The organism is Ensifer sp. (assembly GCF_031989085.1).
Taxonomy (GTDB): Bacteria; Pseudomonadota; Alphaproteobacteria; order Rhizobiales; family Rhizobiaceae; genus Ensifer.
In genome coordinates this window covers 224,946-281,056 of record NZ_DALZXU010000005.1, presented here as the reverse complement: position 1 = coordinate 281,056, position 56,111 = coordinate 224,946, and the positions used below count along the sequence as shown (strand labels likewise).

Here is a 56,111-nt window from a genome sequence, read left to right as displayed (position 1 = left end):
CGACGATATCGGCGCCCATCTGCTTCAACAGCTTGGTGGCGGCCTCAGCCGTGCCGCCGGTGGCAATCAGGTCGTCGACCAGGATGACCTTTTCGCCCGGCTTGATCGCGTCCTTGTGCATTTCCATTTCGTCGACACCGTATTCCAGGCTGTAGGCGATGCGCACCGTGTCGTGCGGCAGCTTGCCCTTCTTGCGGATCGGCACGAAACCGGAGGAAAGCTGATGCGCGATCGCGCCACCGAGGATGAAGCCGCGGGCCTCGATGCCGGCGATCTTGTCGATCTTGGTGCCGGCATAGGGATGCACCAGTTCGTCGATCGCCCGGCGAAACGCCCTGGGATTGCCGAGCAGCGTGGTGATGTCGCGGAACATGACACCCGGTTTCGGATAATCCGGAATGTTGCGGATCGCAGCGATCAGTTCCGATTGAACGGTAGTGGTCATGGGCAAGAAGGCCTTTTGTCTCTTGTTACCGCAAACCCATAACACCAACGAGCCGCATGTCGATAACGGTTTCTTGCCGCAGGCCGGCCTGGAACAATTTGGCCGCTTCCGGGGTTGATGCTACGCTGGGCCAGGCACGCGTGGAGGAGATGCGCGTGCCGCAGACCCCGCTCTGAGCTCACATCGCAAGGAGGAACATCATGCGCCTGTTTGAATGCGGTTCTCTTGTCCCAGGGTGCGACTGGCACACCCGCGCCGATAACGACGCCGAAATCGTCCGCCGCGTGGTGGACCACATGCGCCAGGATCATGGCGAAACGGCCATCCGTGAAAACATGGTCGACAACATCAAGGCTCGCATCGTCGAGGAGACGAAAGCCGCCTGACGAAAACACCGGTCGCCGGGCCCCGCGCGGGTGTGGTCGTGCCGAAGAACTAGCAAGCAGTTCAACGGTCGGATTGCGCGGTCACGAATATCGCTAATTCGACTGGCTTTTTTCCGGCCGATCGTCGTGGACCCTCACCTTCTGAACATAGAGATGATTGGGTCGCGGCGACGGCACGCGCTCGGCAAAATCCCGGCGAGCCGCCTTCATCGCGACTTGGTCGTATTCGCGGTTGTACGATGTCTGTTGAACAAACACATCCGTGACTTTTCCGGTCGGGCCGGTTTGAAGGCCGACGAGAACATCGTTCGCGCAACCGGAGGCGACGAGCAACAAGGCAATGAGTATGGATCTGGTTTTCATGGCGCCTCTCTGAAGAGATCCGCCAGTAGCCGAGTCGCAGGGGATCCGCCACCTATCGTTGTGGGCAGGCGCTCTGCGGATGTGCCAATCCGAACGTCAGGTAACGAGAAAGGTTCTCGGCGCATCTTGCGATAAGCCGGGCGTGAATTCAGGTCGCCGATACCCGACTTTTCCTCTCAAATACGGGCCACGATCGCCTCGAGCTTTGCAACCAGACTTGCCCGGTCGAGACTGAAATTGCGCTCGACCCAAAGCGTTTCCAGCTCGCCCAGGATTTCGCCGACACGTGGACCGGCAGCGATACCGGCCTTCAGCACGTCTGCCCCGGTCAGCGGGAAGGCAGGGCGTCCCCATGCCTCCGCGCGCTTCAACAGGCGCTGGAAGGAAGCGGTCTCGGCAAGCAGTGCCGGATCGTTTTCGGATTTGCGTCTGGCGGAAGCAAGCGCCAGCCGCAGACGGGCCGAAATACCCTCCGTTCCGTGGCGATAGAGCAGCCGGTCGAGCGCCGTATCGACGGTCTTGGCCGGCACTGCGGGCGCATCGGCGAAGCGCGAAAAATACGCGGCCTCGGCCTTCGACAGGCGAAGCCGTGTCGCCATGGCTTCCAGCCGTTCCGCGTCGGGCGGCACGATGGCGGCAAGGCGCAGCAGCGGATCCGGCGTCCATGAGAAAGCGCGCTCCGCAGCCACCAGTTCCGGGATGGCGTCGATGCCCCATTTCTCGGTTTCAGGCAGGATTTCAGTCAGTACGCCGGCCTGACGCATCCAGAGCAGCGCCCGGCCCGGATCCTCGGCTGAAAGCAGCTTCTTTGTCTCGGACCAAACCCGTTCTGCCGACAGCGTCGACAGCCTGGAGCGCGCCTGCGCGCAGGCACGCAAGCCATCGGCGTCGGGCCGGCCGTGGCCATAATGGGCGAAGAAGCGGAAGAAGCGCAGGACGCGCAGATAGTCTTCGGCCACCCGTTCCGCGGCGTTTCCGATGAAGCGCAGGGTGCGGCTCTCGATATCGGCAAGGCCACCGACATCGTCGATGACCTCACCCTTGTCGTTGGCGTAGAGCGCGTTGATGGTGAAGTCGCGCCGTTCGGCGTCCGCCTTCCAGTCGGTCCCGAAGGCGACTTCGGCGCGGCGTCCGTCGGTTTTGACGTCGCGGCGCAGCGTCGTCACCTCATAGGGCGTGCCGTCGATGACGAGCGTGACGGTGCCGTGGTCGATGCCAGTCGGTACCACCTTGATGCCGGCGCCCTTGGCGCGTTCCGAAACCTCGTCCGGTCGCCAGGTGGTGGCCATGTCGACATCGCCGGCCGGCACGCCCATCAGGCTGTTGCGCACGGCGCCGCCAACGACGCGCACCTCCCCGCCGTCGGCGTTCAGGACGTCGAAGACGCGGCGAAGGGATGGAGCCGAAAACCAGCTCTCACCGGCAACCGAGGTCATGCATAAAGCCTTTCATAGAGCATTCGGACGATGCCGGCGGTGATACCCCAGATATTCCTGTCGCCATAGGGCATGCGATAGAAATGCCGGTCCTCGCCCTGCCAGTGGCCGCTTCCGCGCCCATGGTTTCCGGGGTTCATCAGAAACGACAGCGGCACTTCGAAGACGCTTTCGACCTCGTCAGGGTTGGGAACCAGCTGGAAGCCGGGCTGCACCACCGCCAGAACCGGCGTGATCTTGAAGCCGGATAGCGCCATGTAATGCGGCAGCCGACCGATGGTTTCGACGAAGCGCGGATCGAGACCGATCTCCTCCTGCGCCTCGCGAAGGGCGGCAAGCTCGATCGACCGGTCTTCCGGATCGACGGCGCCGCCCGGAAACGCCACCTGGCCGGAGTGCTTGCGCAGGCTCGCGGTTCGCTGCGTGAAGATGACATGCGCATCCTCGCCGTCGTCGACCACAGGCACCAGGACCGCCGCGTCCTTCAACTGCAGGGTTTCCAGATGCGGCACGATGCCGGGGTTGAGCAGGAAATCGCCATGCTCCCGCCAGGAGCTTTCCACCGGCCCGCCCATCTGGGTCAGCGCCCGGCGGCGAAATTCGTCGGCCGAATAGGGATGCCCGATCATTGCGACAGCGCTTCCAGTTCGGCGGCCTTCATGATCGGGAAGACCGAGCCGCCCGAGCGGACGCAGAACATCTCGGCGCCATCGACCGTTACGACTTCGCCAAGCGCGACGAGATCATACATGACAGGCCGGGAAACCAGTGCTTCCAGTCGGCCGCGCACATGCAGGTAGGGCTTCAGCTCGCGGTTCTCGCCATGAATGACGAAACGAAGGGCATGTTCTGGCCCGGCCTCGACGACGTCGCCGACATTTGTGCGAAAGGTCAGCACCTGCACGCCATCCGTCTGCGTCACGCTCATTTCGACGGCAACGAACGGCGCGTCGACGATCCGGATCGCCACCTTTTCCACAGGTGTGACCAGATAGGTGACACCGTCTTCGTCTTTGCGCAAAACTGTGGAGAACAGCCTGACCAGCGGTTGCCGGCCGATCGGCGTGCCCAGGTAGAACCAGGTGCCGTCGGCGCGGATTTCCATGTCGATATCGCCGCAGAATGGCGGATTCCAGCGCTCGACCGGCGGCAGGCCGCGCTTGCCGTCGCCCGTCTGGCCGGCCGCGCGCGATATCAGTGCCGCCAATCCGGCCGCGTCCCCGGTTCGCTGAATTTCGGCTTCTGCCATCGTTCCGTCCCGATTGGCCCCGATTTTGCACCGGAGGCATGTATGCCATCGCCAGATGCGGCGTGTATGCTGTCACGAGATAGTGCGTCTGCGGCGACTTGTCAGCCGTCAGCCAGGGTCTAAATTGGAATAAGGCAACTGAAGTTCCCCGGCGGGGCGATTCGGTTCAACAACGGGCGACCGGGGAGTACGACCATGAGTGTGATGAAGGGCGCGACGGACGCGACCGACGAAAAGGCGATCGTAGCCGCGGCGGAAAACGCCCTCGCAGAGATCGCGCTCGTGCGCGCCGAAGTCGGCAAGGTCATCTTCGGCCAGGAGACCGTGGTCGAGCAGACCCTGCTGGCGGTTCTTTCTGGTGGCCACGCCTTGCTTGTCGGCGTGCCCGGCCTTGCCAAGACCAAGCTGGTGGCGACCCTCGGCACCGTGCTCGGCCTTGATTCCAGCCGCGTGCAGTTCACGCCCGACCTGATGCCGTCGGACATTCTCGGCTCCGAGGTCATGGACCAGGATGCCGCCGGTCACCGCTCCTTCCGCTTCATTCCCGGCCCGATCTTCACGCAGTTGCTGATGGCCGACGAGATCAACCGCGCCTCGCCGCGCACGCAATCGGCGCTGTTGCAGGCGATGCAGGAGTATCACATCACCGTTGCCGGCGCCCGCAAGGACCTGCCACAGCCGTTCCATGTGCTTGCCACCCAGAACCCCCTGGAGCAGGAAGGCACCTATCCGCTGCCCGAAGCCCAGCTCGACCGCTTCCTGATGCAGGTGGATGTCGGCTATCCCGAGCTTGCCGCCGAGCGGCAGATCCTGCTCGAGACCACGGGCACCGCCGAAGCGACCGCCCGTCCGGTGATCGACGCCGCCCGCCTGCAGCAGATCCAGAGCCTCATCCGCCAGATGCCGGTCGGCGAGAAGGTGGTCGATGCCATCCTCGATCTGGTGCGCTCGGCCCGGCCCGGCAACGGCAATGCCGCCACCGACAAGAACGTCGCCTGGGGCCCCGGCCCGCGCGCCGGCCAGGCGCTGATGCTGTGCGCCCGCGCCCGCGCGCTCTATGACGGTCGCCTGGCACCGTCGATCGATGATATCCTGGCGCTCGCCGAGCCCGTTCTCCAGCACCGCATGGCGCTGACCTTCGCCGCCCGTGCCGAAGGCATGACCGTGCGCGACGTGATCGCCGGGCTGGTGAAGCAAGCCAAGGGATAAAGAATGGCCTCCATCGGGCACATAGTTGCGCGTACCCCCGCTGGTGAGGTTCTTTCCCGTGCGCAGCAGCGCGCGATGCTGGTTCCTGACTGCCTCGTCGAGGCCCGCCGCATCGCCAACACGGTGATCTCCGGCTGGCACGGACGGCGCAAGCGCGGCATCGGCGAGAATTTCTGGCAGTTCCGGCCCTATAGCGACGGCGAAAGCCTGTCGCGCATCGACTGGCGCCGCTCTGCTCGCGACGACCATACCTATGTGCGCGACCGCGAATGGGAGGCGGCCCACACCATCTGGCTCTGGGCCGACCTATCGCCGTCGATGATGTACAAGTCGACGCTCGGATCGGTGTCGAAGGAAAGCCGGGCGCTGGTCCTGATGCTGGCCCTCGCAGAAATCCTCGCGCGCTCGGGCGAGCGCATCGGATGTCCCGGCGTGATGGAGCCGGTCTCGGCCCGCAACGCCGCCGAACGACTGGCAACCGCGATCATGCTGAGCCCGCTTGCCGAAGGATTGCCCGAGACAGGCATGATCCGCAACGCCAGCGACCTCGTGCTCATCGGCGATTTTCTCGATCCGGCCGACCGCATCATGGAACGACTTGGGCCGCTTGCCCGTCGCGGCCTGCGCGGCCATGTCGTCGAGGTTGCCGATCCGGCCGAAGAAGCCTTCCCCTATGCCGGCCGAACGGAATTCAGCGACCCGGAGACCGGCCAGAAGCTGACCGCAGGACGCGCCGAAATCCTGCGCGACGACTATCAGCGCGCCTATCTCGCCCGACGCGAAAGCCTCGGCGTGACGCTGCGCCATCTCGGCTGGACCTTTACGCCGCACCGGACCGACCGGCCCGCCTCCGAGGCACTGGTCGCCGTGCACATGTATCTCTCGGGCATGCCGGGTCGCGCCACCCATGGGGGCCAGCTATGACCGGCCTCCCCTTCCTGTTTGCCAATCCCGCCATGCTCGCCGCCCTCGTCGCCCTGCCGGTGATCTGGTGGCTGCTGCGCATGACGCCGCCGAAACCGGTCGCCGAAGTGTTTCCGCCGCTGCGCATTCTCGCCTCGGTCCTGAAGCGCGAGGAGACGCCGTCGAAAAGCCCGTGGTGGCTGACGCTGCTGCGCATGCTTCTGGTCGCCGCGGTCATTTTTGCGATCGCCGACCCCGTCGTCAATCCGCGGCAGAACACCCTTGCAACAGGCGGCCCGCTCGCGATTGTCGTCGACAACAGCTGGGCGACGGCAACCGACTGGGAACAGCGCGTCGAGGCGGTCAGCACGCTGATCGACGACGCGGAAGCGCGTGATCTCGCTGTCTCGATCGCCTTTACCGGCGACCGCCAGCACGATGCCACACCCGGTTCGGCAGCGACGGCGCGCACCAGGCTTGCCGCCGCAGCACCCATTCCGCTTTCCGTCGACCGCACCCAGGCGATCGCCGCGCTCAAGACCGCCTTCGAAGGCACAAAACCCGGCACGCTCGCCTTCGTCAGCGATGGCATCGAAACGCCCGATCAGAAGACGATGGCGGCACTGTCTGAGGTAGGAGCCGCCGAATTGCGGATCGTCGAGGCCGATGGCGGCCGTACCGTCGCCCTGACCGACAGCGTCAACGGCTCGACCGGCATGTCCGTTACCGCGACGCGGCTGCGCAAGGACGGTACACTCACCGTCCCGATCGTCGCCTATGACACGCGCGGCCGCGCGATCGCCGACGGGCAGATCGCCTTTGCCGCCGGCGAAGGCGTCGCCAAGGGCAGCATCGAGGCGCCCTTCGAACTGCGCAACGACTTTGCCCGCATCGGCATCGAGAATGCGGCAACCGCCGGCAGCGTGCATCTGCTCGATGACGGCTTCCGCCGTCGACGCGTGGCACTTCTGAGCGGCGAAGCCCGGGATCAGTCGCAACCGCTTCTGTCGCCGCTCTACTACATCAACCGCGCCCTCGCCCCCTACGCCGATCTGGTCGAACCGCACGAGACCGACCTTGCAGTCGCCATTCCGGAACTGCTGGAGCAGAAGCCGTCGGTGCTGATCATGGCCGATATCGGCCGGCTTCCCGAAGAGATCTATCCGAAGCTGACGAAATGGATCGACAATGGCGGCATGCTCATCCGTTTCGCCGGGCCGCGCCTCGCAGCCGCTCCCGCCGACGATCCGCTGGTGCCGGTAACACTGCGCCAGGGCGAGCGGGCGCTCGGCGGCGCGCTCTCCTGGTCCGAGCCGCAGCCGCTCGCCGACTATCCGGGCAATAGCCCCTTTGCCGGCATGGCACGACCGACAGACATTCTCGTCAAGCGACAGGTCTTGGCCGAGCCGACCGCCGATCTTTCCGAACGCACCTGGGCAAGCCTTGCCGATGGAACGCCGCTGGTCACGACCTCGGCCCATGGCGCCGGCCGCATCGTGCTTTTCCATGTCAGCGCCGAGGCCACCTGGTCTAACCTGCCGATATCGGGCGACTTCGTCGAGATGCTTCGCCGCAGCGTCCAGCTGTCGCGCGGCGTCGGCGTCGCCAACGAGGGCAACGCGCAACAGCAGACGCTTGCACCCTATCGGCTGCTCAACGCCGACGGCGTGCTCGTCGCCGAGACCGGCAACGCAAGGCCGCTCGACGTCGTCCCCGGCAAGGCGCCGGTTGCGACGCCTGAAAACCCGCCTGGCCTTTACGGCTCGGAAGACGGTTTCACCGCGCTCAATCTATTGCCGCGCAACGGCGAATTGCAGCCGATCGACATGACGGCCGCCGGTGCGCACACCACCCAGCAACTGACGGCCTCCGAGAGCTGGTCGCTGAAGCCGGCGCTGTTTACGCTGGCGATGCTGTTGCTGCTCGTCGATGCCCTCATCGTGTTGTTCATGGGCGGCGCCCTCTCGCGGCTGCGGCCGGCCAAGGCCATGACCGCGGCTGTTCTGCTGGCGGCCAGTGCCCTTCTCGTATCGCCGCCGGACGGACACGCCGACGACAGCCGACCGGAGGACACAGGCATCCTGGAGCGCCTCGACACCACGCATCTCGCCTATGTGGTCACGGGCGAGGATGAAGTCGATCGGCTCTCCGAGCGCGGCCTGACGGGCCTTACCGACTTTCTCACCTATCGCACCACGCTCGAGCCCGGCACGCCCGTCGGCCTCGATATCGCCAAGGACGAGCTTGCGTTCTACCCGATCATCTACTGGCCGGTTTCGGCGTCGGCGCCGATGCCGAGCCCGCAGGCCGTCAGCCGCATCGACGCCTATATGCGCGCCGGCGGCACCGTGCTGTTCGATACGCGCGACCAGTTCTCCTCGCTCGGCGCATCGTCGGGCGGCACCAGCCCCAACACCGAGCGGCTGCAGGCGATCCTCGCCAATCTCGACATTCCGCCGCTGGAACCGGTGCCGACCGACCACGTGCTGACCAAGGCGTTTTACCTGCTGTCGAACTTTCCCGGCCGCTACACCGGCAGCCCGCTGTGGATCGAGGCGCAGCTCGACAACCGCGAAGAGCCGAGTAACCGCCCGGCCCGCTCCGGCGATGGCGTCACGCCGATCATGATCACCGGCAATGATTTCGCCGGCGCCTGGGCGGTGGATGCCAACGGCGTCGCGTTGCTGCCGACGGTGCCGCCGGACGAAATGCAGCGCGAATACGCCTTCCGCTCCGGCGTCAACATCATGATGTATATGCTGACCGGCAACTACAAGGCCGACCAGGTGCACGTGCCGGCCCTGCTCGAACGGCTCGGACAATGAGGGCCGATCGATGACAGCCGACTTCTCGCCCTTCATCCCCTGGCCCTATCTGGCCGTGCTGGCCGTCGTGGCCGCAATCCTCGCCGCGCTCGGTATCTGGCGCGGCGTGCGCGGCGCCTGGGTGCGTGCAGCAGCGCTTGCCGCCTTCTGCCTGGCGCTCGCCAATCCGATCCTGTTCCAGGAACAGCGCGAGCCGCTGTCGACCATCGTCGCCGTCGTCGTCGACCGCAGCCAGAGCCAGGACTATGACGGAAGGCGGGCGCAGACCGACAAGGCCCTTGCGGAGCTCAAGGACCGGCTCTCCCGTTTCCCGCAGATCGAGACCCGCATCGTCGAGGCCGCAGACAGCCCGGAGAGCGAGGCCCCTTCGACCCGTCTGTTTTCCGCGCTGACTTCCGTGCTTGCCGACGTGCCGCCGGCGCGGGTGGGCGGTGCGATCTTCATCACCGATGGCCAGATCCACGACGTTCCCGACATCAACCAGAAGCTCGGCTTCGACGCGCCGATCCACGGGCTGATCAGCGGCAAGCCCGACGAATTCGACCGCCGCATCGAGATTGTCAGCGCCCCGCGCTTCGGCATTGTCGGCGAGCAGCAGAAGCTGACCTTCCGTGTGGTCGACGACGGCAAGGCGCAGGGCGGAACTGCCGAGGTGACCATCCGGCTCAACGGCAACGAGATCGCTACCGAAGTCGCCGAGCCCGGCACCGACGTGCCGTTCAGCTTCACCGTGCCGCGCGGCGGCAACAACATTCTCGAGTTCGCGGTGAACAGCGTTCCCGGAGAAGTCACCGAAACGAACAATCGCGCAGTCCACGTGCTCGACGGTATCCGCGAGAACCTGCGCGTGCTCTTGGTCTCCGGCGAGCCGCATGCCGGCGAGCGCGCCTGGCGCAACCTGCTGAAATCCGACGCCGCCGTCGACCTCGTGCATTTCACCATTCTGCGCCCGCCGGAAAAACAGGACGGAACGCCGATCAACGAGCTGTCGCTGATCGCGTTTCCGACGCGCGAACTGTTCGTCGACAAGATCAGCGAGTTCGACCTGATCATCTTCGACCGTTACCAGCACCGCGGCGTGCTACCGATCCTCTACTACGACAACATCGCGCAATATGTGCAGAATGGCGGCGCGCTTCTGATCGCCGCCGGGCCCGAGCATGCCGGCAACGACTCCATCGCCGCCACGCCGCTTTCGGCCGTCCTGCCGGCCAACCCGACCGGCGTGATGAACGAAAAGGGGTTCTACCCGCGCCTTTCCGACGAGGGCAAGAAACACCCCGTGACCCGCGGCCTCGAGGGCGCTGCCAGCGAACCGCCGCAATGGGGCCGCTGGTTCCGCACGGTCGACGTCGACCGGCCACTCGGCCAGACGGTGATGGAAGCGGCCGATGGCAAACCGTTGCTCGTCCTCAACCGCGTCGGCAAGGGCCGTGTCGCCATGCTCCTGTCCGACCAGGGCTGGCTCTGGGCCCGTGGTTTCGAGGGCGGCGGACCGCATGTCTCCCTCTATCGCCGCACCGCTCACTGGCTGATGCAGGAACCAGCACTGGAAGAAGAGGCGCTGACCGCACGCGCAAAGGGCCGGACGCTCGAAATTACCCGCCAGACCATCGAGGGTGATCCCGGCCTTGCAACCCTCACCTATCCCTCGGGAAAGACCGAGGAGCTGACGCTCGCCCAGCGCGAGCCCGGCCTCTACAGCGCGGAGGTCAAAACCACGGAAACCGGGCTGTTCGAAGTTGCAAACGACGAGCTGACGACGCTCGTCCATGTCGGCAATGTCGATGCGCCGGAATTCAAGGCGGCCATTTCGACCGAGGACAAGCTGCGCCCCTGGGCGGAACAGACCAAGGGGCTGGTGCACCGGCTGGCAAGCGCCGATGGCGCCACCGATCTGCCGTCGATCCTGCCGGTGCGGGGTGCCGTGCGGGTCGCCGACGATCAGCGGCTATCGCTGCGCATGACCGACGAGACCGTGCTCAGGGGCATCAATTCGCTGTCGCTGTTCACCGGCCTCTTTGGGCTTGCCGCCCTTCTCCTGCTGATATCGGCAACCTGGTATCGCGAGGGTCGATGACCGTTCCGGACGTCGCCATCAGCAACCTGCGCGACGTCCCCTATTTCGCCGATGATATCGCCGACCGTGTCTGGCGGGCCTGGTGGGAGCCGCGCGGCTTTCCCTTCGGCCATATCGCCGAACTGGTGGCGGGCAGCCTTGGCGACCATCATATCCCCTTCGCGCTCGTCGCCCATCGCGGCGCGACCTTCATCGGCACCGCATCGGTGATCGAATGCGATCTGGAGGAGCGCCCGGCACTTCGCCCCTGGGTGGCGGCGGTCTGGGTGGAGCCGACGTTTCGCGGCCTCGGCATCGGCGCCAGCATCGTGCGCCATGCTGCTGAAGCGGCCTTGTCCACGGGGGTCGAGCGTGTATTTCTCTGCGCCTTGCCGCAAAAGCGCGCCTTCTATGAGCGCGGTGGCTGGCACCTCGACGAAAAGGATGTGGGCGAAAGCCGCCTCGACGTCTTCAGTATGCGCCGTTCCTGAATTAGGCCACAATGACCTTCGACATCGCAGAGGCATATTCTGGAGCTCTGTAGATGCGTTTGTTTGCCTCCGCCCTTCTCACTCTTGTTCTTTCCGGTACGGCTCTTTCCAGCCCGGTTAAGGCCGCCGACCTCATCGACTTCTGGGACAAGCCGCAACATGGCGGCAACAGCTTCAACCGGCTGCCACCAGACGAGGCCTATTTCAAGGCCCTGTCGGGCTACGGCGCCACCTGGGTTCGCCTGTCCTATGACAAGTGGAAGCCGGCGAAACGCGACTACCTGATCGGCAATGCCGACAAATACGAGGGCATTCCGGCCACCGACCTGAAGACGTTGAAGGAAACGCTCGATCGTGCTGAGAAGGCCGGACTGAAGGTGGTCATCACCCCCCTGTCCCTGCCCGGCATGCGCTGGTCGCAGAACAACGGCAACAAGTTCGATGGCCGCATCTGGCAGGACAGGGCCTGGTGGGCCGAGGCCGCAAACTTCTGGCGCGATCTCGCCCGCGAACTCAAGGATCATCCGGCTGTCGCCGGCTACAACATCGTCAACGAACCGGCGCCTGAAAAGCAGAACGGTCTTGCCGAACATGCCGACGGCAAGGCGATGCAGGACTGGTACGCAGTCAAGAAAGGCAGCGCCTCCGACCTCCTCGCCTTCTATGAAACGGTGATCGCCGCCATCCGCGAGGTCGATCCGGCAACGCCGATCATGGCGGACGCCGGCTGGTATGCCGCAGCCGATGCCTTCAGGTATTGGCCGTCCGGTCTCAGCGACCAGAAGGTGCTCTACAGTTTCCACATGTATGAGCCCTATGCGGCCACCAGCGCCCCCAACATGAGGCGGGAGAAACCCTATTCCTATCCCGGCAAGGTGCCCTTCGGCAAAGGCGAGGAAAACTGGGACAAGGCGCGCGTCGCGGCCTATCTCGGCCAGCCGGTAGAATGGGCAAAAGACAAGGGCATTCCGCTCAATCGCGTCGTTGCCGGCGAGTTCGGCTGCATGCGTCGCTGGACCGGCTGCAAGGCCTATCTCGAGGACGTGCTGACTTCGCTCGACAAGGACGCCCTGCACTGGGCGTTCTACAGCTTCCGCGAAGACAGCTGGGACGGCATGGACTACGAACTCGGATCGAAGAAGGTCCACTGGAAATACTGGGACGCGATCGACGCCGGCACGCCCGATCCGGTCAAACGCACGGAGACACCGGAATTCGAACCGATCGCCCGGAGACTGGCAAAGTAGGAGCACCCATGTTCGAGGTCACCGACGCACCACCGGCCGAAGCGCTGGAAGCCATCGGCCAAGGCTTGACGGCCTTCAATGCCGCCGATGTCGGTCCATCCGAACGACGGCCGCTGGCGGTGCTGGTCGGCGGTCCGGATGCGGCAGGAAAACGCGGCGGCCTCAGCGGCTATACCGCGTGGGGCTGGCTGTTCGTGCAATGGCTGTGGCTGCCGGACGACCTACGCGGCCGGGGCCTTGCTGGCCAGCTGCTGGCGGCAGCCGAAGAAGAGGCACGTCTCCGCGGCTGCCACGGCGCCTGGATCGACACGTTCAACCCGCAAGCCCGGCGAGCCTATGAGCGCCAGGGCTATGAGGTCTTTGGAGAGCTGCCCGACTTCCCGCCGGGCCGCAGCCGTGTATTTCTAAAGAAACAGCTCAGTTAGCAGTCGCCGACAGGCGGCAAGTGTCAGACGGCGAGCGCCAGTTCGATATCGTCGACCTCGGCCGCCTCGTCGGCGGCCGTGTCGTCCCGCCAGCCGATGACACCGGAAAGGCCGGCGTGCACGCCGTCTGCCATCGGCACCACCAGCACCCGCGCCGGATCGACCGGGCCCGGGAATTCGAGTGCTGCGTAACGAACCTTCTCGAAACCGAGCGGCTGGTAATAGGGCGGATCCCCGACGAGGATGACGGCGTGTGAACCCTTCCGCCGCGCCGCCTCGACGGCGATGCGCACCAGTTCCCGGCCGATGCCCATGTTCTTGTGCGACGGCCGCACAGCGAGCGGCCCGAGCAGGTGCCCCTTGATCGAACCGGCCATGACAGGCGTCATCCGCACCGAGGCGATGGTTTCGCCATTGTCGGCACAGACGAAGGACAGCGACCGGTCATGAGCGCCCTGCTCGCGGATGCGCGCAGCCGCCCGGGCAAACCGGCCGGGGCCAAAAGCTTCTTCGTTGATGATTTCGATGGCTGCGTCATGGGACGCGTCTTCGGTCAGGTAGACGAGGTCGTGCTTTTTCATGGGATCAGGAACCGGGTGCAGACAGACATGGGGATGGCTTCGCCCGAAGTGGGCGCTGGCAGCATCAGCGTCGTCGCAGGTTTCCCGAGAAGGTCATGAGTACGGTTCGTTCCGGACACAGAGAAATTTTCTGAAATCGCCGATACCAGAAAATTGCCCGATGTCAAAGCCCAAAACGCACTGTTCAGAAATCGATACCTTCCGCAGGTCGCTAAAGCCGCTATCTATGAACGACGAAACCATAAGGGAGATTGCCCATGGGCAGGCTTGTAGACGGCATCTGGCAGGACGTCTGGTATGATACGGCGGCGACGAAGGGCCACTTCAAGCGCAGCGAATCGCAGTTCCGCAACTGGGTCACGTCGGACGGATCGGCCGGACCATCCGGGCAAGGCGGCTTCAAGGCCGAGGCCGGGCGCTACCATCTCTACGTCTCGCTCGCCTGCCCCTGGGCTCACCGCACGCTGATCTTCCGCAAGCTGAAGAAGCTCGAAGACCTGATCTCCGTTTCGATCGTGGATCCGCTGATGCTGTCGAAGGGCTGGGAATTCAAGGGCAAGGACGGCGGCACCGTCGACCACATCTTCGGCTTCGACGCGCTCTGGCAGGTCTACACCCGCGCCGACCCGACCTATTCCGGCCGCGTGACGGTGCCGGTTCTGTGGGACAAGCAGAAGAACACGATCGTCTCGAACGAATCCGCCGAGATCATCCGCATGTTCAACTCCGCTTTCAACGCGCTGACGGGCTCGACCGAGGATTTTTATCCGCAGGAACTGCGCAGCGAAATCGACGATCTGAACGGCCGCATCTACGGCGCCGTCAACAACGGCGTCTACAAGGCCGGCTTCGCCACCAGTCAGGAAGCCTATGAGGACGGCGTCGCGCCGCTGTTCGACATGCTCGATGAGCTCGAAGAACGGCTGGCGACCCGGCGCTACCTGACCGGCAGCACCATCACGGAAGCAGACTGGCGGCTGTTCACGACGCTGGTGCGCTTCGACCCGGTCTATGTCGGACACTTCAAGTGCAACATCCGCCGGATTGCCGACTACAGGAACCTGCAAAACTATCTGCGCGACCTTTACCAGGTGCCGGGTGTGGCCGAGACGGTCAACATGCGCCACATCAAGGAGCACTACTACCGCAGCCACACGACGATCAATCCGACCGGGGTCGTGCCCGTTGGCCCGATCCTCGATCTGGACGCCCCGCACGGGCGCGAGATCCTTTAGGCGTCCGCTTGTTCAGGCCTCGCCTCCCGGCGAGGATCTCCCTACCAGTGGCTATCGACAGTGGTGACGCCGGCGAGCTCGGCAAGCCGCCGGCGCGTTGCCGGCGTCGTATCGTCCGGCAGCGCATCGAGCGCGAAGAAACCGCTTGCCGCTATCTCCAGATCCGGCGTCTTCGCCACGGTCTGTCGCACACGATCGCAGCGGTAGAAGACCACGTGGTCGCGGCGGCTGGTACGCCTGTTGTAATAGACCTGGACCAGCGTCGGCGGGACCGTCGCCTCCAGATTGCCCTCCTCGCGCAACTCGCGCAGCAGGCCATCGAGCGCGGCCTCGTCGCGGTCGAGCCCGCCGCCCGGCAGGTGCCAGCCGGGCAGATAGGAATGCCGCACCAGAAAGACCCGGCCCTCGTCGTCGAAACAGGCGGCGCGCACGCCCATCGTCATGCCGCGCGACAAGGCGTAATAGCCGTGAGCCAGACGCATCAGCATGCGGTGATACCAGCGCCGCATCTCCGGTGGCTCATGCTTTTCCAGGTGCTTGTCCTTCCGAACGGGCCGCCGGACCGGATTAATCCGGCGATATGATTCCCCTCAACCGGAATATGCGCTAGACGGGGACGATGTTCAAACTTGCCCATATCTCCGATGTCCATCTCGGCCCCCTGCCCGACCTTTCGCTTCGAGAACTTGCCTCCAAGCGCATCACCGGCTTCGTCAACTGGCACCGCAACCGCAGCCGGCACCTGTTCACGGGTACGCTCGACTGCCTGATGGCCGACATCGAGAAGCGCGACCCGGACCATATGGCGATCACCGGGGATCTGGTGAACCTCGCATCCTCGCGGGAGATCACGGCGGTGACCGATTGGCTCGAGGACGCCGGCGACCCGGCCAACATCTCGATCGTGCCTGGCAATCACGATGCCTATGTGCCCGGCGCCTACGAGAAGACGACGCGCGCCTGGTATCCCTACATGCGCGCCGATGGCGCGCCGGCCGACTGGAGCGAGGACCACCGTTGCTTCCCCTATATGCGGGTGCGCGGTCCGGTGGCCCTGATCGGCTGCTCGACGGCCGTCGCCACGCCCCCCTTTGCCGCCAGCGGCTATTTCGGCCAGCGTCAGGCGCGCGCCACCGTCAATCTGTTGCGCCAGGCGGGCGAGGCCGGTCTCTTTCGCGTGGTAATGATCCACCATCCGCCGATCAGCGGTGCGACCTCTCTGCACAAGCGCATGCTTGGCATCCGCCGGTTCGCCGCCACCATCTCGTCCGGCGGCGCAGAACTGGTCATCCACGGTCACACGCACCTGAACACGGTCTATTCGCTGAAAGGCCCGAACAAGCCTGTGCCCGTGGTCGGCATAGCCTCGGCCTCGCAAGGCCCGGGCGGTCACAAGCCGCCGGCCGCCTATAACCTCTTCACCATCGCCGGAGAGCCGGGCAACTGGCACCTCGCCCGCGAACGCTACGCCCTCAACGCCGACGCCACAGGCGCGACGCTGGTTGAAACCACCCGCTTCTGACATCCGCGGCAGGCGGATTCCAGACACGAGTGGCCGGCTCATCCCTCATCCGGATTTTTGCCGGGCGAATAATTCCGCCCTTTCGTGCGTCCCACCTTCGTTCGGGTTTCCAGAACCCGCGGAGCGATCTATCCTCCGCGCAGCAACGGGTGCACCCGGCGCCAGAGCAGATGATGGGAGATGGGCATGACGTACCGCAAGACCATTCTATGCGCCCTGTTTGCGGCCAGCGCGGCTGTGTTTGCAGGGCAGACGGCGATCGCCGCCGGCGAGGATACAAGCGCGCCGCCGAAGAAAACCAAGACCACCAGCGAATGCACCTCCGGAAAAGTCTGGGATGCCAGGAAGAACGCCTGCGTCAACGCCAAGAAGAGCGATCTCAGCGACGACATCCTGTTTCAGGCTGCGCGCGAGCTCGCCTATGCTGGCCAGTACGAGAACTCCATCAAGGTCCTCGGCGCCGTCAGGGACCAGAAAAGCGCCCGCGTGCTGAACTACCTTGGCTACGCCAACCGCAAGGCCGGGCGCATGGAGCTCGGCATGCAATACTACAAACGTGCGCTGCAGGCCGACGAGAACTACATCCTTGCCCGCTCCTACATGGGTCAGGCGCTGATCGAGCAGGGTAAGGTCGAGGACGCCCGCGTGCAGCTGGTCGAGATCCGCGACCGCGGTGGTGAAGACACCTGGGCCTATCGCTCCCTGCTGCAGTCGCTCGGCGGCGTCAGGCAGTACTGAGCCATGCGCACTGCCTTCTCGACCCCGGGAAGGCAGCCGTTCGCGAGGGCACGAAGCGCCGGCTTAACTCCGCTTCTTCTCCGTCCATTCCGGCGGCAGGCCAAGCCCGCCGCCGACGATGCCCGTGACCCCCGAGCCCCGGCCGAAGACCGCGCAATCGGGATCGGTCGGCTTGCCGGTGACCGCATAGGACAGGCTGTTTGAAACCTCCTTCATCGACGGCAGTTCGAAGTCGGATTCCATCGGATCGCTCGATTTCGCCAGGAGCGCACTGAAATCCTCCGAGAAGTCGCCGGCCAGCTCAAAGGCGTCGGCGGCTGTCGAGGCGCGTGAGCCGTTGGTGATGATATTGGCGCCGCGCGCCCATGTCAGCCCGGCGATCTGCTTGCCATTGGCGTCGAAGGCCTCGGCCTCGACGGCGAGGCTGCCAAGGCCGATCGGAATTCGTGGAACGGGGACGGGAGAAACGGCTGTGGTGACGGTGGACACACCGGCAACGACCGCATTCGTTTCCTTGATATTGCTGACCACCGAGCGCACCGCCATATCCGCCGGCTTCGAGATCGGCACCACATCGAAACGGGCGCTCAGCGCCTCGCACAGCGAGCGGTCGATGCCCGATGCTACCAGCTTCTTCTGGGGGTCGCCGAGCTTGCCGACCTGGGCATTGGACGCGAAGGTCGTCGGGATGAGGTGCACCGTCTTGACCGCCTTGGTGGCGTTGGAATCCACCCGATACTTGGTCTTGGTCACCATCCCGTCGCTGGCGACGAAATCCTTGTAGGACGACAGCGCACCGGTCTCGCTGAGAGACGCCGACTGGCAGGCTGTGAGTGCGGCGAGCGAAACGCCGAGCCCGGCGATCCTCATGACCGCCAGCGTCGGACGCAACCGACCAGGACGCACCCGCCCCTTCGATGGCCGACCGGCTAGGCATATGCGATCGTATTCCTGTTTGTTCATTGGCACTTCCCCCGACAACGACCTGAAGTTGTGCCGTTGAGTGCCGATCAGATTCGGGCCGAACTTTGACGCATTGCCCGCCACACCTTGCAGTTTACGGTAAGGACAGCCTGCAAAAACACGACGCGAAGGCAAGAATGTTCTTGGGAAAACAAGGCGAGAAGGAGCAGAATTCGCTTTCCGATCCGTGACTTCCCTTGCAGACTAACGTTCAAATGTTTCATATCATTCGCCGTGGATCCCTCCGCCGAATAAAGACACGATCCCGTGCGTTTCATTTGGAAGAACAATGCGCCCAGCGGCAGAAACGAAGGACTTCAGACGCGACTTGGTCAGCCTGCTGCCCAAATTGCGCCGTTTCGCAATGACATTGACGCGCAATGCCAATGATGCCGATGACCTTGTCCAGGAAGCGTGCGAACGAGCCATTACGCGCAGTCACCTCTGGAACGGCGAAGGCCGCCTCGAAAGCTGGATTTACGCCATGACGCGCAACCTCTGGGTCGACGAGATCCGCAAACGCAAGGTCCGCACCGGCAGCGGCACGGTCGACGTGTCCGACCAGGACGAACTGAGCGTCGAGGCCTCCGCGGAAAAGGCAGTTTACGCCAATCAGTTGCAGAAGATGATCCTGTCGATGCCGGAAGGTCTGGCGAGCACGTTCCTGCTGGTCAACGTCGAAGGTCACAGCTACCGCGAGACGGCCGACATTCTCGGCATCCCGATCGGAACGGTGATGAGCAGGCTGTCGACCGCGCGCCTCAGGCTCGCCGCGATGATTTCCGAAAACACCGAAAGGAGGGCATGACCGGTGCATCAGACACAAGGGCACGCGCTCGAAGTCCGGTTGTGCGCCTATATCGATGGCGAACTCGGCGACGCGGAAAAGACGGAACTGGAAACGCTCCTCGCCCGCGACGAGGAAGCAAAAGCGCTGCTTGAAAGGTTGAAGGCCGGTAGCGCCTTTGGCGACACGGCATTCGAGGATTTCCTGCACGATCCCGTGCCGCTGGCGTTGGTGCGCCAGATCAAGCAGGGCGCAAGCATCAATCCCAAGACGGAGCGCGTGACGGTCGCGGCGGCCAATGTGCGCAGCGCGCGGGTCTGGCCTCGAATGATGGCCGCCTCCGTGGCGTTGGTGCTGGTTGGCGGCGCCACCGGCTATATCATCGGCACAGCCCATAGCGTCGGCGAACCCACCAAGGTTGCAGCGGCCCGCAGCTGGCTCGACGACATCGCTGACTATCACCGCATCTATGCGCGCCAGAAGGACCGCCTCGTCGAGGTCCCTGCCTCCGAAGCGCCTGTTATCGAGACCTGGCTCGCCTCCAGCGTCGGCATTCCCTTCACCATCCCCAACCTCACCGGCAAGGGCCTGACTTTCGAGGGCGCGCGCCTGCTGGTCGCCAACAGCAAGCCTGTGGCGCAGCTCCTCTACCGAAATGCGGATGGCGACGTGTTTGCCATCTGTTTCCTGAAGGACAGCGACAGCCCGCAGTCCGACGCCTTCACCGAAAGCATCCGCGACGATCTCGGCATGGTGTCGTGGCAACGGGGCGGCGCATCCTTCGTGATCGTCGGTCCATCGTCCTCCGTCGGCCTGCAGGATCTCGCCGAAGCGGTTTCCTCGACGATCTGAGTGCCCGCACTCAAAAAACCGTGTCGAGACGTTCGCAAATCGGAAAATGCGTCACGGCCACCGCAGCGGCCAAAGCGAATTTCGCGGCCAGTGAGATCAGGCACTCACGCGCCCTGGGACGAGGAAAGCGCAAACCCCTCGACCGGGCCCGCCTGAAGAAAATATTGTTCACGCAACCAAATAGTTACCGTCGTCCCGAACGCAAAAAATACATCCTCGACCAGACGAAATATTACGATCGAATTGAGGCATCGCGGCGCGCGCAAAATTGGCAAGATCGAGCAAGAAAAAACCAACGGTTGACATTTCAATACTTTACCTCTATCTCTGACAAATCGATATTTGCTTGCTGAGCTTTGGTTACCGCGCAATTAGCAACCGCGCCCTGACGAACCTTCCTTTCAAAAATCGCTATCATCATCCGCAGCGCTTCCGCGCGGCGGTCGTTCAATATGCTATGAAAGGGTTCATCATGACCACTGGCACAGTTAAATGGTTTAATTCCACCAAGGGCTTCGGCTTCATTCAGCCTGACAACGGCGGCCCGGACGCATTCGTCCACATCTCCGCCGTCGAACGCGCTGGCATGCGCGAAATCGTCGAGGGCCAGAAGCTCGCCTACGACATGGAGCGCGACAACAAGTCGGGCAAGATGTCTGCCTGCAACCTTCAGGCAGCTTAAATCGGTATCGGCTCTCCCTTGACCACGGATGTACTGGCACTGTCGAGAGCATGATACCCATCAAGGTCAGGCACTATGCCTGGCCTTTTTTTATCGCCGCGCGCCGACTGCACTATCCCGCGACTGCATTTTGCGGCGGGATCGACGTGCGAAGCCGTAGACGCGCCTTAAAGATCGGGGTACTCCGATGAGTGAAACACACAACAAATCGCGCCAGCGGGCCGAGATTGCCTTTGCCAAGGAGCAATCGCAGTTCTTCGCCCGGGACAGCGCGGTCGAAGAGCTCGACTCCATTGTCCAGGCTCGCGAAGAAAAGACGTTGCGCCTGCGGGAAGCCCGCCTGGCGAAAGAACTGCAGGATCGCCTGGCGGCCGCCGCCGCCCCCGTTTCGAAACGTGTCAGAAAGGCCTGACTTTCAGTCAGGGTGACACCTCAACTGGAATAGAGACTTGAGAAACAACAGAAGCAATGAACTGACCGACCGCCGCAGCGCCGCTGCCGATGCGAAGAAGGCCCTTCTTGAAGCCTACCGCACGGCCAAGGAAGCTGCAGAGCCGAACGAGAGCGCCCGTCAGGCCGAGCGTCAGGCCATCGCGGCCGCCCGCGAGGAACGGCGCATCGATCGCGAACGCGTAAAGGCCGAGGAGCGCGAACGGGCGCAGGCAGAAGCGGCCGAACGGGAAGCGGCGATCGCCGCTGCCGAAAATGCCGACGCCGAAGCCCGCGAAGCCGCTGAGAAGAGCCGCATTTCACGCGTGATCGAAGACGAGGCCGCGCGCAAGGCCAAGCGTGACCAGCGCTATGCCAACCGCAAGGCGCGGCAGGGTTAAGCCTCGCCGCCTCCGGCTCGCGACCGGTATCGTCGGTCTGGGTCATTACACCCTGCAGCAATGAGCCACTATTCAGATTGAAAGGCCCGCGCATCGACATCGAAGCGCGGGCCTTTGTCATTCAGGTCTACTTCATTTCCAGCACGCGGTTGGCGGCAGAAACGATCGCTTCCAGCGAGGCGGCAACGATGTTGGTGTTGATGCCGGCGCCGAACAGCTTGCCGCCGGGATGCTCCATCTCGACATAGGCGATGGCCGCGGCGTTCGAGCCGTTCTGCAGCGAGTGCTCGGAATAGTCGGCGACCGAGAGATCGACGCCGAGATAGATCGACAGCGCGTTGATGAAGCCGTCGATCGGACCGGTGCCCTTGCCCTCGATGCGCTTGACTTCGCCATTGTCGGTAATCTCAGCCGAAACGACGCGCACGCCCTTGTGCTCGCCGACCGGGTAGGTGTGGTGATCGACGAACTTGATGCGCGCGCCCGGCTGCTCGACGTAGCGCTCGACGAAACGCTCGTGGATGCGCTTGGAGGGAAGCTCCTTGCCCTCTTCATCGGTGATGCGCTGGATGTCCTCGCGGAACTCGACCTGCAGGTTGCGCGGCAGGTTGATGCCGTAGTCTTCCTGCAGGATATAGGCGATACCGCCCTTGCCCGACTGCGAGTTGATGCGGATGATCGCCTCGTAGGAGCGGCCGACGTCGCGCGGATCGATCGGCAGGTAAGGCACTTCCCATTGCGGCTTGTTGGCCGTCTTGATCGCCTTCATGCCCTTGTTGATCGCATCCTGATGCGAACCGGAGAAGGCAGTATAGACCAGCTCGCCAACGTAGGGGTGGCGCTCCGGAATGACCATCTGGTTGGAGTACTCGTAGACTTCCTTGATCCGCTCGATGTCCGAGCAATCCAGCTCGGGATCCACCCCTTGCGTGAACATGTTCAGTGCCAGCGTCACCACGTCGACATTGCCCGTGCGCTCGCCATTGCCGAACAGCGTGCCTTCGACGCGGTCGGCGCCGGCCATCAGGCCGAGTTCGGTCGCAGCAATACCCGTGCCGCGGTCGTTGTGCGGATGCAGCGAAATGATCAGGCTCTCGCGATTGTCCAGGTTGCGGCACATCCATTCGATCTGGTCGGCATAGATGTTCGGCGTCGCCATCTCGACGGTCGAGGGCAGGTTGAGGATCAGCTTGTTGTCAGGCGTCGGCTTGACGATCTCGGTGACCGCGTTGCAGATCTCCAGCGCCACTTCGAGCTCCGTACCGGTAAAGCTCTCCGGCGAATACTCGAAGCGGAAGCCGCCGCCGGCCTTGGCCGCCATGTCGGTGATCATCTTGGCGGCATCGGTGGCGATCTGCTTGATGCCGGCAACGTCCTTGGCAAACACGACGCGGCGCTGCAACTCGCTGGTGGAGTTGTAGAAATGCACGATCGGCTTGTGGGCGCCCTCGAGCGCCTCGAAGGTCCGGGTGATCAGCTCGGGTCGGCACTGCACCAGCACCTGCAGCGACACGTCGCTCGCGACGTTGCCCTCCTCGATGCACCAGCGCGCGAAGTCGAAGTCCGTCTGCGAGGCGGAGGGAAAGCCGATTTCGATTTCCTTGAAGCCCATGTCGAGCAGCAGCTGGAACATGCGTGCCTTGCGGTCGTGGCCCATCGGGTCGACGAGCGACTGGTTGCCGTCACGCAGGTCGACCGAGCACCAGATCGGCGCCTTGGTGATCGTCTTCGACGGCCAGGTGCGGTCGGCAAGCGCGATCTGCGGGTAAGGCTGATACTTGACCGCGGCTTCGGGCATGCCGTTCTTGATGGAATGGGATTTCTGGATCATTGCAGCTTCTCTTCATCGCTAAGCGCTCTGGCCGTTTGCCATACCCGATCGAGGATCGGATTGCGATGGCAAATGGAGCGGGGGGCGCGCCTTTGTCCTAAAACTCTATGGGATTCGAGGAGCATCTGCCGGCATGGCTTTTCGGCCGCCGGGCGCTCCTCAGCGAACCCGGCAACCGCGAGTAAGGCCGAGAAGAAGAAGCGAGGCGAAGGCGCGCAGCGGCGCACGATTGTCATCGTGTGCGGCAGAGATCGTAGCGATCCGATGTGCGTTGGCCTTGGTCATATCAAAGCCTATACACGGCTTGCCGGAACCGGGCAAGGCATCCAGCCGTGGAAACATGAGCTGGACCGGCGCCTCCTTTCGCGTGATGCTCCGCAATGCAAAAGGGCACCGGCGCGACCGCCGATGCCCTTGTCAACTCAGCCCGCCGTTTCCGGCGCGCATCGGTCTCAGATATCCGAAGCCGACGTGATGATGCGCGAGACGAGACCGTAGCTCTTGGCCTCTTCAGCCGACAGCCAGTAATCGCGTTCGGTGTCCTTGGCGATCTTTTCGACCGTCTGGCCGGTCGCTTCGGAGAAGATCTTGTTCAGGCGCTCGTTCATCTTGATGATTTCGCGTGCCTGGATCTCGATATCAGACGCCATGCCGCGGGTGCCACCCGACGGTTGGTGAAGCAGGAAGCGGGTGTTGGGCAGGCAAAGGCGACGCTCCTTGGGAACGCCGACATAGATCAGCGCGCCGGCGGAAGCGACCCAGCCGGTACCGATCGTCCAGACCTTCGGCTTCACGAACTTGAGCATGTCGTGAATGCTGTCGCCGGATTCGACGTGGCCGCCGGGCGAGCTGACGAAGAGGCGGATATCGTCGTCGCTAGCGGACGAAAGCGCCACGAGCTGCGAGCAGACCTTCTGCGCCAGTTCCTGCGTGATCGTGCCATAGATGAAAATCGAGCGCGACTTGAAAAGGTTCGCCTCCGTTTCCTTGCCCAACGGCAGTTCGGTGTTCTTGTCTTCCTCGTCGCTCATCCGTCGTTCTCCGGCGTCTCATGAATTTCTGTGTCAAAGTCAGATAATGCGACTCGACAGCGAAGACAATGCAACAAACCGGTTGGGCGACAAAGGGGCGATCAGGATCGCACTGCGCCTATGGTAAACGGCGCCACCGTCAAATGACGTATGGACAGCACCCCGAAGCCCCATAAGATCGGGCGGGTCGAAAAACGGCAGTGGCAAGCCATCCTCCAAAGCCCGGCCGATCCATGGGGACTGATATGAACAGACGCATCCTGATCGCGGCGACAGCCCTGATCGCATCCGCAGCACCGGCCTTTGCCCACCTCAACCCCGACGAACACGGTTCGTTTGCCGCCGGCTTCTCGCATCCGCTCTTCGGCCTCGACCATATTCTCGTGATGGTCGCCGTCGGCCTCTGGGCGGCTGAGATCGGTGGGAGGGCGCTTTGGGTGGTGCCATTAGCCTTCGTCGGCATGATGGCAGTCGGTTTTACGCTGGCGACATCAGGCGTAGCACTTCCCTTCGTCGAGCCCGCGATCCTCGCTTCGGTCGTGGGGCTGGGGCTGCTGGTGGCGATGGCCGTCCGCCTCGACACCGTGCCGGCGGCGGCAATCGTCGGGCTGTTTGCGCTTTTTCACGGCCATGCCCATGGCGGCGAGCTCGGCAGCGCCGGCGCCCTCCCCTTTGCCATCGGCTTCCTGATCGCCACGGCGACCCTTCACGCGGCCGGCATCGGCCTCGGCGTGATGCTCGGCCGTCTTTCGGGCGGCGGCATGCTGGCCCGCCTTCTCGGCGGCGTCACGGCACTTGCCGGCACCGCCCTGATCTTCGCCTGACGATCGCAGCGAGGGCCAAAACGAAAATGGCGGGCCAGGCCCGCCATTTTGTTAACCGCGTCCGCGATAGGTCGGCACGCCCTGATCGGGCAGCCACAGGCCTTCCGGCGGCTTGCCGGTCTGCCAGAAGACGTCGATCGGGATGCCGCCGCGCGGATACCAATAGGCGCCGATGCGCAGCCAACGCGGCGAAAGCAGGCTGACCAGCCGCTTGGCGATGTCGATGGTGCAATCCTCGTGGAAGGCGCCGTGGTTGCGGAACGAGTGCAGGAACAGCTTCAGCGATTTGGATTCCACCAGCCATTCGTCCGGCACGTAGTCGATGACGATATGGGCGAAATCCGGCTGGCCGGTCATCGGGCAGAGCGAGGTGAACTCCGGGGCGGTGAAGCGCACCAGGTAGTCGTCGCCCCGATTGCCGCTCGGCACCCGCTCCAGCACAGCCTCTTCGGGGCTCTGCGGCAGGTCGACCTTGGCGCCCAGTTGCGAAAGGCCGGATACGTCTGTCTTGCTCATTTGCCTGTGCTCCGTGAAATCTCGGCGGACGCGGCCAATAGGGCTTGCACCGTCACGACCCTGCCCGCGTGCCGCCCTTAAAGCAGAACTGCCCGGCTAAGGAAACCGGGCAACTGCATCGGTCAGTGGCGCGCCGCCGTCGTCTTGACGTGCACACCATGGGCCTTTTCGCCCTCCGGTTCCACATGGATGGCAATCTTGGCGCCGGGATGCACGACACGGATAGCATCCTCGATACGGTCGCAGATGTCATGCGCCTCGCCGACCGGCATCATTTCCGGCACGACCATGTGGAAGTCCACGAAGATTGCCGGTCCGGCCTGCCGGGTCTTGAGATCATGCACGCCCAGAGACCCCGTGGCATTGGCGGCGATCGCCTGCTTGATCGCTTCTTCTTCTTCGCCCGGCACCGCCCGGTCCATCAGCCCGTCGATCGAGCGCGAAATCACCATCCAGCCCTGGTAGAGAATGTTGCAGGCGACGATGACGGCCAGCAAGGGATCGAGGATCGCGTAGCCGGTGGCAATCGCAAGGCCGAGGCCGATCAGAACGCCGATCGAGGTTACCACATCCGAGAGAATATGATGGCCGTCGGCGCTGAGCGCCGGCGAGCGGTGCCTGCGGCCGGCATTGATCAGCACATAGGCCCAGACCGCGTTGATGACGCCGGCTGCAAAGTTGATTGCGAGGCCGAGCGCCGGGGCTTCGAGCAACACCGGCGCCATCATCGCCGGAATCGCTTCCCAGACGATCAGCAGTGCGGCAACGACGATCAGCACGCCCTCGATAACAGCGGAAAAATACTCGGCCTTGTGGTGGCCGAACGGGTGCCCGGCATCCGCGGGCTTCGCCGCATAGCCGATCATCAGATAGGCGATCACCGCCGCGATGACGTTGACGGTGGATTCGAGCCCGTCGGACAGAAGCGCGACGGAGCCGGTGACCCACCAGGCCAGAAGCTTCAGCCCTAGTACGGCCAGAGACAGCGGAATGCCCCAGAAGGCAAGGCGCAGGACGGTTCTGTTTTCGGATCCAGACATTTTGATCATTCCCTATGCAGATGCAAACGAGTTGCAAACGCAAGCCCATTGAAACGCAAAACCGCCCGCGCGAATTTCGCGCAGGCGGTTGTTGGGACGACATATGTGTCATCGGCGCCCCGTTGTCAAAGGTCGATCGACCCTATCGGGACTTTTACGGGTCGACGGCAGTGGCCGACACCAGACCGGGTTGGTCGTCAACGGTTTCGGCGTCGGCAGCACCCTTGCCGAGGGACAGGAAGACGACGACGGCAGTCGCAGCGGTGATCGCCGTCAGCACAAGGAGCAGCGTTGCGAACGCTTCGCCGTAGGCCTGAAGCATGGCCACGCGCTCCATCGACGGCACGATGCCGGCTGCCGCGGCCACATTGCCGGTGACGAGCCTCTGGGCGATATCGGCAGCGTGCCCACCCGCGCCGGCGCCAAGGTTCATCTGGGTAAAGCCGGACAGAAGCGCCGTCACCACCGCAAGCGCCACCCCTTCCCCGGCAACCCGGGTGGTGCTGAAGATGCCCGTCGCCATGCCTGCGCGCTCCTTCGGCACCACGCTGACGGCAAGGCCGTCCATCAATCCCCAGGGCAGGCTGACGCCGATGCCGACGACGAGAAGCGGTGCGATCAGCAGCTCCGGCCGACTGCCCACGGGCAGCTGGCTCAGCCAGGCAAGCCCCGCCGCCGACAGAAGCAATCCCGCCCCGCAGATGACCGCCGGCGCGAACCAGCGCGTCAACAGCCCGGCGGCGATCGGCAGCACGAGCAGCGGAGCCGACAGCGCGATCATCATCTGTCCCGCGGCAACCTCGCCCATGCCTTCGATGCCGATGAACCGGACGGGCAAGAGAATGAGCAGCACCACGAAACCGTAGGCGGGCGCTGCCGCCAGCAACTGAACGCCGACGAAGCGCGGATATCTGAACAGCGACAGGTCCAGCATCGGTCGCGCGACGGAACGTTCAACCCAATAGAAGGTGATGAAGAGGACGACAGCTGCGGCCAGGAGGCTGAGACCGAAAGGATCGCTCCAGCCGGCCTCGGGCATCTGCAGGATGCCGAAGGTCAGCAAGGCCAGCGCGAGCGTGAAGGTCAACGCGCCCTTCCAGTCGAGGCCGGCGGCATCCGGATCGCGTGTCTCCTTCAGGAAAATGGCTCCAAGCCCAAAAGCGAAGGCCGCAAGCGCAACGACGAGCAGGAAGATTGCCGGCCACCCGACCGCCTCGACCAGCAGCCCGGAAGCGATGGGTCCGAAGGCAAGGCCCACGCCGAAGCTCGCCCCGACGATGCTGAATGCCCGCAGCCGTTGCCCCTCTTCAAACTCCTGCGCCAGCGATGCCATGCCGCCAGAAAATGCGGCGGCCGCGCCGACACCCTGAAGCGCCCTCAAACCATCGAACCAGACGATGTCGCGGGCAAAGGCAAGGCCGAGCGAGATGAGGCCGAAGACAACAAGCCCGCCGAGAAAAAGGCGTTTGCGGCCGTAGGCATCGGCAAGCGCGCCCGCCGCCATCAATGTGCTGCCGAAGGTCAGCATGAAGGCGTTGGTCACCCAGTTGAGCGCCAACGGGCTTCCGCCGAGCGTCCGGCTGATGGCGGGCAACGCCACGGCCGGTCCGGTAAAGGTCAGCGGCATCGCCGCCGCCGCACAGCAGACGGCGACGAGAACGAACAGTCGTCCCGCCTTATCCTCATGTCTAGTCTTGTCTCTCATATCTGTCAGTCCGTCCTGTTCGAGCAAAGGAAGAACCCGCCGGGCGAGCGAATGCGGCCGGTCGAATGGTCCGTGTCAGTGGGTGTCGATTGACTTCATCAGGATAAATTGGACACAATGGATGCAAAATACCGCGCATGCGCCTGGCATGGCGGAACAAAACGCTCGAATAGGAGAGACGATGGACCGCCTGAGTGGGCTGACGGCTTTTGTTCGAACCGCCGATCTCGGAAGCTTCGTCGCCGCCGGACGGGTGCTCGGCCTCTCCGCTTCGGCCGTCGGCAAGGCCGTGACAGGGCTGGAGAAGCAGCTCGGCGTCCGACTGTTTCAACGCTCGACGCGCAGCCTCAGGCTGACCGAAGAGGGCCGGCTGTTTCACGAGCGCTGCCGCCGCGTGCTTGACGATCTCGACGATGCCGAAGCCTCGCTCGCCCAGGCGGTCGCCGCCCCGCGCGGACGCCTGCGCGTCAGCGTGCCGATCGTCAGCTATCACCTGCTGTTGCCGGTGCTTCCCGATTTCGTCGCGCGCTATCCCGAGGTCGAGCTCGATCTCGACTTCAACGATCGCATCGTCGATCTGATCGACGAGGAGGTCGATGTCGCCATTCGCAGCGGCGACCTGCCTGATTCCCGGCTGGTGTCACGTGCGCTTCGGCCCTTCCGGCTGCTCCTGTGTGCCGCCCCGGCCTATCTGGCAAGGCACGGAAAACCGGAATGCCCAAGGGACCTCGACGGCCACCGGGCAATACGGTTCCGCTTTCCCAACAGCCGCAAGCTGCAGGACTGGCCGATCGCCCTGCAGCCACAGGCCAACCTGCCGCCAATGCAGACGGTTCTGACCTGCAACAATATGGAAGCCCTGCGCGGCGCCGTGGTCAGCGGCCTCGGTATCGGTTGCATGCCGGACTTTCTGGCCCGTGGGCCGCTTGCCGACGGCACGCTTGAAACCGTGCTCGATGCCCACCTCGACGCACCCGGACAGTTCCATCTGCTCTGGCCGTCGAGCCGGCACCTGTCGCCGAAAGTCCGCGTCTTCGTCGACTTCCTGAGCGAACGGCTGTTTGCCACGCGCTGCGACATTCCGCAGGTGTCGGGCATCACCGGCGACGGCGTCGGCGACGGGACAAACGAAAAGCGCCGCCTCCTGTCGGGAGACGGCGCCTGACACTCTCAAGATTAGATGCTTAGGCGGCCTTGACCTTCGCCCGCTTGGCCAGATGCGCCACGACGTTTTCGATCATGCGCATGCCGGCGTCGCCGCCCAGCGTCATGATCGATTCCGGATGGAACTGCACGGCTGCCACCGGCTCCTTGGTATGCTCGATGCCCATGATCGTGCCGTCTTCGCTTTCGGCCGTGATCATGAAATCACGCGGAAGGCTGGACGGATCGGCAAAGATCGAGTGGTAGCGACCGACGGTCACTTCCTTGCCGAGCCCGGAGAAGACGATGCCGGGCTCGAGCACGCGAATGCGCGACGGTTTGCCGTGCATCGGGATCGCCAGTTGCCGGAGATCGCCGCCATAGGCCTCGGCCAGGGCCTGCAGGCCGAGGCAGACGCCGAAGATCGGCAGGTCTCTCGCCCGCGCCTTCTTGATCGTCGCCTTGCAGTCGAAATCCTTCGGATTGCCGGGGCCGGGCGAAAGCACGACCAGATTCGGCTTGACCCGATCGAAGATCTCCTCGGCGACCGGCGTGCGCACCGTAGTCACCGTCGCGCCCGTCTGGCGGAAGTAGTTCGCCAGCGTGTGCACGAAACTGTCCTCGTGATCGACGAGCAGGATGTTGACGCCCGCACCGACGGCCGCGACATCACGGCCAGCCTTGCCGGCATTGGCGGATTTCGCGTCACGAATAGCTGCAATCATGGCGGAGGCCTTCAGTTCGGTTTCGGCTTCTTCTTCTTCCGGGTTTGAATCGTAGAGCAGCGTGGCGCCCGCCCTCACCTCGGCGATACCGTCCTTGATGCGAATGGTGCGCAGCGTTAGGCCCGTGTTCATGTCGCCGTTGAAGCCGACCATGCCGATGGCGCCACCATACCATGCGCGCGGGCTCTTCTCATGGCTTTCGATGAAGCGCATCGCCCAGAGCTTCGGCGCGCCGGTGACGGTGACTGCCCAGGCGTGGCTGAGGAAGCCGTCAAATGCATCCATGTCGTCGCGCAGGCGCCCTTCGATGTGGTCGACTGTGTGGATCAGGCGCGAATACATCTCGATCTGGCGACGGCCGATGACCTTGACCGAGCCGGGCTCGCACACGCGGCTCTTGTCGTTGCGGTCGACGTCCGAGCACATGGTCAGCTCGGATTCGTCCTTCTTGGAATTCAGAAGCTTGAGGATCTGTTCGCTGTCGGCGATGGGGTCGTCGCCGCGCTTGATCGTACCCGAAATCGGGCAGGTCTCGATGCGCCGGCCGGACACGCGCACGAACATCTCCGGCGAGGCGCCGACCAGATATTCCTGGTTTCCAAGATTGATGAAGAAGGAATAGGGCGACGGATTGATCGCCTTCAGCCGGTTGGAAATCTCCGACGGCTTGCTGTCGCAGCGCTCGAAGAATTTCTGGCCAGGCACGACTTCGAAGAGGTCGCCACGGCGGAAGCTCTCCTTGGCCCTGACCACGAGCTCGGCATATTCGCCGGGACGATGGTCGCCATGCGGCGGAATGCTGTCGACGGTCTGAAACGGCTCGCTGGCGATTTCTTCCGCCTTGCCTTGGGTCGAGGCGCCGTCCTTGGCAAAGTCGTAGCGATCGATCCAGGCCTTGGCGGCATAGTGGTCGACGACCAGGATCTCGTCCGGCAGGAACAGCACCATGTCGCGCTGGTCGTCCGGGCGCTTCAGCTTCAGCTCGATCGCGTCGAACTGGAAGGCGAGATCGTAGCCGAAGGCACCGTAGAGCCCGAGGTTGGCATCTTCGGCCGAGTGGAAGAGGTTGGTGATTGCACGAAGCACGGTAAAGACCGTCGGCATCTTCGAGCGCTCTTCCTCGGTGAAGACGCGGTCGGGCGCATTGATCGTCAGGTCGATGCGGGTCGCAGTCGAAGAGACGAGCGTGATGTCGGCAACGGTTTTCAGATGGTCCGCGACGATCGCGAGCAGCACCTCGCCGCGGCCGTTATAGGCTTCGATCCAGAGCGAGCGACCGAAGGATGAGATGCCGAGCGGCGGATCGACGACGGCCGTGTCCCAGCGGGTGTAACGGCCGGGATATTCATAATTGGAGGAAAACACCGCACCGCGCCGCTCGTCCAGCTTGTCGACGTAACTGGAGATCGCATCGCCATAGGGCGCCTCGCGCCGCCTGCGGGTGACGACGATGCCGCCCTTTGTCGTATAGCTTTCCGCGCCGTCTTCGAGAATTACCGTTGCCATTCGTCTCGCTCCGTCAAAGCCCGGTTTTTCCACGCGGCCAGAATACGAAAAAGCCGCCTCGAAATCTCCGGGCGGCTTCATGTCTCAATCACGCATGACTGGTCAAGGCCGCCTCAGCGAGCCCACCACCAGATCGAAATGTTGCGTGCGCTTGTCATGGGCGAAAGTGTTAGCGCGGGTTGCGCCCTTGCGCAAGCGGGAAAAACAACCGTGCGAAAGCAAAAGAAAAGGCGGCCGCAAGGACCGCCTTTTCGACTGGAGCTGGATTTAAACCGATCAGAACTTGGCCTTGGCCGTGACCAGGAATGTGCGGCCCCGGCCGGTGTCGATGGAGTTGCCGGCAATCGTGCTCGACGAAGGCGTATAGGTCTTGTCGAACAGGTTGGTGACCGTCGCCGTGACCTCGAAACCATTCTCGAACTTGTAGTTCGCGAACATGTCGACCAGGCCGTAGCCCGGAACGATCGGCGGATTGCGGTTGATCGCACCGACGTTCGCGCTCGAGACGGCATAGAAGCGCGTTCCGACCGTCAGACGCTGGTCTTCGAGGAAGCGGGCACCGAGCGTGGCGCTGACGATGTCGTCGGGCAGATAGCTCTGGACGCCGAAGCCGTTGACCTGGGCCGGCAGCTTGCTGTCGGTGTGGGTGTAGGCGATGTCACCAAAGACGAAGCCGGCGTCATAGGCCGCCTGCAGCTCGAAGCCCTGAACGGTCGACGTGCCGGGCGTATTGACGAAGAAGATCTGACGACCGCCGTTGAGCAGGGCGGCGGTGATGTAGTTGTCGATCTTGTTGTGGAAGTAATTCGCCTTCAGGCGCAGGCTATCGCTCGAATCGAGCAGGCCATCGAAGGAGAAGTTGGCACCGACTTCCCAGCCCTTGGAGATTTCAGGCTCAAGGAACGGGTTGGGGAAGAAGGACTGGCCACTTGAACCCGGGTGCGTACCGCCGGCAAAGGTCTCGTTGACGGTCGGCGAGCGCGAGGTCTCGGCGTAGGTCACGTAGGGCTGGAACCAGTCGGTCGGGTTGAGCGCCAGCGTGACGCTCGGGTTCAGGCGCCCGTCCGACTTGTCAACCGTATAAGGTCCAGCCGGAAGGCCGATCGGGTTGCCGGCGACAACAGCGCCCGAACCGTCGAGGCTGAAGTGGTCCCACCGCAGACCGGCCGTCAGATCGACGATGCCATAGGTGAAGGTCGTATTGCTGAAGACGCCCGTCGTGGCATTGGTGCCGCTGCCGTTGACGCCGGCGCCGGGCCGCGCCGTGCTGTTGATGACGTTGTAGTCGTCACGGAAATACTCGACGCCATAGTTGGCTCGCACCGCCACTTCGCCGAGATCGAACAGCGATGTGTTGGAGATGTCGAAGCCCTTGCCGGTATCGGTGATCTGGCGGCCGGCGGCCGTACCACCACCGTTCACGTCGGCGCTGTACTTCATCTTAAGCCGGTTCCAATAGGCATTGGCGCGGAAGTCGATGAGTTCGTTATCCGGCGTGTAGGAGTAGCTTGCCGCCAGCGTCTGGTTCTTCACGTTCTGGAAGTAGGAGTTGGCGAAGAAGTCGTTGTCATAGGTGATGCCGCTGAACTTGAAGGTGTGATCCTGGTCCGGCGTCACCTCGAACTTCAGCATGCCCGACAAGAGGTCTTCCTCGGTGTAGGGAACCTGAATGCCATTGCCGTTGTCGTAGTTGCCCGGATCGGCCTTGCTGATGCCGCCCAGAACCGAGAACACGTCGTTGAAGCGATAGGCACCGATCAGCGATTCCGACCAGCCGGCGCCGTTGGTGCCGTAGGTCGCCGATGCGACGCCGCCGTAGTTCTTGCCGTCCTGGATCAGGTCCTCGACGTCATAGGTCTTGAAGTTGACCGAGCCGGCAAGAGCACCACCGCCGACACCGTTGACGGCGCCACGGGTCACGTCGATCTCGGACAGGAATGCCGGGTCGAAATAGGCAAAACCCTGCGCTTCGTGGCCGGTGAAGCGGAAGTTCTGGCGCACGCCATCGATCATCATGTTGACGCGGCCAGAACCTTCGAAACCGCGAATGTTGACAGCGACGCCCGGATTCTGCGGGTTGTTGGCCGTCGACGTGCCGGGAACGCCGCGCAAGAGGTCGTCGGTTTCAAGTCCGGACTGGAGATCGATCTGGTCGCTCGTCACCACGCTGACCGGGCCAGCCTTGGCATAGGGGTCGCCGGTGCGTGCGCCCTTGACGACGATCGGCGACAGGAAGGTTTCGCCCTTCTTGGCGGCCTCGGCCTTCTGTTCGTCAACCTTCGGCGCTGTGCTCGCGGTCTGCGCGAAGGCACCGGTGGCAGCAGAAAGTGCTAGTGTTGTCGTGCAAGCCAGAAGTGCCAGGCGACGGTGCCGGTTGAGCATGGACCAATCCTTTGAATTCATGGGCCGGGCTTGCTGTTGAGCGGCGAACTCAAGGGGCTGGCTGGGCGTGGGTTCGAATACGTTGCGACATTGCGTCGCCTCATTTAAGCCGCATAAAAAACATGACTATTGTTGTCAACATAGAAACGCTTCCCCCACAATTTATGGGATCGTCCCAATTCGGTGCGTTGCCGAACTGCAACGCTCTTTGCCGTCAGGTCGATGAAACCAGATGGCTTCCCATGCGTTCCTCCCCCTCTTGGGCTGTCGCTCCGGACGTCGTGAAAGGATACGCATGCGCTGCCATATCCCGCTGATTTTCCTGTCGACATTGCTGCTCACCGGCGCAAGCCTCCCCAAAAACGGGCCCCTTCCCTCCGACAAACCGCCGACCGAAACGAAGGCCGAGGCGCCAGTACCCGCACCTGAAGAGAAGCCGGAGACGCCGGCAACGAAGGATGGGCACAGCAAGGGCAAGAAACCTTTCGTTGAAAAGCTGGACGACCAGCCACCGACGCCCGAGCCAAAGCCGGCGGAAGGCACAAAGAACCAGAAGGCGGGCGAAAAAGGTGCCGATGACAAGAAGGGCGACGCGCCGGGAGAAGAAAAGGAAAAATCTGCAGACGACGCGACGGACGCGGCCCCGATCACCTACCCGCCGGTCGAAAACGAGAACCCGGCCGATTACGCCAAGTGCCTGTCAGACCTCAAAGCACTCGGCGCCGTCTTCACCGAAGCCAGCCGCATCGACGACGGCAAGGGCTGCGGCATCGACAAGCCGCTCGACGTCACCAGCGTCCTGCCCGACGTCAAGCTGGCACCCAAGGGATTGATGCGCTGCGAGGCGGCGCTGGCGCTGGCGCGATGGACCCGGGACGCGGTGCAGCCGGCGGCCGACGTGGCCTTTGCCAAGGGCGTGACGGTCAAGAGCCTCAATCAGGCCTCCACCTATATCTGCCGGCTGCGCAACAATGCCAAGACCGGCAAGATCTCCGAGCATGCGCACGGCAACGCCGTCGACATCGCCTCGTTCACCTTCAGCGACGGCAAGACCGTCGAGATCCAGCCACGCGACGAGGACGGCACCATGACCGGCGCCTTTCAGCGCGCAATTACGGCCTCGGCCTGCCTCTACTTCAAGACGGTGCTCGATCCCGGCAGCGACGCGGCGCATGAGACGCATCTGCATCTCGACGTGATCGAGCGCCGCAACGAATACCGTTACTGCCGCTAGCCCGCGACGTGCCCGAGCGCGACGAACTCGCCCTCAAAACGCCCGGCAACGTCGTCGCCATCGAGCAGTTCGGCCGCAACGACGATCCGTGCCTTGCCGCGCCGATGAAACATGCGCAGAAAATCCGGCCACCGGCCAATGTCTGCAAGTGTCGAGCGTGCAGAAAATGTGCCGGCAACTGGCCTCATGTAATCCATGCGGTTGCTCTGGATGACGAGGCGCGCCGGAACGCCGGCGCGGCTGAGACGCACATGCAGCAGCGACCAGGCCGACAGGATCGACAGCGCCGAAGCGCTGCCGCCAAAGACCGTCTCCCGATGATTGATGTTGGGTGCCAGCGGCGCCGAAAGTCGGACGTGCTCGTCCGTCACCTCGTCGACGTGAACCTGCATCGCTGCCGACAGCGGGATATGGGCGTGGAGATAGGCTTCAAGGTCGTGCGGGGTCATCGGCGGTTTCAATCCGTTTCGGGCTGAAGGCGTGTTTTCCGGAGGGGATCCACGATCTGCGCATGAAGGACAGCTTATCGTCGACGAGCACGCAATCACCAGAGTTCGCGCGCCGGATTCGTGCTCGCAATTTTCGCCCGAAGGCAAAGATGGTGCATGCGCCTTGCAGGAACCGGTTCGGTTTACCAGATAGCAGTCCAGACCAATCGCAGCCCCCAACGCCCGAGGAACCATCCATGGCGCTCACGATGTACCGGCTCTCCGTTCCCACCTTCGTCCACGGCTTCGGCGTCCTCGGCAAACTGCTCGACAAGGCCGAGGTCCATGCCGGCGAGACCGGCCTTTCGCTCGACGACCTCGTCAACGCCCGGCTCACGGCCGACATGCTGCCGCTCTCGGGACAGGTCCAGCGCGCCAGCGACACGTCGAAGGGCACTATCGCCCGGCTGACCACACTTCCAGTGCCGAGCTTTCCCGACGAGGAAAAGACGTTCGCGGACCTGCGCGAGCGCATCGCAAAGACGGTCGCCTTCCTGGAAACGGTGCGACCGAGCGATCTCGACGGCAGTGAAACCCGGGAAGTCACGTTGAACTTCACCAAGCTGAAGATGACGCTCTCCGGCGAGGACTATCTCCTGAAGTTCGTGCTGCCGAACTTCTACTTCCACCTGACGACCGCCTACGACATCCTGCGCCACAAGGGCGTTCCGGTCGGCAAGGCGGACTTTATCAGCCTCAGCTGAGGCGGCACGTGAAATGAAGCGTGCAGCGCTTCAGGTAAATTCCGCAACGCCTCGAATTGATTCCGCTTTGAGGCGTTGCGGATGATCGCGTTCGGCTAGAACAGCCCTTCGATGTAGCCCTGCTGGTTGAGATAGATCTTCTCCGACGACGGCACCTTCGGCAGGCCCGGCATGGTCATGATCTCGCCGGTGATGACGACGACGAAGCCGGCGCCGGCGGCAAGCCGGACTTCGCGGATCGGCACCGTGTGGCCGGTCGGCGCACCGCGCAGGTTCGGATCGGTCGAAAACGAATATTGCGTCTTGGCCATGCAGATCGGCAGGTTGCCGTAGCCCTGGTCCTCCCAGGTGCGCAACTGGTCACGCACGGACTTGTCAGCGATCACCTCGCTCGCGTGGTAGATGTCCTTGGCGATCGTCTCGATCTTGTGGAACAGCGACATCTCGTCGGGATAGAGCGGCGAAAACTGTGAATGACCGCCCTCGGCGAGTTCCGCTACCTTTCGCGCCAGCTCCTCGATGCCGGCCGATCCCTCGGCCCAATGGCGGCAGAGCACGGCTTCAGCACCGAGCGTTGCGACATAATCCTTGATCGCCTGCACTTCGGCTTCGGTGTCGGAGGTGAAATGATTGATCGCGACGATCGCCGGCACTCCGAATTTCTTCACGTTCTGCACGTGGCGACCGAGATTGGCGCAGCCCTTGCGCAGCGCCTCCAGGTTCTCCTTGCCGAGATCGTCCTTCTTCACCCCGCCATTCATCTTGATGGCGCGGACGGTCGCGACGATGACGGCGGCATCGGGTTTCAGCCCTGCCTTGCGGCACTTGATATCGAAGAATTTTTCCGCTCCGAGATCGGCGCCAAAGCCGGCTTCGGTCACGACATAATCCGCAAGTTTCAGCGCCGTGGTCGTCGCGATCACCGAGTTGCAGCCATGGGCGATGTTGGCGAAAGGACCGCCATGCACGAAGGCGGGATTGTTTTCCAGCGTCTGCACCAGATTCGGCTGCATCGCATCCTTCAAGAGCACCGTCATCGCCCCATCCGCCTTGATGTCGCGGGCAAAGACCGGGCTCTTGTCGCGCCGGTAGCCGATGATGATGTTGCCCAGACGCTTTTCCAGATCCTTCAGGTCCGTCGAAAGACAGAGGATCGCCATGACCTCGGAGGCGACGGTAATGTCGAAGCCGGTCTCGCGCGGATAACCGTTGGCGACGCCTCCTAGCGAACCGACGATGCTGCGCAGCGCCCGGTCGTTCATGTCCATCACCCGTCGCCAGGTGATGCGCCTGATGTCGATGTTCTGCTCGTTGCCCCAGTAGATGTGATTGTCGAGCAGGGCCGACAGCAGATTGTGGGCAGAGGTGATGGCATGGAAATCGCCGGTGAAGTGGAGGTTCATGTCCTCCATCGGCACCACCTGGGCATAGCCGCCGCCGGCTGCCCCACCCTTCACCCCGAAGCAGGGGCCGAGCGACGCCTCGCGGATGCACACGACCGCCTTCTTGCCGATGCGGTTGAGCCCGTCGCCGAGACCGACCGTCGTCGTCGTCTTGCCTTCGCCAGCCGGCGTCGGGTTGATTGCGGTCACCAGGATCAGATGGCCGTTCTTGCGGTCCTTCTGGGCGGCGATGAATTCCGCGCCGATCTTTGCCTTGTCATGGCCGTAGGGCAGCAGATGCTCCGGCGGAATGCCGAGTTTCGCGCCGACCTCCAGGATCGGCTTCTTATTCGCCGCACGCGCGATTTCGATATCGGACTTGACCTCCGCCATGGGTTTTCCCCTCCCCCCAAACTCGCATTTTTTGACCGCACCCCTTCACGGGATGAAGCTTGTTTCCAGCGGCTCCGGGTCGGAGCCGCCGTCTTCATGCATGAATTTTATCGCGCAAGAATGTCGCGCATCTCGACGATGTTGGAGCGCACCCGCAGGATATAGAAGCCCATGGTCGCCAGATGCGTCGGCATGATCCAGCCGGCCTCCTCGCCATTGGAAATGATCAGCGGCTGGATGCGAAGCGCCGAGCGCAGCTGCTTGATCGTTTCGGTCCAGATCGGCGTCAGGCCGCGCTGGGCAACCACATTCTCGAAATCGGCACCGGCAGCCGACAGGATGCCGTAGTAGCCGTAGAGCTGGCCATAGGCGAACCAGAAGCGATCGTCGGCGCGCGTGTCGAACCAGCCGCCATTGTGGTTTTCCGAGCGCTCGCGAATGATCGCCGAGGTGTTGCCGAGGTCGTTGGCGATGCGGTCGAGGAATTCGACCAGGTTGTCGGCGCGACCGTCAAAGACGGCGTCGCACTTGGCAAGCGACGTATTGAAGGTGCGCATGTCCTTCATGGCGGCGCGATAGAAGCTCGGCGTCGGCGTCTTCGGGCCGAACGGATTGAGGCCGAAGTACCAGGTCTCCTCGTCGAACTGGATGTTGCCGCGGGCCCGCTGCAGATCGTTGTTGATGCCGGACGTGCCACGGACGCGGCCAAGCGAATCCACCAGCTCGACCGAGGTGCGGCGGATCGCCTGGTTGATGCCGCGCTGGAACGATGCCTTGTTGTCGAGCCAGGGCGTGTCGTCCCAGTCGAGACCGAAGAAGCCCAACTTGTAGAGCAGCATAGACGAGATCCAGGCATTCTCGTTGACGTTGTAGTCGATGAGGTCAGCCGTGACATCGACGATCGCCGAAGTCTGGCACTGGGTCCCGGCCGGCAGCTGTACGGCGGCGAGCGCCTCGGGCGTGACTTCGGCCGGCTGGTTGGCAACCGCCGCCTGGTTTGCGGCCGCTCCTGGCGTTGCCTGGCCCGTCGTCGCACCAGGTCCGCTCACCGGCGAACCGGCCGGCACCTTGCGTTCGGCAAGCTTGTAGCGGTCGACATAATCAGGGTTGAAGTTCGTCCAGGCCTGGGTCTGCCAGAAGAAATAGCCATAGAAGAAGAGCAGGCCGAGCAGGATGATGCCGATCGGTCCCTTGATGATCCAGCTGCGCTGGCGATACCAGTTTCCGAGCAGGACGAACGGCCACAGCAGCCAGGCAACGGCCAGGCCGATGCCGCGACCGATCGCGGTAAAGACACGCTGGAAAAACGCGACGATCGGATCAAACATGTCCTATTCCTCTCTGAGGCCGTAAAGCTTGCGGCGGAAGGCCGCCTTGTCTTTGAGATATGTGCCGGTCAGCGTCGCAACAACATATTCCCTGAACTTTTCACTGTAACGCTCGTAGGCGTCATAAAACCCCTGCTTGTCGAAAACGAAGCGGGAGACGAAATCGCGCGGAACCAGCTGGGCGATCAAACGGTTGACCAACCACTGGTCGGGATGCGTCGGCGAGGCCCTCACCAGCATGAAGCGGTTCGCCGACGCGACGTCCTGCATCCGGATGCTACCGGTCGTCTGCACCGTGCGCAGCATTTCCTGCAGGAACGGGTATGCACCATCGCTTGCAACAAGTGCAGCGTTGCGGTGCATCCAGGTCTGCAGCCAGATCCGGTCGACCCGAGCGAGATCCGCCGTCGGATCGGCGTCGTTGATCAGGCCGCGCACCACCATGTCGGACCGGTGCTGGTAGAGACCGGAGTCCTCCACCCAGGACGCCTGCGGCAGTTGCAGCCGCTTCGTCGACGCCAGGAAATCGTAGATGCGCGCAGGATCGTCGATGGCGATGTAGCTGACCTGCCAAGGCCGCGACCGACGAAAGCCAGGGACCGAAGGGTCGCAGATCACCGTCGTCGTCTTGTCGTCGAGGAAGACGTAGACGCCGCCGAAATGATTGGCCCAGAAGGCATCGTGCCGGAAGACGAGCTGATCTGGCACCAGCGCGTTCTGGCGGATGTCACCCGTCACCTTCGCCAGCTCGACCATGCGGTTGAGCATCTCGTCGTCGGTCCATGCAGTCGGCACCTTCTTCAGCCGATCGACGAGACCCCTGAGTTCCGCCGCCTTGCCCAGCATGTCTTCGGCCGAAAGCACCCGGAAGCGCACTTCATTGATGGAAAGGAGGTCGTCGATGTCGTCGACGATCGAAACCGAATCCTCGATTTCACCGTAGAGCGCATCCTTGATCGTCACGGCATTGATGGCGCGGCTGTTGGCGTTGAAGAACTCGTGCATCAACGCCGCCGTATTGGAAAAGCTGGTGTGCACGACCGGCAGTTCCGCCTGGTCCGGCGTCATGATGATGAAGCGGCGGTTCACCCGGTTGGGGTCGAGATAGTCGCGGTCGCCAAGCTCGTCGGCGATCTCCGGAGAGAAACCGGTCATGTCGATGCTGAAGCGCTCAAGCGCCGTCGGACGCAGCCCGAACCCCTGCAGCGCCTTGTTGTAGCGCGCAATCAGATGCGGCTCGGAAATGTCGAGCAGCCGTCCATAGATAAGCTCGGCTTCCAAGAGACGATTCATACGACATCCTCCCTGGCGCAAGCCCGGCACGGGCCACGTCCCCTCTCCCCGCCTGCGGGGAGAGGGCTAGGGTGAGGGGCAAATCTCCGTCGTTCAGTCATGTCTTCCGCCCGCCGGAATGAACGTCAAATCCGTTGTCCTCACTTCTACCAGCAATCGCTTCTCGATAATTGCGACGATTGTTTCGAGGACCGTCCCGCGTTCCCTCAGAACGTGAGTGTTCCAGAACCGGACGACGCTCCAACCGTTGGTCACCATGTACATATCGCGGATTGAATCGCTACTCATATTCGCGTGCTGACTGCCGTCTACTTCGACGACGAGATGATGATCCCGACATGCAAAATCTGCAAAGTATCGGCCGATTGGGAACTGCCGCACGAACTTGTATCCATTGAGGCGGCGACCTCTTAGGTCCGCCCACAATGTCTCTTCGGCTTCGTTGTCCGCTCGCCTGAGAAGACGGGCGCGGGCTGTCTCCCTCGTATTGGCGCCTCTCACTGTCCGCCCCTCACCCTAGCCCTCTCCCCGCGGGCGGGGAGAGGGGACGGCGTCGCGTATGACAACACGCGTCCGACTCCGCGGCAAAGCATGACCGGCGTCGCCATCACCCTTGCCACCGGCCGTCGCGTTTCATCGCCTCGATCTCGCGGATCGCCTTTTCGCGCTGTCGCTCGCGGCGGATGATGTCGGTGACGGCGGCATCGTCCGATTTGTCGGTGTAGCGGAATTCGCTGTCGGCGTAGCGGTTGATTTCCTGCAGCACCATCTCGATGGTGATCGGGCCGCGCAGCGCCTCGATCATCGCCTTCTTTTCATCGTAGGCCTTGTGCATGAACGAGCCGGCGTCCTTGAACCAGTCGTCCGGCAACTCGACGTCCATGGCCCTCAGCTTGATCGCGTCGGTGATGTTCTTGATCGCCCGGCCGGTGAAGCGCGGTTCCGCCTCCTTGATCATGTGCAGATAGGCCCCGACATCGGCAAGCGTGGCGAGCCCGCCCTTCTCTTTCTGATATCGCTCCCATACGGACACGAGGCCCTCTTCCTGCGGTCGCGAATGCGCCTCATAGGATTGCGACACGGCGCGCTTGATCTCCTGGCCCTCGAACAGCGCGTGTTCGCCGAGCGGGATCTTGTGGTTCTTGCCGACGAGCAGCGCAAAGATATCGATGTAATCGTCTTCCGTCTGCGGTCCATCGACCAGCCAGCGGGCGCCGGCGCGCTGCCTCAGCGCATCGTCGACATTCTCAGGGTAGTTAGAGAACATGCCGAAGGTGCAGTTGCCGCGCACAACGGTCGAGGCGCCGGCAAAACTTTCCATCAGCACCGCCGTCACCTCGTGCTGGCCAGCGGACGCCCGGTCGTCGGAGCGCTTGGCCGCCACCTGGTCGACATCGTCGATGGTGCCGAAACCGATGGCGCGCGGGTTGATGACGTTGTTGACGAATTCCTTGCAGTTCTGGCCCGACTTGCCCTGGTAGGACGAAATCTGGTCGACGCCGAAATTCTCGTAGTGAAAGGCGTAGCCGGCAATCTCGCAATATTCGTTGAGCATGCCGGCAAGCATCTGGATCAGGATCGTCTTGCCGGTGCCGGGCATGCCGTCGCCGATAAAGGTGAAGAGGAAGCCGCCCAGTTCGACGAACGGGTTCATCTGCCGGTCGAAGTCGTAGGCCATCAGCATCTTGGCGAGTTTCAGCGCCTGATACTTGGCGATGTGATTGCCGATGATTTCTTCCGGCTTCTTGAAGGTCATCACCAGCGGCTTGCGCTTCTGGCCCGGTGCGACGTCAAAGCCGTTGAGCGTGAAATCGTCCTGGTCGAGACGGATATGCACGGTCTCGAAGCTCTGCAGGCCGGTAAAGCGGCCCTTGCGCGCGATCAGCCCTTCGATGGCGACGCGCGAGAAGGCCCGCGCCCGCGCCGTCAGCGCCAGATCGTCGGCTGCACCTGAAATGCTCCGGTCGAGTGCCGCAATCATCGCCTTCAAGGCATCCTGCGGCGTGTCGAACAGGAAGTCCGGCTCGACCGCGTCGTCGACCGGCTCGCCCTCGCCCGAAAGCGTCGCACCGAGATAGGCGGCAAGCGTAAAGGCCGAGATATAGGCGGACGCGTTCAGCAGCGCCTTGAACTGGTTGGCTTCTTCGCCGGCGAGCGGCGCGGTCAAATTGCGGGCCTGCAACTGCTCGAGGCTCGTCTGGCGCGAAAAGACGTCGGCGACGGCAAGCGCCACCTGGATGCCGCGGCGGGTGCGGTAGAGGACGGCATGCTGCGCCGGCGACAGCATCGGGTCGCCCTGTCGCACCGCCTGGACGGTGCGCGCAAGCTCAACTTCGCGGGTGCGGCGCTGGCCGCCGGTCGAAACGGTGGAAACGAAGCGCCTTCCGGTGCCGGCGAGCGGCGCGCCGGCCGGGCCTTCGTCCCGCTCGAGGATCACCAGCTTGGTCACCATCCCCTGGGCTACCGCCTGGTGCCTGGCAATCTCGTCTTCGTGCAGTGTCGTCAGCCCGGCATTGAGTGTCATGCTTAAACCTCGCTCACGACCTGGTTACCGGAGATGACATGCACCTTGTAGTCACCGAAGACCTGCTCCGCTTCGCCCGCGGCATAAAGGGCCTGGTAGGCATCGTGCGGCACCAAAGCATGCTTCTCGTAGGACGAGACACCCATGCGTGTCGCTTCCAGATTGTCGGTATCGATGTGGAACTCTTCCTGCGCCGGCGTCGTCGACCAGAAGCCGCGCTTGGCGGCGCGCTCAGCCTTGGAGAACACCTCCTGCACCGTCCAGGTTAGCAGCCAGGCGTTTTCGGGTTTGCGCACCTTGGACAGGATCTCGTTGATCTTCGCATTGTTCTCGGTGATCCCGGCCGAATAGAACGGGCCGAGCACGATGCGCCGCAGCTGCTTGGGATGCAGCTCGGGGAAATCCTTGTCCATGTTGGTGGCGATCGTCACCGGCGTCAGCGAATAGGCGCTGTTCTTCGAGGCGAAATCATCGAAGCGGCTGGCAAGCTCGGGATTGAGCAGGCCGCCGACCGGCAGCGGGATCTCGACCTGCGGATTGAGCTTGCCATCCTCGGTCACGAGCATCTCGACGATCTTCTCCGACGAGTCCTCGATCGTCGCCATGTAGACGATCGGCAGGGTTTGGGTGCCGTCGAATGCGCCCCAGCTCACCACGTAATAGGGCCGCATGGTCTTTGGATTGACGGCGACGCGGATCGTCTCCGGCAGGATGAACGGTGAAAAGATCTCGCCCTTGCCGATCTGCTCGAGGTAGAGCCGTTCGGCCATGCGCGATTGCAGCGCCTCGGGAAAGGCCTTTTGCCTCAGGATGAAATCGGCCATCTCCTCACGCAGCGCATCGGCCGCGGGAATGTCGGCGAGACGCTTAGCCGCCGTCTGGCGATCGTTTTCCAGTTCGAGCACGTTCTGGAAGACGGGAAAGCCGCTCTCGGCCCGGGAGATCCGGAACTGTTCGACAAAGCCGATGCGGTTTTCCCAGCAGGCGATCGACGCTTTCAGGCGCGCCAGATAGGGAACGATCACCTCGCCGACGACGGTGTTGCGGTAGAGCGGCGAATTGCGGTCGCCGAGAAACAGCTCGAGCCCGGCCAGCGCCGAATGGATCGAGGCGAAATACTGGGCAACGGCGGGAGAAGCTGCGACTTTCATGCCGTTCCCCCCGTCGCGCGCCACAACGTAAACTCGGATCGTCTCATGCGCATTGCCTGGCGCCAATCACTGCTTCACGTAGTTGGCGGTGTTGTGCTTGTCCATGACGGCCTGGAAGCGGCGGGCAAAGGCGTCGTCGGCCAGCTTCTTGCGACGCTGGATGTCCTGCGTCGACAGCATGTTCTTCTCGTGCATTTCGAGGAGATCGCCGATGTGGCGCTGGGCGGCGGCACCGATGCCGGCCATCGTCTCCTCGGCTGCCGTGTCGACCTGGCTTCCGAGCGTGTTGATCTTGTGGGCGACGTCCTGCTGGGCCGCCGTCTTCAACGAATCTTCCAGCGCCTTGTAGAGCACGATGCGCTGTTCGGTATCGATGGTCAGCTTGTTGATCAGCGTGTTTTGCGCGGCGATCTGGTTGTTGAGCGAATCGACGAAGGTCTGGAACATCGAGGTATAGCGCTCGAGCGTCTGGCTTTCGGCCAGGAGCTCCTGCTCTTTCGCCTGCTTCTCGTTGTATTCGGTCGCGAGCGCCGAGCGCTCGCCTTCAAGCTCGGTGCGCACCTTCTGCTCGGTCGACGCCGCAATGCGGTTTTCGATATCGAGCAGTAGCGGGTTCAGTTCCTCGATCCGCTTCTGCGTTTCCTCGAGATTGGCCATCGTCACCTTGCGGCGCTCGATCACCTGGATCAGGCTCTGCTCAGAGGTCTTGTAGCGCTGGTCGAGGATCGACTTCTGATCCTTGAGGATGCCGACGATGGTGTCGGACTTCGACAGAAGTTCCTGCAGGTTGCCGGCGAGCGACATGTTGCGCACCCGGTCCGTGCGCATTCGCTGCATCTTCTGCTTGGAGAAGATGCCGATGAACTTCTCGTATCCCGTATAGTTCTTCATGCTCTCGAACTCGGAGCCGAAGACATTGGTCGCATCTTCCAGCCCGATGATGAGGTCGGCGATGTTGGCCTCCATCACCTTCTGCTGGTTGATGACGTCCTGGATGCGGGCGTTCTCGATATCGAAATTGACGTCGCCGAGCTTGGTCTCGGACTTGGCGAACTGCTCCAGCACGACGCCGGACTGCGCAAGCTTGCCGCGCATCTGCTCGACAACGCTTTTCGTCTTCTCGATCTCCGCGTCAAAATTCTGAAGAGAAGCCATATCATCCCCCTGGATCGCTTGAGGCAACGGGTGCCGTCCGGGCCGAATTGTTCAGCCTTCGATTGCAGGTATATAAAGGGTGTTTATAGCAAGAGAACAAGCCTCGGCGCCCGGCTTTTTTTGGTCAACCTCTCCGCCGAAGTGCTTGAGATATCGACGCATTGCCTATTTGGCAGCCGCCGGATCCTTCAGATAGGCGATGACGTCGGCAATGTCCTGCGGCTTCTTCAAACCGGCAAAGCTCATCTTGGTGTCACCCACCATTACCTTGGGGCTCAACAGATACTCGCTGAGCGTCGCCTCGTCCCAGACGTGACCTTCAGCGCCAAAAGCCTTCATGGCTTCGGAATAGCTGTAGTCGGAGACCGAAGCGGCCGGGCGACCGATGACGCCCATCAGGCTCGGTCCCACCCGGTTGTTGGGTTCGGTCGCCGTGTGGCAGGCCCCGCACTTGCGGAAGACGGCCGCCCCAGCCTTGGCATCGCCGCCGGCATGAGCGGGCGCCGCCCCGAGACAGAGACAGAAAAGGAGAGACGGAAGCAGACGCGGCATTGGGCACCTCATCGGACAGATACGGGACCATGACATTTCGAATGCGTCGCCCTCAAGACGCCATGCCGTCGCATCACAGCACCACCCATCAATCAGAACCTGACGACGATGTCACGACGCCGCAAGATCCCGGCAGAAAACCTTGAACGGACTCCGTTTTTGACGCGTCACGCCGGATCGCAGCGCATCTTGTCTTCCCAGTGGCGCCGGCAATAGGAAACGTATTTCTCGTTGCCGCCGACCTCGATCTGCGCGCCCTGCCGCACGACGTTGCCTTGCCCGTCAAGGCGCACGACCATGGTCGCCTTGCGGCCGCAGTCGCAGATCGTGCGCACTTCGCGCAGTTCGTCGGCGATGGCCAGAAGCGCCATCGAGCCCGGAAACAGCTTTCCTTGAAAATCGGTGCGCAATCCGTAGGCCATGACGGGAATGCCGATCCGGTCGGCGACCCGCGCCAGCTGCCAGACCTGCTCCTCGTTGAGGAACTGCGCCTCATCGACGAACACGCAGGCGATCTTGCCGCCGCCGTCGCCGTGCAGCGTTTCGATCAAGCCATAGAGATCATCGTCGCCATGGAAGGGAATGGCGTCCGCATCGAGACCGATGCGCGAGGAGATGCGCCCGGCGCCGCCCCGGTCGTCGAAGGCCGCAATCAGCATGACGACGCGCATGCCGCGTTCCTGGTAGTTGTAGGACGCCTGCAAGAGGAGCGTGCTCTTGCCCGCGTTCATCGTCGCATAGCTGAAATAGAGTTTGGCCATGTCCTGCCGCTTCCGGAAATCGTTTCGTCGGTACATGACGAGGCTTGGCCCCGAAGGCCAGAGCCCGATTGCACGGGCCCACAGTTTTTCGCCCGACTTGACCATTTCGTAGGCATTGCGACATTCTGCGTCGCAGCGTGCATCCCGCTCGCGTATTGACGCAATACACTTCCTTCGACATCAAAGCGCTTGAATTCGCTATCCAATGGTGTTTGGCTAAAACAATAATAGAGGCAGGGGAACGACAACGATGAACAAAGCACTCTCTCTCAAATTCTTGCTCGCGGGCGCCGTTTCGGTGGCTGCCCTTGTTGCCGGCAACGCCGCGGCAGCCGAGCCGGAAAGCTGTGGCACCGTCCGTTTCTCCGACGTCGGATGGACGGATATCACCGCCACCACCGCTACGGTTTCCGCCGTTCTCAAGGGCCTCGGCTATGAGACCGACATCAAGGTTCTCTCCGTTCCGGTCACCTACACCTCGCTGAAGAACAAGGACATCGACGTCTTCCTCGGCAACTGGATGCCGACCCAGGAAAACGACGTTCGCCCCTATCTCGACGACAAGTCGGTCGAATCCTTCGGGCCAAACCTCGAAGGCGCGAAATACACGCTGGCGACCAACGCCAAGGGTGCCGAACTCGGCATCAAGGACTTCAAGGACATTGCCGCCCAGAAGGATGCGCTCGAAGGCAAGATCTACGGCATCGAGCCGGGCAATGACGGCAACCGCCTGATCATCGACATGGTCGACAAGGACACCTTCGGCCTCAAGGGCTTCGAAGTGGTCGAATCCTCCGAACAGGGCATGCTGGCGCAGGTCGCCCGCTCTGAAAAAGACGGCGCGCCCATCGTGTTCCTCGGCTGGGAACCGCATCCGATGAACGCCAATTTCAAGCTTACCTATCTCTCCGGCGGCGACGACATCTTCGGCGCGAACTTCGGCGGCGCCAGCGTCTTCACCAATGTGCGCGCCGGCTACACCACCGAATGCCCGAATGTCGGCAAGCTGCTGACGAACCTCAAGTTCTCGCTGCAGATGGAAAACGAGATCATGGGCAAGATCCTGAACGACGGCAAGGAACCGGATGCCGCCGCCAAGGAATGGCTGAAGGCCAACCCGGCGGCGATCGAACCATGGCTCGCCGGCGTCACCACCAAGGACGGTGGCGAGGGCCTCGCAGCCGCCAAGACCGCGCTCGGGCTCTGAGCGACGACAAGGCGGGGGAAAACCCCGCCTTTTTCACCGCATCGCGCGATAGTTTTGATCTGACGAGACGGATTCACCCCTGTGGAATTTCTGACCGAGTACCGCATCCCAATCGGCGGCTGGGCCAAGGCGTTCGTCGACTGGCTGACGACGAACTTCGAGCTGTTCTTCGACCAGCTCGCCCGCTTCCTGTCCGGCGTCGTCGGCATCCTGCTCTATGTCCTGCAGACGCCGCACCCGCTGATCGTGGTCGCGGTGATCACCGCCCTTGCCTGGTGGTTCCGCCGCTCGCTCGGCATCACGCTGTTCACCGGCCTCGGCCTCCTCCTGATCATCAACCAAGGCTATTGGAAGGAAACGACGGAGACGCTGGCGCTGGTGCTGGCAGCCAGCGTCGTCAGCATGGCCGTCGGCGTGCCCCTTGGCATTGCCGCTGCGCGCCGGGCCTGGGTCTACGCCGTCATGCGGCCGATCCTTGACCTGATGCAGACGATCCCGACCTTCGTCTACCTGATCCCTGCCCTCATCCTGTTCGGCCTCGGCATGGTGCCGGGCCTGATCGCCACCGTGATCTTCGCCATTCCGGCACCCATCCGCCTCACCCGCCTCGGCATCATCTCGACGCCGCCCTCGTTGGTGGAGGCCGCCCAGGCCTTCGGCGCGACGCCCGGCCAGGTGCTGCGCAAGGTCGAACTGCCCTTCGCCATGCCCCAGATCATGGCAGGCCTCACCCAGACGATCATGCTGTCGCTGTCGATGGTGGTCATCGCGGCGCTGGTCGGTGCCAACGGACTTGGCGTGCCGGTCCTTCGCGCCCTGAACTCGGTCAATGTCGCCAAGGGCTTTGAGGCCGGTCTCTGCATCGTCATCCTCGCCATCATCCTCGACCGCCTGTTCCGCTCGTCCGACGAAGGAGAAGGCGCATGACCGACGCCGTCGTATTCAAGAACGTCGACATCATCTTCGGCAACAATCCGCAGACCGCGCTGCAGATGGTCGACCAGGGCAAGACCCGCGACGAGATCGGCGCCGCCACGGGCCTGGTGCTCGGCGTCGCCGGTGCAACGCTGTCGATCAACGAGGGCGAGATCCTCGTGCTGATGGGGCTATCGGGCTCCGGCAAGTCGACGCTGCTTCGCGCCGTCAACGGCCTTGCACCCGTCGTTCGCGGCGAAGTCGAGGTCAAGACCGCCAACGGGCCACTCAACCCCTATCGCACGTCGCCGAAGTCGCTGCGCGACTTCCGCATGCACACCGTATCGATGGTGTTCCAGCAGTTCGCGCTGCTGCCCTGGCGCACCGTTGCCGACAATGTCGGCTTCGGGCTGGAGCTTGCCGGGATGCCGGATGCGGAGCGCAAGGCCCGCGTCGGCGAACAGCTGGAACTCGTCAACTTGACGAAATGGGCGGGCCGCAAGGTCAACGAGCTTTCGGGCGGCATGCAGCAGCGCGTCGGCCTTGCCCGCGCCTTTGCCACCGGCGCGCCGATCCTGTTGATGGACGAACCGTTCTCGGCCCTGGACCCGCTGATCCGCACGCGCCTCCAGGACGAACTGCTCGAGTTCCAGCGGCGTTTGAAGAAGACCATCGTCTTCGTCAGCCATGACCTCGACGAGGCGTTCCGCATCGGCAACCGCATCGCCATCATGGAGGGTGGGCGCATCATCCAGTGCGGCACGCCGCAGGACATCGTCAGAAACCCCGCCAACCAGTATGTCGCCGATTTCGTCCAGCACATGAACCCGATCACCATGCTGACGGCCAAGGACGTGATGCAGACCGGCGTCCAGCGTGGGGCGACCGTCGCCGGCGTGACGGCGACCGCCAAACCGACGACGCCGCTGGTCGACATCCTCGACGCCATGTCCCGCCAGCCAGGCAGCGTCGGCGTCGTCGACAACGGTTCCGTCGTCGGCACGATCAATGCGCAGAACATCGTCGAGGGCCTGACGCGACACCGCAACAAAAGTTGACGAAAGCGCACAAGAAGCCAATAAAGCCCGGACCCGTTCCGGGCTTTTGCGTTCGGGGTGCGGGCTGCACGTCAGGAAGGACCGAGGAATGACCGACAAGCCGAACGTTTTGCGCGAAACCGACGATGAAGCGCGCAAGCTCGCGCACACACTTCTGCGCGGCGCCCGCAGCGGCTCCCTTGCGGCCATCGAGCCGGAAAGCGGCGGTTTCCCCTTCGTCAGCCGCGTGCTCGTCGGCATGGATGTCGATGGCGTGCCGTTGATCCTGATCTCGAAACTGTCGACCCATACCAAGGCGCTGCTCGCCGATACCCGCGCCTCGCTTCTGACGGGAGAACCCGGCAAGGGCGATCCGCTCGCCCATCCTCGGCTCACGGTCCAGTGCGAGGCGGAGGCGGTTGCGCGTGATTCGGACGCACACGCCCGCATACGCGAGCGTTTCGTCCGCCGGCATCCGAAATCGAAGCTCTATGTCGATTTCCCGGACTTCGGTTTCTTCCGCCTGAACCCGTTACGTGCGAGCCTTAACGGTGGATTTGGCCGGGCCTACGTGCTGTCGGCCGCAGATCTCGTGATCGATTCGCCCGCCACCGTATCTCTCGCCGCCATGGAAAACGGCGCAATCGAGCATATGAATGCCGATCATGGAGAAGCGGTCAGATTTTATGCTGAAAAACTCTGCAATGCGCCCGCAGGCGACTGGAAGGTGGTGGGCATCGACGCGGCCGGACTGGATCTCGCCCATGGCGACCAATTGAAGCGGCTCGATTTCCCTGCCCCGTTGCAGGACAGTTCGGAGTTACGGCCACTTTTGCGCGAACTTTACGGTTAATCGCTCGCCAAATACCCCCATTTCTTGCAGTAGGTAGTTGCCCTTTTATGCATCACGACTAATTATCGTCCTTCGTCAACCATAACTACGTGTGATGTAATTTTCGCATGGAGCACGCAATGCAGCCACTTTCGCCTGAAAAACACGATGAAGCCGAGATAGCAGCCGGCTTCCTCTCGGCCATGGCAAATCCTAAGCGCCTTCTCATCCTCGATTCCCTTGTCAAGGAAGAGATGGCCGTCGGCGCATTGGCCAACAAGGTGGGCTTGAGCCAGTCCGCTCTGTCCCAGCATCTGTCGAAACTGCGCGCCCAGAACCTGGTCAGCACGCGCCGTGACGCACAGACGATCTACTATTCCAGCTCGTCTGACGCCGTCATGAGAATTCTGGGTACCCTGTCCGACATCTATGGCGTCGAAGCAAACGCCATGGCAGAAAAGACGTTGGTCCGCCGCTCGGCCTGACCTCATCAGTCCGTAACAGGGATCTTGCCCTGAAGTAGCCCCACTCGAGCGATCGCGCGGGGCTTATTCATTTCTGGAGCCCGGCAAACCGCGCATAGCCATTGCCTTGTCGAAGGGCGGGCGGGCTCCGTTTGCTGGGCATTCCGATGCTTGTCGTCGATGTTTACCCGCCCTTGAGATTTCAGGGGCAGGATGCGCCCCGAGCGAAACAGCCGGGACATCGGGTTCATGCAAGACAAGGTCCGTTGGGGCATCGCCGGTACCGGCGCGATCGCAGAGAGCTTCGCGTCCGATATTCAGTTTGCCGGCAACGCCGAGCTGACGGCCGTCTATTCCCGCAGCAAGGACAAGGCCGAGGCATTCGCCGCCCGGTTCGGCGACATCATAGCCCATTCCAGCATCGATGCCTTTGCCGCCGATCCCGCTATCGATGCGGTTTACGTCGCCTCCCCCAACGCCGTCCACCTGGAGCAGGGCATCGTCTTCCTGTCGGCGAACAAGTCCGTTCTGGTCGAAAAGCCGTTGGCGACGTCGTTCGACGACGCGCGGTCGCTCGCAGCGCTTGCGGCGACCAAGGGGCTTTTCGCCATGGAGGGCCTGTGGACCTGCTTCCTGCCCGCGATCGCCAAGGCCCGCGCGCTGCTGGACGCAGAGGCTCTCGGGCGCATCCGGCACGTGACGGCCGAGCTTGCCTACGAGAAGCCGTTTGATCCCAACAGCCGCTTCTTTGACGCGAGGCTCGGCGGTGGCTCGTTGCTTGACCTCGGCATCTATCCGCTGTCGCTTTGCCTCAATCTGTTCGGCCAGCCGCAGGCAGTCGAAGGCCGCTGGCAGCGCGCACCGACCGGTGTCGATCTCTCGGCTGACATGTGCCTGTCCTACACCGGCTTCCAGGCTCATCTGTCCTGTGGCTTCGAGCGCGACGGCGAAAACCGGTTCGTCATCGACGGCGATCGCGGCACGCTCGTCATCGACGCACCGTTTCTGAAGGCGAGCCGCCTGTTCCTTGCCAACAACGGCCTGGTGCGCAAGGCGATCGCACCGAGAGGCCGGGGCCTGTGGGCGAAAGGGTTGACGCGCGCCGCCAGGCGCATCTCCTTGCCCGGTCTTCAGCGCTTTGACCTGCCTTTCCCTGGCAACGGCTTGCAGTTCGAGATCGAGGCCGCGAGCGCCGCAATCCTGGAAGGCTGGCACGAGCATCTGCTCATGCCGACATCGCGAAGCCTGCAGGCCATCGAGATCATCGAAACGATCCGCGGCCTGCCGCCATCATAGGTCGCGTGGACGGTAGCCCTGCCGGCCGTTGTTGAGGGCAAGCACGATCTCCGTCAGATGGCGCGCGGTTGCGCCGGAAAAGAACGGCGTCGTTCCCTTTGCGATTGCGTCGGCCTGCGCAGCGATGCCGCCGACGAAGTCGATCCTCGAGGGATAGGCGGGCAAGGCTGACGTCGCTGCCCGCTTGGGATACCCGACCTTGCTGCCGGCATAGAGCCTGAGCGGCAGCTTGCGACCGACCTTCCACTCGACCCAGTCGAGAACGCGATGCTGCAGCGAGCGCTTGGCGCCGAAGGCTTCGAGATGAATGGGCGAACGGTTGTCCCAGAGATCGCGCACGACGATGGTGCCCTTGTCGCCGATGATGGTCAGCGAACGGTCGCGCGGTGCCGCCAGTCCGCAGGTCACCCGCGCCGTCACACCGGAGCGGAATGACAGGCAGCCGACCGAAAAATCCGGGCCGAGACGCAGGCTCTCCGTGCCCGGCCCCTTGTCCGGGAAGGTCAGCGCGGAAACGGCAGTGACCTCGGCAACCGGACCGAACAGCGAGACGAGCCAGCTTGCCGCATAGCCCGCGTGTTCAAGCGTGCAGCCGACTTCGAACTCGTGCACGCCCGGCCAGCGGGCGCCGGAACGGCTGCGCCAGTCACGCCAGTTGGCCTTGAACACCGGGCCGTCCTCCATTTCGGCATAGGCAAGGCGCGGCGTGCCGATGGCACCGCCTTTGAGCAGCGAGGCGCAGAGCGCATGCGCTTCGCTGAGCGCATTGGCGGGCGCGCCGGCAAGGACGAGCCCCCGTTCTTTCGCCAGTTCCACCAGTTCGCTCGCCTCGTCGACATCCATCGCCAGCGGCTTCTCGCAATAGACGTGCTTGCCGGCGCAAAGTGCCGCACGGTTTACGGTATAGTGGCTCTCCGGCGTCGTCAGGTTGACGACGATCGCCACCGCCGGGTCAGCCAGCACCTCCTCAAGCGACGCGTAGCACTCGACCTTCCAATAGTCGGCAAATGCATCCAGGCGCGCCACGTCGCGGTCCCATGCGCCCGTGAGCCGGAGTTGCGGATGGTTGGCAAGCGTCGTCATGTAGTAATCGGCAACGAAGCCGGTCCCGACAAAGGCAATTCCGGTCATCACTGCGGCCCCCTAGCGTGCGTCGGTAAGGAACGACGCGACATAGACGAGCGGCGCATTCCAGTTGATGGTGATCTCATTGGAGCCATAGGCCTCGATATCGTCGACATAACAGGTTTGCGGTGCGCACCCGGTCAGGCGCTGCTTGGCGATCGCATCGACCGGCGTCGAATTCGGCCCGCCCGCCAGCGATCCGACTGGCGGGTTGGGCAGGCTCGGATCCACCTGCCGGGCATACCAGCGGCTGTGCTGGTTGACCGGCGACCGCGCCCCGTAGCCCGTGATGTAGGAGAATGCCAGTGCATTCCGGCCGAGCAGATAATCCATGCTCTCGCGCGCGCCGTTGAGGAAGGCCCTGTCGCCAGAGAGATCGAAGGCGGCCGAAAGCACGATGATGTTCTGCAGGATCAGCTGGTTCGATCCCCAGTCGTAGCGGTGGTTTCTCGGCCTGTAGATCTGTCCGAATGGTTCAGCCGCCTGTCGCGTGAGAAAGTCCCGCCCGGCCGTCAGAACCGAGCGCCTGATCATGGCGAGATCGGCCTTGGGCAAGGCTTCACCGTAAAGCGCCAGCTGCAGCCGGGCGAAGCCGGCGACGTTGCGCCAGTCGAAGGCACCGGTCGCATGCAGCACCTCGCCCGACCAATGGGGAGACGCGCGCAGCGCCTCGAGATATTTCGCGTCCCCGGTCGTCAGAAACAGCTCTGTCGCGGCCCAATAAAGCTCGTCGGAAACGTCGTCGTCGTCATAATCGCCACCACCCGCGTTGCCGTCCGATTTCGGCGCGGTCAGGACGGGATTGGCATTGGCCGCGACCCAGGCCTTGCGCGCCGCCGAAAGCAACCGTTTGCCAAAGCTCGGATTGTCCTTGGCATAGAGCCGCGATGCCTGGGCCGCGACCGCCGCGACATCGAAGGTCGCAGCCGTCGAAGGCCGATGAAGCGCCCGCGCCTTCGGGTCTTCGCTCGGCAGCATCGGTGGCGAGGTCCACTCGGTATCATGGATCTTGTGGTGCACCATTCCGGCAAGCGGCTCGCCGTCCGGCACCATCATCGAGAGCAGGAATTGCAGCTCCCATCGCGCCTCGTCGAGCAGATCGGGAATGCCGTTGCCGCTCTCGGGTATGCGCGAAAGCCGATCACCGAGCGCCGGCGACTTGGCGCCCCCAAAGGAACGCGCCCGCTCATAGGTCGCCAAAAGCTGCGCCGCCGAGATCGCGCCGTTGACCGCATACTTGCCGTGATCGCCGGCATCGTACCAGCCGCCGGAAACGTCAAGGCGATAGGAGCAGGACCAGTCGCCATAAAGCGCCTTCGCCGCCGGCCCCGAGAGGCAGCCGACGGATGTGTCGCCTTCGTTCGGCGCGACGCCGATATGCCCGGCCGGCCGGGCATAGGCCTTGCCGGCGATATCGCCCCGGATCTTCACGCCGCTGCGCTGCGGATAGAACCAGGACAGCGCATCGACCGTCAAGCGCCCGTAGAGATCGTCGGAAATCGAAAACCGGTCGCTGCTCCAGTCGCCCGAAACCAGCCGGTAGCCGTCGCCGGGAACGGCATAGGCGGAAAAATCCGCCACATGCGTCCTCACGCCGGCCGATGGGTCGAAACCACTCGGGCGGGTCGTTCCCTCGCCGACAACGGCGTCGCCCGCGTCGACCAGCTGAAAGGAAATGGCTTGGCGCGCATCGGAAATCACCGTCGCTCGCTTGGGTCCATCGGTGAGATAGCCGAGCTGATTGACGCGAATCGCCGGCCCATCCTTGGCCCGATTGGCTGCAGCAGGTGCGGCAATCTCCGTGAGCGACACATCGTCCACGCAGAAGCGCCAGGGCTTTTCTGCTCCGCCAAGCGGGAAGATCAGTTGCGCCTCGTCCGCTTCCGTCGCCATGAAGTCTGCCGAAAAAGGCGCAGGTTCGGGTGCGCCGGCGATCATGAATTCGCCCTGCGTCGTCCAGGGCTCGGCGCCGCGCTGGATACGGGCCGGCACCGCTCGCACGGCGTCTGTCGTCAACGCCAGCCTGTAGTGAAGGCCGGGCTCGAGCTTCAACCCGTTAAGGCCGACAAGTCGGTCCCAGGTCTCGCCACCCGCCGAAACGTCGGCGCAGAGTTGCCCGCCGTCGCGCGAAAGCGTCACGCCGTCTCCCGCCCAGAAGCTGTCTTCACCGTGCTCGAAGCGACCGTCGACGATCAGCTCGGCGCCCGCTGCCATGCCAGGCAGAATAAGGACGGCAATCGCCGCCTGCGCGATACCCAACCTCGACACCTTTTCGCCACTCCATTTGCTTGGTCGCCGGATCGGGAAGAGCCGCCATGGACCCGGCGATACACGGCGCG

Annotated in this window: 54 protein-coding genes (1 of these 54 only partly in view); 26 read left to right on the top strand and 28 right to left on the bottom strand. The window is 63.2% G+C overall.

Translation table 11 applies throughout. The features are described from left to right. Positions 1 to 445 carry the 5' portion of an adenine phosphoribosyltransferase gene (locus tag RTP54_RS21885; protein WP_112812176.1) on the bottom strand. 101 nt of this gene lie to the left of the window's left edge, so only the first 445 of its 546 coding nucleotides appear in the window; the start codon lies at positions 443 to 445; its stop codon lies beyond the left edge, outside the window. Between the two features lie 200 nt (positions 446 to 645). On the opposite strand from RTP54_RS21885, the gene RTP54_RS21880 reads away from it, so the two are divergent. Continuing rightward, complete coding sequence (locus tag RTP54_RS21880) at positions 646 to 831, top strand: DUF1059 domain-containing protein (RefSeq protein ID WP_112812175.1); 186 nt, start codon at positions 646 to 648, stop codon at positions 829 to 831. A 93-nt stretch (positions 832 to 924) separates the two neighbouring features. Here the strand turns inward: RTP54_RS21880 and RTP54_RS21875 are convergent, their stop codons facing one another. The 4 genes from RTP54_RS21875 to RTP54_RS21860 form a co-directional block, all read right to left on the bottom strand. Next, complete coding sequence (locus tag RTP54_RS21875) at positions 925 to 1,194, bottom strand: energy transducer TonB (protein ID WP_112812174.1); 270 nt, start codon at positions 1,192 to 1,194, stop codon at positions 925 to 927. A gap of 176 nt (positions 1,195 to 1,370) precedes the next feature. Next, positions 1,371 to 2,630, bottom strand: coding sequence for a CCA tRNA nucleotidyltransferase (locus RTP54_RS21870; RefSeq protein ID WP_112815374.1), 1,260 nt, complete (start codon positions 2,628 to 2,630; stop codon positions 1,371 to 1,373). Next, positions 2,627 to 3,259, bottom strand: coding sequence for a CoA pyrophosphatase (locus tag RTP54_RS21865; RefSeq protein WP_112815373.1), 633 nt, complete (start codon positions 3,257 to 3,259; stop codon positions 2,627 to 2,629). The genes RTP54_RS21870 and RTP54_RS21865 overlap by 4 nt, the downstream gene beginning before the upstream one ends. After that, positions 3,256 to 3,879: a DUF1285 domain-containing protein gene (locus RTP54_RS21860; protein ID WP_112815372.1), complete on the bottom strand. Its 624-nt coding sequence runs from the start codon at positions 3,877 to 3,879 to the stop codon at positions 3,256 to 3,258. Before RTP54_RS21860 ends, RTP54_RS21865 begins: the two co-directional genes overlap by 4 nt. A gap of 195 nt (positions 3,880 to 4,074) precedes the next feature. On the opposite strand from RTP54_RS21860, the gene RTP54_RS21855 reads away from it, so the two are divergent. From RTP54_RS21855 to RTP54_RS21825, 7 genes are read left to right on the top strand one after another with little or no spacing between them, the layout of a single operon-like run. Next, positions 4,075 to 5,088 carry an AAA family ATPase gene (locus RTP54_RS21855; protein ID WP_112812170.1) on the top strand — a complete coding sequence of 338 codons (1,014 nt, stop codon included), beginning with the start codon at positions 4,075 to 4,077 and terminating at the stop codon, positions 5,086 to 5,088. 3 nt (positions 5,089 to 5,091) lie between these two features. Further along, positions 5,092 to 6,012 carry a DUF58 domain-containing protein gene (locus RTP54_RS21850; RefSeq protein WP_112812169.1) on the top strand — a complete coding sequence of 307 codons (921 nt, stop codon included), beginning with the start codon at positions 5,092 to 5,094 and terminating at the stop codon, positions 6,010 to 6,012. Next, positions 6,009 to 8,816 carry a DUF4159 domain-containing protein gene (locus RTP54_RS21845; protein ID WP_312365774.1) on the top strand — a complete coding sequence of 936 codons (2,808 nt, stop codon included), beginning with the start codon at positions 6,009 to 6,011 and terminating at the stop codon, positions 8,814 to 8,816. Before RTP54_RS21850 ends, RTP54_RS21845 begins: the two co-directional genes overlap by 4 nt. Positions 8,817 to 8,826: 10 nt before the next feature. Beyond that, positions 8,827 to 10,896 carry a hypothetical protein gene (locus tag RTP54_RS21840; RefSeq protein ID WP_312365773.1) on the top strand — a complete coding sequence of 690 codons (2,070 nt, stop codon included), beginning with the start codon at positions 8,827 to 8,829 and terminating at the stop codon, positions 10,894 to 10,896. Next, on the top strand, positions 10,893 to 11,366 hold the full coding sequence (locus RTP54_RS21835) for a GNAT family N-acetyltransferase (protein WP_312365772.1): 474 nt from the start codon (positions 10,893 to 10,895) through the stop codon (positions 11,364 to 11,366). Before RTP54_RS21840 ends, RTP54_RS21835 begins: the two co-directional genes overlap by 4 nt. A gap of 53 nt (positions 11,367 to 11,419) precedes the next feature. Next, positions 11,420 to 12,613 carry a cellulase family glycosylhydrolase gene (locus RTP54_RS21830; RefSeq protein WP_312365771.1) on the top strand — a complete coding sequence of 398 codons (1,194 nt, stop codon included), beginning with the start codon at positions 11,420 to 11,422 and terminating at the stop codon, positions 12,611 to 12,613. An 8-nt stretch (positions 12,614 to 12,621) separates the two neighbouring features. Further along, positions 12,622 to 13,038: a GNAT family N-acetyltransferase gene (locus RTP54_RS21825; RefSeq protein WP_112815367.1), complete on the top strand. Its 417-nt coding sequence runs from the start codon at positions 12,622 to 12,624 to the stop codon at positions 13,036 to 13,038. Positions 13,039 to 13,061: 23 nt separating this feature from the next. Here RTP54_RS21825 and RTP54_RS21820 read toward each other — a convergent pair whose 3' ends face one another. Further along, positions 13,062 to 13,619, bottom strand: coding sequence for a GNAT family N-acetyltransferase (locus tag RTP54_RS21820; RefSeq protein ID WP_112812163.1), 558 nt, complete (start codon positions 13,617 to 13,619; stop codon positions 13,062 to 13,064). A gap of 257 nt (positions 13,620 to 13,876) precedes the next feature. On the opposite strand from RTP54_RS21820, the gene RTP54_RS21815 reads away from it, so the two are divergent. After that, positions 13,877 to 14,854 (top strand): glutathione S-transferase family protein, encoded by a 978-nt coding sequence (locus tag RTP54_RS21815; RefSeq protein WP_312365770.1) that lies wholly within the window; start codon positions 13,877 to 13,879, stop codon positions 14,852 to 14,854. A 41-nt stretch (positions 14,855 to 14,895) separates the two neighbouring features. Here RTP54_RS21815 and RTP54_RS21810 read toward each other — a convergent pair whose 3' ends face one another. Beyond that, positions 14,896 to 15,342: an NUDIX domain-containing protein gene (locus RTP54_RS21810; RefSeq protein ID WP_312365769.1), complete on the bottom strand. Its 447-nt coding sequence runs from the start codon at positions 15,340 to 15,342 to the stop codon at positions 14,896 to 14,898. 131 nt (positions 15,343 to 15,473) lie between these two features. On the opposite strand from RTP54_RS21810, the gene RTP54_RS21805 reads away from it, so the two are divergent. Together RTP54_RS21805 and RTP54_RS21800 are read left to right on the top strand one after the other, a co-directional pair. After that, positions 15,474 to 16,376, top strand: a complete 903-nt coding sequence (locus RTP54_RS21805; RefSeq protein WP_112815363.1) for a metallophosphoesterase family protein — start codon at positions 15,474 to 15,476, stop codon at positions 16,374 to 16,376. A gap of 186 nt (positions 16,377 to 16,562) precedes the next feature. Next, entirely contained in the window at positions 16,563 to 17,114 is a 552-nt protein-coding gene (locus RTP54_RS21800) for a tetratricopeptide repeat protein (protein ID WP_112812234.1), read from the top strand. A 63-nt stretch (positions 17,115 to 17,177) separates the two neighbouring features. On the opposite strand, the gene RTP54_RS21795 is transcribed toward RTP54_RS21800, so the two are convergent. Continuing rightward, positions 17,178 to 18,077, bottom strand: coding sequence for a DUF3313 domain-containing protein (locus RTP54_RS21795; protein WP_112812159.1), 900 nt, complete (start codon positions 18,075 to 18,077; stop codon positions 17,178 to 17,180). A 289-nt stretch (positions 18,078 to 18,366) separates the two neighbouring features. Between RTP54_RS21795 and RTP54_RS21790 the strand changes: the two genes are divergently transcribed. From RTP54_RS21790 to RTP54_RS21770, 5 genes are all read left to right on the top strand, one after another. Further along, positions 18,367 to 18,885, top strand: a complete 519-nt coding sequence (locus tag RTP54_RS21790) for an RNA polymerase sigma factor (protein WP_112812158.1) — start codon at positions 18,367 to 18,369, stop codon at positions 18,883 to 18,885. 3 nt (positions 18,886 to 18,888) lie between these two features. Next, positions 18,889 to 19,716 (top strand): anti-sigma factor family protein, encoded by an 828-nt coding sequence (locus tag RTP54_RS21785; protein ID WP_112812157.1) that lies wholly within the window; start codon positions 18,889 to 18,891, stop codon positions 19,714 to 19,716. 472 nt (positions 19,717 to 20,188) lie between these two features. Next, a complete protein-coding gene (locus RTP54_RS21780) occupies positions 20,189 to 20,398 on the top strand; it encodes a cold-shock protein (RefSeq protein WP_112812233.1) in 210 nt (69 codons plus the stop codon). Positions 20,399 to 20,585: 187 nt separating this feature from the next. Further along, complete coding sequence (locus tag RTP54_RS21775) at positions 20,586 to 20,810, top strand: hypothetical protein (RefSeq protein WP_112812156.1); 225 nt, start codon at positions 20,586 to 20,588, stop codon at positions 20,808 to 20,810. Between the two features lie 37 nt (positions 20,811 to 20,847). Then, entirely contained in the window at positions 20,848 to 21,228 is a 381-nt protein-coding gene (locus RTP54_RS21770) for a DUF6481 family protein (protein ID WP_112815359.1), read from the top strand. A gap of 127 nt (positions 21,229 to 21,355) precedes the next feature. Here the strand turns inward: RTP54_RS21770 and leuA are convergent, their stop codons facing one another. Both leuA and RTP54_RS21760 read right to left on the bottom strand, forming a co-directional pair. Beyond that, positions 21,356 to 23,059, bottom strand: a complete 1,704-nt coding sequence (leuA, locus tag RTP54_RS21765) for a 2-isopropylmalate synthase (RefSeq protein WP_112832806.1) — start codon at positions 23,057 to 23,059, stop codon at positions 21,356 to 21,358. 452 nt (positions 23,060 to 23,511) lie between these two features. Further along, a complete protein-coding gene (locus RTP54_RS21760) occupies positions 23,512 to 24,090 on the bottom strand; it encodes an ATP-dependent Clp protease proteolytic subunit (protein ID WP_112812153.1) in 579 nt (192 codons plus the stop codon). A gap of 245 nt (positions 24,091 to 24,335) precedes the next feature. On the opposite strand from RTP54_RS21760, the gene RTP54_RS21755 reads away from it, so the two are divergent. Continuing rightward, on the top strand, positions 24,336 to 24,914 hold the full coding sequence (locus tag RTP54_RS21755) for a HupE/UreJ family protein (RefSeq protein WP_312365768.1): 579 nt from the start codon (positions 24,336 to 24,338) through the stop codon (positions 24,912 to 24,914). A gap of 51 nt (positions 24,915 to 24,965) precedes the next feature. Here RTP54_RS21755 and queF read toward each other — a convergent pair whose 3' ends face one another. The 3 genes from queF to RTP54_RS21740 all read right to left on the bottom strand — a co-directional run bounded on the left by queF (position 24,966) and on the right by RTP54_RS21740 (position 28,175). After that, a complete protein-coding gene (queF, locus tag RTP54_RS21750) occupies positions 24,966 to 25,430 on the bottom strand; it encodes a preQ(1) synthase (RefSeq protein WP_112812151.1) in 465 nt (154 codons plus the stop codon). 122 nt (positions 25,431 to 25,552) lie between these two features. Beyond that, a complete protein-coding gene (locus RTP54_RS21745; protein ID WP_312365767.1) occupies positions 25,553 to 26,470 on the bottom strand; it encodes a cation diffusion facilitator family transporter in 918 nt (305 codons plus the stop codon). A 154-nt stretch (positions 26,471 to 26,624) separates the two neighbouring features. Then, on the bottom strand, positions 26,625 to 28,175 hold the full coding sequence (locus RTP54_RS21740) for an MFS transporter (protein WP_312365766.1): 1,551 nt from the start codon (positions 28,173 to 28,175) through the stop codon (positions 26,625 to 26,627). Between the two features lie 181 nt (positions 28,176 to 28,356). On the opposite strand from RTP54_RS21740, the gene RTP54_RS21735 reads away from it, so the two are divergent. Further along, positions 28,357 to 29,340, top strand: coding sequence for a LysR substrate-binding domain-containing protein (locus RTP54_RS21735; RefSeq protein ID WP_312365765.1), 984 nt, complete (start codon positions 28,357 to 28,359; stop codon positions 29,338 to 29,340). A gap of 19 nt (positions 29,341 to 29,359) precedes the next feature. Here RTP54_RS21735 and RTP54_RS21730 read toward each other — a convergent pair whose 3' ends face one another. The 3 genes from RTP54_RS21730 to RTP54_RS21720 form a co-directional block, all read right to left on the bottom strand. After that, on the bottom strand, positions 29,360 to 31,549 hold the full coding sequence (locus RTP54_RS21730) for an anthranilate synthase (RefSeq protein ID WP_312365764.1): 2,190 nt from the start codon (positions 31,547 to 31,549) through the stop codon (positions 29,360 to 29,362). Positions 31,550 to 31,662: 113 nt separating this feature from the next. Continuing rightward, positions 31,663 to 31,707 carry a trpE operon leader peptide TrpLE gene (gene trpLE / locus RTP54_RS21725; RefSeq protein ID WP_202618528.1) on the bottom strand — a complete coding sequence of 15 codons (45 nt, stop codon included), beginning with the start codon at positions 31,705 to 31,707 and terminating at the stop codon, positions 31,663 to 31,665. 118 nt (positions 31,708 to 31,825) lie between these two features. Further along, positions 31,826 to 33,931 (bottom strand): TonB-dependent receptor domain-containing protein, encoded by a 2,106-nt coding sequence (locus tag RTP54_RS21720; RefSeq protein ID WP_312365763.1) that lies wholly within the window; start codon positions 33,929 to 33,931, stop codon positions 31,826 to 31,828. Between the two features lie 295 nt (positions 33,932 to 34,226). Between RTP54_RS21720 and RTP54_RS21715 the strand changes: the two genes are divergently transcribed. After that, positions 34,227 to 35,165, top strand: coding sequence for an extensin family protein (locus RTP54_RS21715; protein ID WP_312365762.1), 939 nt, complete (start codon positions 34,227 to 34,229; stop codon positions 35,163 to 35,165). Here RTP54_RS21715 and RTP54_RS21710 read toward each other — a convergent pair. After that, entirely contained in the window at positions 35,162 to 35,614 is a 453-nt protein-coding gene (locus RTP54_RS21710; RefSeq protein ID WP_312365761.1) for a YiiD C-terminal domain-containing protein, read from the bottom strand. The genes RTP54_RS21715 and RTP54_RS21710 overlap by 4 nt on opposite strands. Before the next feature lie 236 nt (positions 35,615 to 35,850). Between RTP54_RS21710 and RTP54_RS21705 the strand changes: the two genes are divergently transcribed. After that, positions 35,851 to 36,357 (top strand): DUF1993 domain-containing protein, encoded by a 507-nt coding sequence (locus tag RTP54_RS21705; protein ID WP_312365760.1) that lies wholly within the window; start codon positions 35,851 to 35,853, stop codon positions 36,355 to 36,357. 95 nt (positions 36,358 to 36,452) lie between these two features. Here the strand turns inward: RTP54_RS21705 and RTP54_RS21700 are convergent, their stop codons facing one another. From RTP54_RS21700 to RTP54_RS21660, 9 genes are all read right to left on the bottom strand, one after another. After that, positions 36,453 to 38,132, bottom strand: a complete 1,680-nt coding sequence (locus tag RTP54_RS21700) for a formate--tetrahydrofolate ligase (protein ID WP_312365759.1) — start codon at positions 38,130 to 38,132, stop codon at positions 36,453 to 36,455. A gap of 107 nt (positions 38,133 to 38,239) precedes the next feature. Further along, complete coding sequence (locus RTP54_RS21695) at positions 38,240 to 39,460, bottom strand: DUF2333 family protein (protein ID WP_112812143.1); 1,221 nt, start codon at positions 39,458 to 39,460, stop codon at positions 38,240 to 38,242. Between the two features lie 3 nt (positions 39,461 to 39,463). Next, on the bottom strand, positions 39,464 to 40,753 hold the full coding sequence (locus RTP54_RS21690; protein WP_312365758.1) for a DUF6638 family protein: 1,290 nt from the start codon (positions 40,751 to 40,753) through the stop codon (positions 39,464 to 39,466). A gap of 93 nt (positions 40,754 to 40,846) precedes the next feature. Next, positions 40,847 to 41,254, bottom strand: a complete 408-nt coding sequence (locus RTP54_RS21685) for a DUF559 domain-containing protein (protein ID WP_312365757.1) — start codon at positions 41,252 to 41,254, stop codon at positions 40,847 to 40,849. A 106-nt stretch (positions 41,255 to 41,360) separates the two neighbouring features. Beyond that, the gene (locus tag RTP54_RS21680) at positions 41,361 to 43,277 is read right to left on the bottom strand and encodes an AAA family ATPase (RefSeq protein ID WP_112815350.1); all 1,917 of its coding nucleotides are present in this window, start codon (positions 43,275 to 43,277) and stop codon (positions 41,361 to 41,363) included. A 2-nt stretch (positions 43,278 to 43,279) separates the two neighbouring features. Beyond that, positions 43,280 to 44,428, bottom strand: a complete 1,149-nt coding sequence (locus RTP54_RS21675; RefSeq protein WP_112815412.1) for a hypothetical protein — start codon at positions 44,426 to 44,428, stop codon at positions 43,280 to 43,282. Between the two features lie 66 nt (positions 44,429 to 44,494). Next, complete coding sequence (locus RTP54_RS21670) at positions 44,495 to 45,583, bottom strand: hypothetical protein (protein ID WP_112812140.1); 1,089 nt, start codon at positions 45,581 to 45,583, stop codon at positions 44,495 to 44,497. A 165-nt stretch (positions 45,584 to 45,748) separates the two neighbouring features. Then, positions 45,749 to 46,135: a cytochrome c family protein gene (locus tag RTP54_RS21665; protein ID WP_312365756.1), complete on the bottom strand. Its 387-nt coding sequence runs from the start codon at positions 46,133 to 46,135 to the stop codon at positions 45,749 to 45,751. Positions 46,136 to 46,302: 167 nt separating this feature from the next. Further along, positions 46,303 to 46,896, bottom strand: coding sequence for a thymidine kinase (locus tag RTP54_RS21660; RefSeq protein ID WP_312365755.1), 594 nt, complete (start codon positions 46,894 to 46,896; stop codon positions 46,303 to 46,305). A 250-nt stretch (positions 46,897 to 47,146) separates the two neighbouring features. On the opposite strand from RTP54_RS21660, the gene RTP54_RS21655 reads away from it, so the two are divergent. The 6 genes from RTP54_RS21655 (at position 47,147) to RTP54_RS21630 (ending at position 52,647) form a co-directional block, all read left to right on the top strand. Next, on the top strand, positions 47,147 to 48,103 hold the full coding sequence (locus RTP54_RS21655) for a choline ABC transporter substrate-binding protein (protein WP_112812138.1): 957 nt from the start codon (positions 47,147 to 47,149) through the stop codon (positions 48,101 to 48,103). Positions 48,104 to 48,184: 81 nt separating this feature from the next. Then, positions 48,185 to 49,030 (top strand): choline ABC transporter permease subunit, encoded by an 846-nt coding sequence (gene choW / locus RTP54_RS21650; RefSeq protein WP_112812137.1) that lies wholly within the window; start codon positions 48,185 to 48,187, stop codon positions 49,028 to 49,030. After that, positions 49,027 to 50,076, top strand: a complete 1,050-nt coding sequence (gene choV, locus RTP54_RS21645; RefSeq protein ID WP_112812136.1) for a choline ABC transporter ATP-binding protein — start codon at positions 49,027 to 49,029, stop codon at positions 50,074 to 50,076. The genes choW and choV overlap by 4 nt, the downstream gene beginning before the upstream one ends. Positions 50,077 to 50,164: 88 nt before the next feature. After that, the gene (locus RTP54_RS21640) at positions 50,165 to 50,908 is read left to right on the top strand and encodes a HugZ family protein (RefSeq protein WP_312365754.1); all 744 of its coding nucleotides are present in this window, start codon (positions 50,165 to 50,167) and stop codon (positions 50,906 to 50,908) included. A 119-nt stretch (positions 50,909 to 51,027) separates the two neighbouring features. After that, complete coding sequence (locus RTP54_RS21635) at positions 51,028 to 51,372, top strand: ArsR/SmtB family transcription factor (protein ID WP_112812134.1); 345 nt, start codon at positions 51,028 to 51,030, stop codon at positions 51,370 to 51,372. Between the two features lie 228 nt (positions 51,373 to 51,600). Further along, entirely contained in the window at positions 51,601 to 52,647 is a 1,047-nt protein-coding gene (locus RTP54_RS21630; protein ID WP_312365753.1) for a Gfo/Idh/MocA family oxidoreductase, read from the top strand. Here the strand turns inward: RTP54_RS21630 and RTP54_RS21625 are convergent. Together RTP54_RS21625 and RTP54_RS21620 are read right to left on the bottom strand one after the other, a co-directional pair. Then, positions 52,642 to 53,778 carry a Gfo/Idh/MocA family oxidoreductase gene (locus RTP54_RS21625; protein WP_312365752.1) on the bottom strand — a complete coding sequence of 379 codons (1,137 nt, stop codon included), beginning with the start codon at positions 53,776 to 53,778 and terminating at the stop codon, positions 52,642 to 52,644. The two genes, RTP54_RS21630 and RTP54_RS21625, sit on opposite strands and share 6 nt — an antisense overlap. 12 nt (positions 53,779 to 53,790) lie before the next feature. Continuing rightward, positions 53,791 to 56,040, bottom strand: coding sequence for a glycoside hydrolase family 9 protein (locus RTP54_RS21620; protein WP_312365751.1), 2,250 nt, complete (start codon positions 56,038 to 56,040; stop codon positions 53,791 to 53,793). Positions 56,041 to 56,111 lie beyond the last annotated feature (71 nt).

Bases quoted from the DNA above. Each gene is read 5' to 3' on its own strand.
- RTP54_RS21880 (WP_112812175.1), top strand. From the start codon at position 646: ATGCGCCTGTTTGAATGCGGTTCTCTTGTCCCAGGGTGCGACTGGCAC.
- RTP54_RS21875 (WP_112812174.1), bottom strand. From the start codon at position 1,194: ATGAAAACCAGATCCATACTCATTGCCTTGTTGCTCGTCGCCTCCGGT.
- RTP54_RS21870 (WP_112815374.1), bottom strand. From the start codon at position 2,630: ATGACCTCGGTTGCCGGTGAGAGCTGGTTTTCGGCTCCATCCCTTCGC.
- RTP54_RS21865 (WP_112815373.1), bottom strand. From the start codon at position 3,259: ATGATCGGGCATCCCTATTCGGCCGACGAATTTCGCCGCCGGGCGCTG.
- RTP54_RS21860 (WP_112815372.1), bottom strand. From the start codon at position 3,879: ATGGCAGAAGCCGAAATTCAGCGAACCGGGGACGCGGCCGGATTGGCG.
- RTP54_RS21855 (WP_112812170.1), top strand. From the start codon at position 4,075: ATGAGTGTGATGAAGGGCGCGACGGACGCGACCGACGAAAAGGCGATC.
- RTP54_RS21850 (WP_112812169.1), top strand. From the start codon at position 5,092: ATGGCCTCCATCGGGCACATAGTTGCGCGTACCCCCGCTGGTGAGGTT.
- RTP54_RS21845 (WP_312365774.1), top strand. From the start codon at position 6,009: ATGACCGGCCTCCCCTTCCTGTTTGCCAATCCCGCCATGCTCGCCGCC.
- RTP54_RS21840 (WP_312365773.1), top strand. From the start codon at position 8,827: ATGACAGCCGACTTCTCGCCCTTCATCCCCTGGCCCTATCTGGCCGTG.
- RTP54_RS21835 (WP_312365772.1), top strand. From the start codon at position 10,893: ATGACCGTTCCGGACGTCGCCATCAGCAACCTGCGCGACGTCCCCTAT.
- RTP54_RS21830 (WP_312365771.1), top strand. From the start codon at position 11,420: ATGCGTTTGTTTGCCTCCGCCCTTCTCACTCTTGTTCTTTCCGGTACG.
- RTP54_RS21825 (WP_112815367.1), top strand. From the start codon at position 12,622: ATGTTCGAGGTCACCGACGCACCACCGGCCGAAGCGCTGGAAGCCATC.
- RTP54_RS21820 (WP_112812163.1), bottom strand. From the start codon at position 13,619: ATGAAAAAGCACGACCTCGTCTACCTGACCGAAGACGCGTCCCATGAC.
- RTP54_RS21815 (WP_312365770.1), top strand. From the start codon at position 13,877: ATGGGCAGGCTTGTAGACGGCATCTGGCAGGACGTCTGGTATGATACG.
- RTP54_RS21810 (WP_312365769.1), bottom strand. From the start codon at position 15,342: ATGCTGATGCGTCTGGCTCACGGCTATTACGCCTTGTCGCGCGGCATG.
- RTP54_RS21805 (WP_112815363.1), top strand. From the start codon at position 15,474: ATGTTCAAACTTGCCCATATCTCCGATGTCCATCTCGGCCCCCTGCCC.
- RTP54_RS21800 (WP_112812234.1), top strand. From the start codon at position 16,563: ATGACGTACCGCAAGACCATTCTATGCGCCCTGTTTGCGGCCAGCGCG.
- RTP54_RS21795 (WP_112812159.1), bottom strand. From the start codon at position 18,077: ATGAACAAACAGGAATACGATCGCATATGCCTAGCCGGTCGGCCATCG.
- RTP54_RS21790 (WP_112812158.1), top strand. From the start codon at position 18,367: ATGCGCCCAGCGGCAGAAACGAAGGACTTCAGACGCGACTTGGTCAGC.
- RTP54_RS21780 (WP_112812233.1), top strand. From the start codon at position 20,189: ATGACCACTGGCACAGTTAAATGGTTTAATTCCACCAAGGGCTTCGGC.
- RTP54_RS21775 (WP_112812156.1), top strand. From the start codon at position 20,586: ATGAGTGAAACACACAACAAATCGCGCCAGCGGGCCGAGATTGCCTTT.
- leuA (WP_112832806.1), bottom strand. From the start codon at position 23,059: ATGATCCAGAAATCCCATTCCATCAAGAACGGCATGCCCGAAGCCGCG.
- RTP54_RS21760 (WP_112812153.1), bottom strand. From the start codon at position 24,090: ATGAGCGACGAGGAAGACAAGAACACCGAACTGCCGTTGGGCAAGGAA.
- RTP54_RS21755 (WP_312365768.1), top strand. From the start codon at position 24,336: ATGAACAGACGCATCCTGATCGCGGCGACAGCCCTGATCGCATCCGCA.
- queF (WP_112812151.1), bottom strand. From the start codon at position 25,430: ATGAGCAAGACAGACGTATCCGGCCTTTCGCAACTGGGCGCCAAGGTC.
- RTP54_RS21745 (WP_312365767.1), bottom strand. From the start codon at position 26,470: ATGTCTGGATCCGAAAACAGAACCGTCCTGCGCCTTGCCTTCTGGGGC.
- RTP54_RS21740 (WP_312365766.1), bottom strand. From the start codon at position 28,175: ATGAGAGACAAGACTAGACATGAGGATAAGGCGGGACGACTGTTCGTT.
- RTP54_RS21735 (WP_312365765.1), top strand. From the start codon at position 28,357: ATGGACCGCCTGAGTGGGCTGACGGCTTTTGTTCGAACCGCCGATCTC.
- RTP54_RS21730 (WP_312365764.1), bottom strand. From the start codon at position 31,549: ATGGCAACGGTAATTCTCGAAGACGGCGCGGAAAGCTATACGACAAAG.
- RTP54_RS21720 (WP_312365763.1), bottom strand. From the start codon at position 33,931: ATGCTCAACCGGCACCGTCGCCTGGCACTTCTGGCTTGCACGACAACA.
- RTP54_RS21715 (WP_312365762.1), top strand. From the start codon at position 34,227: ATGCGCTGCCATATCCCGCTGATTTTCCTGTCGACATTGCTGCTCACC.
- RTP54_RS21710 (WP_312365761.1), bottom strand. From the start codon at position 35,614: ATGACCCCGCACGACCTTGAAGCCTATCTCCACGCCCATATCCCGCTG.
- RTP54_RS21705 (WP_312365760.1), top strand. From the start codon at position 35,851: ATGGCGCTCACGATGTACCGGCTCTCCGTTCCCACCTTCGTCCACGGC.
- RTP54_RS21700 (WP_312365759.1), bottom strand. From the start codon at position 38,132: ATGGCGGAGGTCAAGTCCGATATCGAAATCGCGCGTGCGGCGAATAAG.
- RTP54_RS21695 (WP_112812143.1), bottom strand. From the start codon at position 39,460: ATGTTTGATCCGATCGTCGCGTTTTTCCAGCGTGTCTTTACCGCGATC.
- RTP54_RS21690 (WP_312365758.1), bottom strand. From the start codon at position 40,753: ATGAATCGTCTCTTGGAAGCCGAGCTTATCTATGGACGGCTGCTCGAC.
- RTP54_RS21680 (WP_112815350.1), bottom strand. From the start codon at position 43,277: ATGACACTCAATGCCGGGCTGACGACACTGCACGAAGACGAGATTGCC.
- RTP54_RS21675 (WP_112815412.1), bottom strand. From the start codon at position 44,428: ATGAAAGTCGCAGCTTCTCCCGCCGTTGCCCAGTATTTCGCCTCGATC.
- RTP54_RS21670 (WP_112812140.1), bottom strand. From the start codon at position 45,583: ATGGCTTCTCTTCAGAATTTTGACGCGGAGATCGAGAAGACGAAAAGC.
- RTP54_RS21665 (WP_312365756.1), bottom strand. From the start codon at position 46,135: ATGCCGCGTCTGCTTCCGTCTCTCCTTTTCTGTCTCTGTCTCGGGGCG.
- RTP54_RS21660 (WP_312365755.1), bottom strand. From the start codon at position 46,896: ATGGCCAAACTCTATTTCAGCTATGCGACGATGAACGCGGGCAAGAGC.
- RTP54_RS21655 (WP_112812138.1), top strand. From the start codon at position 47,147: ATGAACAAAGCACTCTCTCTCAAATTCTTGCTCGCGGGCGCCGTTTCG.
- choV (WP_112812136.1), top strand. From the start codon at position 49,027: ATGACCGACGCCGTCGTATTCAAGAACGTCGACATCATCTTCGGCAAC.
- RTP54_RS21640 (WP_312365754.1), top strand. From the start codon at position 50,165: ATGACCGACAAGCCGAACGTTTTGCGCGAAACCGACGATGAAGCGCGC.
- RTP54_RS21635 (WP_112812134.1), top strand. From the start codon at position 51,028: ATGCAGCCACTTTCGCCTGAAAAACACGATGAAGCCGAGATAGCAGCC.
- RTP54_RS21630 (WP_312365753.1), top strand. From the start codon at position 51,601: ATGCAAGACAAGGTCCGTTGGGGCATCGCCGGTACCGGCGCGATCGCA.
- RTP54_RS21625 (WP_312365752.1), bottom strand. From the start codon at position 53,778: ATGACCGGAATTGCCTTTGTCGGGACCGGCTTCGTTGCCGATTACTAC.